Here is a 53,277-nt window from a genome sequence, read left to right on the forward strand (position 1 = left end):
ACCCGATGGATTGGGCTATTAAAAATCCTTGGAATGAACTTCGTATGGATGTCCGAATCTATGTAAGTAAAAGAGAATATAACAATTTGTGCAAACAATATAATACGGGAAATGAAAGATTTTGGTTAGATGATAATCAAAATGTTCAATATGATTAAAACAACAATTTTAAACATATAGGAGGGTGCTGTGATGAAAGAAGGAACAATCGATTTATGGGATAGAAAAGACGGAAAAGTTAAAGTGATCATAACTGATTTATTGAAATTGCATCCGTACACAGGAAAAGGAAATAGATCGACTGTAAGTCTATTTGATTTTGACGGAAATTATAGATGCCGTATAGACCATATACAGAGTGATAAGAATCTAGTTGGAGATATACTCGAAGCGTTAGAGGTCGACGACAGATTCAAAAATTTCAAACTAGCATTCGATAAGGACATTAAAATGTACGAATTTTCGATAAATGAACATGGGAACATGCCGTATAGGTCATACAATACAAACAGTGTGACGGCAGTTATCAATACAACTTTCGATGCATTAATCAGTATGAGATACATGCCAAATAACGGAGGGTACGCAGTGACAAAAGATAACGAGAAATATTGAGATTGGAACAATTTCAAGAACTGGTCAGGCTAAGGATATGAAAGACTTAGATTGTTCGGTCTTACATAGTATCGACAACATCTTTAAATATCATAAAATCAGATAGGACGGGCGTGTGTAGTTTGGATAGAGAGAAAATCAATGTCTATAAATCAGAAGAAAACGATTATTGCGATGGATGTGGACACAGAAGAATAAAGGGCGTATACAGCGTATACGTGCCGTATGCAAGAAGTATTGTAAATGTATGTGATGATTGTAAAGAAAAGCTTGTGAATGCATTGAAATCGGAATAAAACAATATTTCACAGGGGCTTGTTAGCCAATACTAAAGCGAAGAGGTGAGAGAGCTCAATGAATTTAAAAGTTGATGACAAAGTAAAGCCAATTAACAAGACTGCTGGACACCGTGATTTTGATAATAGTGCTACTCACTATTCGATGTTGGAAATAAAGCAAAACTTTTTATATGTAATCGGAGTCAATGAAGAAGAATCTAGAAAAGTTAAGGAAATTTGCTATTGGTGTGGGGTGTATCCAGGTGCACCGATGGATATAAAAAAAGATTGAATAAAACAAACAGCGGTTTCATGACATTCCAAATAAGCAAATACCTGCCAAAAAACATTTGACTATTTAAAGTAGTCAATATATAATAAAAGTATAGAAAAAATTGAAATGAGGGAACGAGAAATGAAAACATTAGTTCATCAAATTAAAGAAATCAGCAACAATCAAAAAGAAGAGATTAACGGATACACAATCTTTAAAAGAAACCAAAATATTTGTACAGTATCTAAATTCGGCGAAGTGATGTTCGAAGGGACCCTAATAGAAGTTTCAGAGTATATAACAAAGAATAGACAGGACACTTTAAATAGTTTTTCTCAAAATGAAATAGAGACTCTAGCAGAAGCAATGGGAAAAGATAAGAGAACGATTTTGTTTGATATAGAAGATAGTCGAGTTACAGCCGAATTATACCGTGAAAGACTTGCCCGTGTTATCTAGCTCCTCAGGGGGAGAATAAACCGCATTAAGCCCTGAGCGTTCCTGCTTATGCAGGAGGTTGTTAGTATTTTTAAATTCTTGAATGGGAGATGGAATAATTATGACAACTTTAAATGAAAACGTCCTTCAATTTTTACTGGATAATGGCTTTAAATTAAAAGAGTACGAAGATCAGGGGTTAACATTTTATTCAAAAGAAATAAAAGATAGTCAAGCTTTAAAAAAATTGATTGAGTATCATTATGAGATCGAAGAAGATGAAGATATTGTAGAAGGCGATACCACCTTTATTATGGAGATTCAAACAAATGGTGAGAATCCACAATGGCTTTTTACAGGCGAACATGACATGTTCGACATTCTTGACGATCAAGACGACTTTTTTGATTATGTAAAAGGGATTGAACGATTAATTAGGCCAACTGAGTAGCTAAAGAGAGGGGAAATACAATAGCCATGAAGGTTAAACAATTGATTGATTCATTGCAAGAGTTGATAGACAAAGGGGAAATAACAGAGGAAACACAAGTTCTACTCAATACATATGACGACTGCATGTACGAAGTAGCATGTGCTGAGCCACTGGGAGAGTTTGTACAAATAGAAGCTAAGATTAAATAAAGAAATAAAACATGTATTTAAAGAAAGGTGATTAACATGAAGAGATGGATTAAATTTGACTACGATGATGGAGCGGAAGTTTCTTATAAGATAAACAACCCTGATCCCAATGGAGAGATTACTATTGATTTTAAGGTGAAACAGTCAGAAGAAGATGTTAAAGAGTTTCAGCTATACGATGATGAATTAGAGCAAGTATACAATCAATTACAAGAAATGAAAAAAGGGTTGTAATGGGATATAGCAAAGATTTTGCAATCAATCTTGCAAATGAGAGAGCAAACAAACTTGGGTTTAAGCATTATGTCATTCATAATCCTAAAGATTATAGAGAAATTTTTAATAATACAGGCTTTGTTGTGGCACAGACGGTAAAAGAAAATGAAAAGTCATCTATTGTTTACGAAACAGAATGAAAAGGGGAGATAAAATGGATGAGCTGCTAATCAAGTGTGAAGAATGCGGGTATAAATGGAATGGCGATGACTTTGATGAAGACTGTCCATCATGTGAAAGCGAAAATATCAAAGTTATTGGATGAAACGTTAGTATTCCAAAGCCTATTTTAAATAAAAACACCATTTCATGCTAAACAGGATTCGGGCTGCCTACATAAGAACAGCCCTTGCAGTTAGCTCGCAATCCTTGTTTTAACCGGTTTGTTTTTCTTGATATTACGTAATTTAAGAGCGGGTTTTTCCACTATTCTGTACGAAAGAAATGCGGATGCAGCAGTAACAGCAATTAGGGCTATGATCAGCGGGTAATCAGACAATGTTTTATTAATTCCAGTGTATAAGAAGATGTTGATGATCACCATGTGCCATATAAAAATTCCCATACTGATATCGTCTAACCGGTTCAGCTGCCACAATATCTTCGGCCCATTGTAACCAAACCAGACGAGTGCATAGCTCAGAGGTACGAACCATAAAAAGCTCCATAATGTGCTGTTTATTGAACTAAGATGCATGGGGTCTGCCTTAATGAGTAAAAATAAAATTACCGAAGATAAAAATAAAACAATATGCTGCGGCGGTGACTTTCTCCATGCCTTTGCCCAGAAGATGCCCAAAGTGAAATAAAACATCTGTGGCAGGAAAGAATGTAAGTACAGGTTACCGATCAAACTGTCAGGCGAGTGCTTCAATGTTATAAAAGAAACCAACACACTGAAAGCGGAAACAGCAAAAGAGAAAAGAATCATTTTTTGGAATCCGAAACGTTTATAAAACCAATAAATTGCGGGTAACACCAGGTAAAAGCTAATCTGAACAGGAATTGTCCAAAGTGAATCGTTAAGGCGACCTGTGCCAATGTGATGGAATATGTCAGGGAAGTATTGAGGGTATAGCACAAGATTGCTCAGAAGCCATATCCAGTACTCTTTAGTAGTGAATACTGTTAATGAAAGAGCTCCCAGAACAATTAACAGGATGGTGGAGACGATAGCATAGGTGTATATAGCGGGTGCGATTCTGATGATTCTGCTCCAATAAAAATCAGTTACATTATTCCCTTTAAGCTTAGATCTTTCATAGGAAGTGAAAAGAAAAAATGCACTTAGAAAAAAGAAGATTGATATGCCGGTGTGAAATATTGCTTTGCTCTCTGGGGTATAACCAAAGACAGAAATATTTAGATCTCTTGTAGCATGACCAATCAACACACAAAGAGCAGCAAACAGCCTGATAACAAAGAAACAGTTAGAATGTTTTACGTTCATTAAAAGAACCTCTTTCCTATACCATATGGCGAATAAGCAGTAAGGTTGCCTATAAGCAGTGATGATTATATCATAAAAATGGAAGAATTGTTCTTAAAAATGAACTAAAATAAATATTTTTGTTCTCAATAAGGTGTATTTGTGTGATATAGGGAGGTATAAATACTTATAAATACATGTAGATATTCATAGATACGTGTATATCTAGCTATATCATAGAGAATATAGGAAAATCGAGAAGCTTCTGCCTGTTCTTTCACCTTTATTTCAAATATAGTATAATTTTGGAAAAGGGGGAGAGGAAATGAAAAAGCTAATCTTTTTGGTTGTGATTTGCATTGGTTTTATATTGAGTTTTAACACACCAAGTGCTGAGGCGAAGCTTACATTAGACTACAAAAACGTGAATTTTCACATGAGTGAGGATTCAGAGAGTTTTTCAATGGCAGATTATTTTGATCGGAACTATTATCGCACTTGGCTCTTCTACAAATTCACAATTAGCAATGCTGAGGGGTGTACTCTAAATATGAAAATCAGTAGGATAACTCTTGCTGGCTGGGTATTCCCACGTAGTGAAAAGCAGTTTGTAGGGAACTATGCCGACTATACTGCTGCAGATCGAGTAGAGGGAGATGCAAATCGTAATCATGTGTTAGAGATTACAAAGAATCCAGGATGCGGAGATGTGTGGATTAAAGGTATTTATGGATTTGAACATGAAGATTCATTTGATTGGTAAGCTTAATACATAGTCAAGGTATATCCTTGACCTTTTTTATGGATATAATGATAATTTAAAGTGATCATACATAATGAATGCGAGGTAGTAATATTGATTAAATCAAATTTAAAGCCAATATTAGACGAAAGGAATATCAGTATTCGAAAGCTGTCCAATGATATTGACCATGGTTTTAACACAGTTAGAAAGCTGTATCATGACGAAATGGAGCGGTACCCAAGGGATCTGTTGGATAAAGTCTGTACATATTTAGACATTGAGTTGCATGAGCTGTTGATTTACAAAAAAGATTAAAAAGATATTGATCACTTTAAGTGATCATGGTATATTAAAGTTACAAGTTAAGGAAACATTAAAAAACAATGGAAAAGAGAGTGGAGAGATTGAATAATTTAGAACAACATTTAAAAGAGCAAACGGATACCTTTCTAGCAGATTGCTTTAATGAATTAAAACAGTGGCGGGAATCAGGTGTCCTAGAGCAGGGAAAGGTTAGAAATTTACATGATACTTTTAATACGAATATCACTCAACTACATATGATTAGTGAAGTAATATACAGGGAGTTAGCATCAAGATTCGTTGAAAGAGTAAAGCAAAACTAGGGCAGAACTAAGTGGGAATTGTAGCCTGCAATGTATACATGAAGGATAATTGCAGGCTTTTTTTATAAAATCGTACTTTCATAGGGAAAAGAGGAAAAGAAATGTTGCCAACTTCTTTAAAAGCAAAAGTTCAGCGAATTTTATTAAAAGGCAACTTTAAAAAATCTGAGAGCTCTAAAAGCAGAGTAAAAGGACTAAGCAATATTTCAGCGGGTTTCACTTTTGAGAAGATGTTTGACGACGGTTACTGCCTCTATTATACATGCGGTAATATGGCTTTCCGGGGAATGCCCAACGAAAAAAAGGATAATCAAACAGAAAAAATGTATCACTTCTTATTGGATCAGGGTCTTCAAAAAAATATTGAATTGACAGAGTTTAGAAATCAAAAAGCAATCTTGTTGAAAGTGGAATAATTGCGAGACACTTTGAGGAACAGCATAAAATTGCACTTTACAACAAAGGGAGAGATAAAATGAGAGAGGAAATTCAAGTGTTACTTGAAGAAATTGAAGAATTAGAAATGGCTTTAAGTAAGTCCGATAACAATACTGTTTCTGTGGTTCTTCAAGAGGCAATTGATAAAAGACGCAATGAAATTGGCGAATTAAAGCCAAATGGGTACGTCATAGCAGACGTAGTCCTTAAAGACGGTACCGAGTTAAAACGGTGCTTAGTTTTTACTGTAACAGATCGAATGGGGTCACAAGCTGTAACTGAATTAGTTGAAGCAAGAGAAATCTTCGAAAAAGATAAAGCGGTTTATTTGCAACAGGAATATGAGGATGGAAACTTTGCAGGGGATATAGGAGTACACGAAATAGCAACATACAACCTTGAATATGAAAATGGTGTTAATGAATAAAAAATCTTTAACCTAGATAGAGGTGCAATATGCAACTAATCAATGACACAATTATTCTAACTAGAGAAATGAAGGATATTTTAGGTGATGTGGTGGAATATGCATACATAAAAAAGCCTTCCTGGTCAAGTAAGCAAGATTTTGAAGAAGTCTACTCAGAGATGTTGGGACAAAAGGCAAGAATAGAGCCCGTTGATTCCTACCCGATTTTCGTTAAACTAACAAACAGCAAAACATTTACACTTTGGTCATCTGAGTGGGGCGGAATAATATCTGAAACGGAAAAAGGATACTTAAACGAGTAAAGCAATTAAGTTAAAATCATTCTTTCATCTTAATAAATGAAGGAGAGTACATAATGTATAAGTTCATATCAGAGTTAAATTTAGACGACTCGACAATTCATAAAATGGAGATATCTAAAAGCTTTAAATATATTGGTGGTTTTTATATGTATAATCCCCGCCAAAATGAAATTCAACTCCCAGAAGGAGAATCATCTTCGCTCAGTGATTTAGCCCATTTAAGTTTTAATTCTTATGACTGTGAAAACCAAATGATTGCGGATATGAAAAGGGAATTCACTGAAGAAAAGCTATTAAATATTTTTAATTCTAAGTGCCCAGAAACAGCTTTTAATGACGCTGCTTCAAGAATCATTGAAAAATATAATTAAGGTGGGTTTTAATTGGCTAGTGATAAAGAATGGGTTAAAATAAGCGAACTTTCTGAAGAAGAAAAACAAAGCTTGACTGCCGGTACTGAAGTTTTGCTGCATGATAATTATTATAATGGGTCATCAGATAAAGCTGCCTTGATAAGAAAAAAAGGTTCTCAAGGAAAACTAGAAGGCCAGTATTACGAATTGACCGGCCAAATGGTTAGAATTCTTTTCGGAAGCAGAAGCTTAAAAGTCCCTTCTTCTTTATTATCTGTTCCAGTTACAATCGACAGGAAACAGGAAGTCGAACTAAATCTTTCACCAGTCCAAATTGTTAAAGTTGTGAAGTCATTAGAACTGTTACTAGACTTAGACAAGGAAGAATTTAAGTTTAATCGAGATGAGATTGCCCTATTATTGGGGCAGCTAAGTGAAAATCTAGATAGTAATGGTATTGATCCTGACAGAGTACTGAACGAGCTGTTCTCAAGGATTGATTAAGTTGTAATGAAACCAGTCTTTCATCCAAATATAAAAATGGAAGTGATTGATTGCAATTATTAATAGGAATCATTAGTAACAAGATATTTATAATATTGGCACTTTTGTTATTTTGCCTTTACATCAAGAACAAATATCCTTTCTTTGTATTACGTCTAATTGTTAATATTTTAATATATTTATTTGAAGCATACTTGGGTTCTTTAATTGTAATGAAAATTTTAGGATATGTAGCCGATGGAACTGTCTTTTCTTCTACGAGAGATATGATTTTTTCTTACACTGCTTATCAATTGATTTTGTTTTTTTCTTTAAAAATTTACGATTCATTAATTGAAGATGCCTTAGTTTCAATAAAAACATCCCTATATAAAATTGAAAACTACATTACTTATAATCAGACAATTCCTTCTGAATATTTGCAATTCCTTGAAAAAATTGCTCAAAATAAAGGGGTTGATTATAAAAAAGAGCACAGAGAATTGTTAAAGAATATAGTTGAGTTAACAAGAAAATACAATTCGTCAGAAATGAAAACAGATGATATTAGAATGAGGTTGCGATCTTACATCATTAATATAGAGCATGATTTGAGCATGTTGAAATTTTCCTGGTCGGGATCATTGTTTTTAAGAATAGTAAAATGATAAAACTGCGATTTTAAAAGGAGAGGATGACTTATGGCAGCTAAAATGATAACTGTATGGTACAAATACGATGATAAAGTCAACGAAGCCAAGCTAAATCATATTGAAGAGGGATGGGTGAACGGTGAATATCCAAAACCTATATATCCATCATACACAAATCAAGAAGCATGGAAGAAAAGTGATTGGGAGAGGAAACATGCTTATTTAGATGAACAATATCGAGTATTGAGCGTTCCACCGGCGAATTGGATTAAATAATGAGATAAGAATAACTTATAAGTTGAAATAGGCTTGAAGACTATGTATTCAACAAGAGATTGAGATACATAAAGGCACTATCATCTGAGGTTTAAATCATGAATTTAATAATGTTCACGGCAAGTATAAGGGCAGATGTTCCAAAGAAGATATATCCATAGCTCTTTTGTTTCTTTGAAAGCAATTCCAACCCGACTATGATAAAAAGAACTGCAACTAATACCTGAAGAGAAATCAACAGGATTCCACTTTGATTAAACAGGGAATACACGGCTAGTAGTAATGCCATAAAAGAAATGAAAATTTTTGAAGCCTTTAACATGAAAACACATCCTTAAGCAATTTGATTAACCTTAACACGTTACAGACTTTTTTTGGAGAGGCGTATGTATTAAGAACAAAGAAGTATTTTGGAGGGGAGTATACATGATAAAGGTTTACACAATAGGTCATGAAATACCAGAAAAGATTAAGCCCTGCATAACTGAATGGAATTATTGGTCTTGGATTGTTGCTGCAAATAGTGAAAAGGGCAATAAAAGTGCAAAGCGGCTTATTGAAAAGATTGAATCGGATCCAGACAAAATTGCGGAATATAAAACTGAAGACGGAATTGAAGTATATGTAAGCTACATGATTCCAGTGAAATAAAAAAGAGCATCAAACTAAATGCTCTTCTTCATACCACACCTACGACACTCGCGCAAAAATACACCACTTTTCACTGAACTCTTGAATAAAGCGTAATCACAGTTGTCACAGCGACCATATTTAACATCGGGATACTCCTTATAATCATATACAATTGTTACATCGTACCCGTTAGTCTCAAAATCTTTCTCTTCCATTAAATTTCACCTACACAAAGTATTTAACACTACTATAATACCAGACGATGTATATGAGGAGGGTTTTATTTTGATTGGATTTTCATATTTCTTAATACTCTGGCTTGGTGTCGGCTTCCTGACGGGATTTAAAGCCTTATTCGTTGACCAAGTTTACGATGAGGAATTTAAACAGGAACTGATTGATTCATGTTCACCAGGAATGCAACAAAACATGGCAGAGTTGTTTTTTAAGAGTAAAATAAACATCATGGTGTTTTACGTTTTAAGTGGATTGCTGCCTGTTGGAATAAAAATTGTTGGTCTGCTGAAGAGGGATTAGATATGCCGGTTATCGATAACTTTTTTGTTATTCAATTTGAAAATGATGATTACTTCAAGTCATTTAAATTAGATGGCAGTGGTTATATAGCATCTATGGGGCTTCATGGCGCTTCTAAGTTCACTACAATGTCAGAAGCTTTAGTGATCTCAAACGAGCTACATACAGAGTTTAAAGTCACTTCTGCCATAAGACAAATTGAAGTTATTACTAGGTGAGGAGTGTACAGGTGTACTGGATTGAATGGATTGAGGATGGAGAGAAGAAAAGCATTGTTGCTGACGGTTGGGTTGAATGGGCCGCGATCCTAGAAGACCTTTATCAGCAGCGATTTGAGTATGTTGAATGGAAACGGCTTTAAATAAAAGAGTGAGGTCATGAAATAATCAATTAATTGAAAGAGAGAAACAATTGGAGTTTTGTTTACGACTTAAGTGAGTGATTTAAAGAAAAAAGCACCCCTTTGATTAGTTTTAATAAAACCATTGATGACAAAAAGGAGTTTTTATGAAAAACATAGTAAATAAGGATATTTTTGATGTTTTTACTGTACAAGGGTATTGGTGGATTGATAAAGATAAAGAAAACCAAGTTCCAGGTACATTAATATATAAACCAGAAGAAATTACATTAGAGATAATGGGTGCATTAGTTAATGACTTTATTGATATTGGTGACACCCCAAAAGTTATCAATGGAATATCAGTAGATGGCGAATTGTATAAGCTAGATGTTCTTGCAGCAGGAAATTCAAACTTCAGATCACCTGGAATACCCACTTCAGTTTATGAAATTAGGAGTTTTTTAGTAGGAGATTACACTAAGGTATTCCCAGAAAAATTTGACTCCGCCGAGTTTTCAACTGGTAATTTAACAGAATGGATGGGTTTGAATGCCTTCACACAAGTGTTTGACTCTAAGGGTAAAAAACATGAAATACATTATGACAGAATAAATATAAACAGGGTTACGGTCAAAGATTTTATAGTACAAGAAACTAGTGAGGTAAAGATTAAGAATCAGAAATCTGGACAGTGTATATCTATGGAGCATGTTAGTGGATTCAAAATAATCCCATCAGAAAGGAAAGATTTGAATTGGTTTCATGAGAATGTGAATCATCAGGTTAGACTCGTAAACCTTCTTATGAACAACATTAACTACGATATAAATATTACATTAAACGTGAAAGAAAACAAAAGACAATTGAAATATAAATACTTTCAACATCACAGAGAAGTCCTTAGACAGAAGAATGCAAATTTCTTGTTTGATTACAATAAGGTTAGAACAAATTATGAAACATTGTTAAATAACTGGTTTCAAGAAAGAGAAAAGCTGAGCACAATAGTTAGTTTATTTATGAATAGTAAAGATCAGAAAGAGTTTGTGGAAACCAAATTCATTAAAAATATTCAGTGTTTAGAGATATTTCACAGAAGATATTGCTCCAGTTCAGAATTTAACCAAGAACTAATATTTGAAACTGAGAAAGTAAGAGAGTTTATTGATTCTAATGTTTCAGACGACAATAAGTCGTTTTTCTTAAATAAGTTAAAGCATATAAATGAAGTTAATCTAATGAAGCGACTAAAGGAGTTATTTAATCAACAATCAACAGATACAAAAAACTTCCTTTCGGGTAATAGTAAAAATAGAGACAGTTTTATTTTTGGTCTTGTTGAGACTAGAAACTATCTTACTCACTATGACTTAACAAACAAAACTAAGGTTTTCCATCAAGCAGTTGAGAAATATTACGCTTCCTTAAGAATGAATGGTCTATTAACATTTTTGATCCTAAAAAAAATAGGGCTGGATGAAGAAATTATTTTAAATAGTATGAAAGAAAACAGGAATTTAAACCAAAATTTTTCACACGCGAAAAAAATTCTGGATAAATAAAAGCCGGGGGAGATGCTCCCCTTTTAAATAAAATACGAATTTTAAACAGATACGGATCCTTCAAAAAAGAATTAGAATAAAAATAAAATAAATACTTGTAATTCTGACAACTCTAATGTATATTATAAACAAGGGAACATTAGTTGGGAAGGGGTGGAGTAACCAATGAATCTAAAGCAGATGATTAAGAATGAATGTGAAAAAGACAACCAGCTCGCAGCGAAACTCTCAAAAATAGCAGGGTACGAAAAGGTTAACGGCTTTTACAAATTCATCAACACCCCAGAGAAAGAAATGGACAACTTAGGCGGTTTAATTAATATTGTTAAAAGCTTGTTTCCTGATAATGAGGAGCAGCTTCTAAGTGATTACTTCTTATCACTGGATCCCAACAAAAAATGTGCCAGACAATCTGTTGAATACTCAGATATTAATCAATGGGATACGTTAACAGACAAGATAGTGTCGAGGCTATCTAGTTCAAAAAACCTAGCAAGTCAAGAATGGGGCAATACATACAGTATACATAGAAGATTGAGCGAAAGTAAGATAAGTTTAACTGATGCAATAAGAGCAACCGGAAAGTGCAAAACAGATGAAATGTTGTTTTTCTCAAATGCTATGCTGATGTATGAGTATTTGAAGGTAGGCGAGTTTGGATTGATGAAAAGCACATTGTCACTTCTCAATTTCAACGACTTACCCGAAGGCTTTGTGAAAGATTGCTATATGAATAGAATTTCATTATTAAATGCAAATATTTATTTGAATGATAATGAAATTGAAAAATCTAGGTATTATTCAGAACAAGTTATTCAAAATTCAAATATAAATCGCCTAAAAGTATTTGGGCATTTAACATATGGGAACACATTAATTTTTGAAAGCTACTCTAAAGCCAAAGAGCAGTATCTTAAAGGATTGGAATTTGCGCGTGATAATGAACATCATAAATATAAGCTGCGATTAGCTCTTTGCTTTTTAAGTAACGTATGGAACAAGGATAATAAATGGCTTGACTTCGACACTGATAATATCCCTGATAAGATTGAGGTAGCATATTACTATACTAATAATAAGGAATTTAATAAAGCAGAGAAAGTAATAAATGAGCTTGAAAATATGAAATTATACGAATATGATTCTGGGATTCTAGATTACATTAAGGGGATTCTATACCAAAATAAGAATTATTTTTATGAAAGCACTGCAAAGTTGAAAAAATCTGGTGATAAATTATTTATCAATCTTCCATTAGCGGAGCTAAGGAAAATGGGCTGTGACGAAAAATTACTTGAATTAATCATGGTCTAAAATTGAAGGGGGGTGAATTAAATGAAAAATATTATTCTTGGAATAGTAATCTTGTTAGCAATGGCTGTTGGATTTGTTGCCGGACAACAATCAATTGAGACAGCATCGGTAGACCATGTAGACCAGCCTGTAAAAGTTGCATCACCAAGCCGCGGGGCTTAACTTCAAAGATGATACATAACTTGGCTAGACGTTTGATCCACTGGATCAGGCGTCTTTTCTAATTTTAAGAGAATGTTCCAGAAATTCATAATATAAAAAACAAGAACATGGGGGAATTAAAATGAAAAAGCATTTCGGACAAGTACTTTCTTATGAGGATATGGCTAAGGGATACATGGAAATGGGAGATATTAATTTAGAAATTTCCCAGGAAGATAATCATCTTGAAAATGAAGCAGAAATGGTAAGATCAAAATATAAAGCAAAGGTATCCTAATGAAGATTAAAGACAAATCAGCAGACATTTTAACACATACATAGGGGATGTGTTATTTGTCTTGAATAAAAATAAAATAAATCATTGCATATTATTATGGTAACATATATAATGAAGTTACAAGATGAACGTTGTTGGGAGATGAAACAATGGAAACTACCAGTGCCACTCAAAAAGAAGAGTTGAAGATTACATCATTAAGACAATATCAATACATAAAACAACTAAAGAACTTCACACGAGTCAATCTCCACCTAGAGGATCCAGATGTGTTTACACCTAATAATGTAACTACAATGAGAAAAAATCATAAAGAATACAACCTCATTAAAGAACAAAAGAATTCTATAAAATGCATTTAAGGAGTAAAAATAAAATGAATAATAAATATTATACAGAAGAAAACAAGGCTAAAGTTTGGAAAAAGCATATGATCGTTTTGAAGTTTCTAGAGCAGCCTGAGATAGCAGTTGCTTATAATGAGTTCTTACGAAGAGAAGCGACAAGTGATGAATGGGTTGGGTTCGAAGAGGAGTTGTATGAGGAACTGACGGGGATGCCAATTATAAACGTCTGCAAGGATGAGAGGGTAAATGTCCTAAACTGAATTTTATTATAGAATAAAAATAAATTAGGTGTGATAAAATGAATACGGGCATCTTAATTAACGCTCTTAAAGAATACGACATGTTAAAGCAAATGGAAATCTGTAACGCCAATATAATGCTGCTGAGTAATATTCAAGGTGAAACTGAATGGATTGTTGCGTGGAAAGAATTTGATCAATACTTAATGAAAAAAATGATATGAGGTGTCATTATGGAAGCTCAAAAGAAAGCGTCAACACTAAGGGATTATTCAATATACAACAACATAAATAGGTGGTTTGATGAATTAGATTTAAGAAACAGGGATCGAGAAACTGGAGAAATTGAAAAGTCTAATACTAGAGCCACGTATGAGAGGCATATAAGAGAGTTTTTCAACCACTATGCTGCCAAGGATATTGAATATTTAACTGAGAGTGACCTGGCGATTAAGAAGAGTGACCTGTATGATTATCGAACCCATTTGGCTAAAAATAAAAGTAACTCCAATTCAACAATTAACAATAAGATTGCCGCACTGAAAAGTATGATTAAGTACCTTGAATCTGAACATGAGTGTGATTCATCTGTATTTAATTTTAGACCTCTTCCAACAGAAAAGAACCCAGCAGGGTCTTTTGAAGGAATATCGGAAGCTGATGAGTTTGCTGAGGCAGCTTATGTTACTGAGCGTCAGAACAGATTAATGAAAAAGATGTTTATTTTGTTTAGTGCACGTACTGGTGGGCGTAAATCAGAGGTGCTTAGAGTTGGGTGGGATGATATTACTTATTCAGAAAAGCACCAATGCTATCTCGTCACCTTTAAAAAAACTAAGCAAAAAAAGGCTAGGCCAGTTGGGATTTCCACTGCTTTTTATGAAGAGTTGTTGCTGTTAAAGCAAGAGTATGGGGAACATGAGCTTTTATTTCATAAGTTAACAGTTGATTCAATACAGGATATGTGGAATCGCGTATGTAGAGTTATGGGCATTCCCAAAGAAAGAAAGATAACTCCGCATAGTTTACGCAATACTGCAACAAACTTTTCTTACAGCGTTAATGGTGATATTAAAAAAGTGGCAGCGTTCTCTGGCCACAGTAATATCAATACTTTAAATGACCATTATTTAGTCAATGAAAGGGATTATTCTCAAGATCCAGGGGTTTTGGTTGATCAAAAAGAAGACATGTCCTTTTTAGAAGATGTTACTTTAGAGCAATATAAAGAATTCTTTTTAAAATCAGACATGTATATACAGAATAAACTTAAAATGTTTTTGAACAAGTGATACAAATAATCATATAAAAGCTTTACTTGCTTATGAAAATAATGATAAATTTAATATGATTATGTGAGGTGATAATGTGTCTGAAGTTTTGTTGACAACGGATAAACTTTATAAGTTAAAAACTGAAATAGAGGAAAATCTTAATGATATTAAAAATGATCCCAATATGGTGAAGGAATTAAAAGCCACAATGGCGGACAAATACAAGGCACTCCCTGGTTATATCCAAGAAATTTTAAATAATAATGATAACAACGTACAACGTTTAAACGAAAAAGAAGTGTACATTGTTTCAAAAGAGATGTATTCAATTCTTGGGGCGCAAGCTTTAGATCCGTCAAATTATTTTCCAACCAGATTGGCAAAAGAGCTTGAAGGTGGGAGAGTATTCGCCGGTGAAGAAGTAGTTAAGCTTCCATACAAGTTTAAAAATGTGATTAAAATTAAAGAGGATAACTATGTCACTTCCATTACTGCCAAAGAACTGAGTGAGTTATATAATAGCTCCATCCTGCAGTACAATTACAACACTCAGCGTGAAGGAAAGTACATTAAGGGTAGCCTTATTCCTGTACCTAAAACAAACCCTAAATCAGTTGATGAGATCAAAGAATTGTTTATTAAAGGCGATTTAATTGTATCAATGTTAACTTTTAACGCTCGTCTTGGAACATCTGATGGTGATGAAGAAGTTGAATATGATCCAAGCGACCAATCCCTCACTGTAACACGAGGAACCTTATTAGATGCTCTTGATGGATATCATCGAATTTCAGGTATTGTTAAGGCCATTGCTGAAGTCCCTGAATTAGATCAACCATTCATTTTAAATGTGCTCAATTACGATGAAGAAAAGGCTAAGGTTCACTTTGCTCAAATGAATACCATAAACCCAGTTGAAAAATCCAGAATTGAAGAATTGGGACAAAAACGGTATTCTTCAACCGTTGTCGAGCAGCTGAAATTTAAAAGTGAACTTAAAAATAAAATAAGCCCACAAAGTGAAATTGGTATCGATAGCAATTTTCTTGTGACATATTATACTTTATCAGAAGCTATAGACGATGCATTTGAGTTGAAATCTCGAAAAGATGCGTTGAAAATTGCGAAATACCTGGTAGACTTTTTCGATAACCTTTTTTATGCCTTCCCAGATGAATTTCTTGAAGATGATTTATCGTCCATTAGAAAGCAATCATACATTAATCATAACGTAATGTTTTACGGTTATGTTTATTTGGCCAAGAAGATGAAGGAAAACAATGTAGAACTAAACAAGCTTGAAAATATCCTTAATACGATTGACTTTAGTAAAAGCGGAAGAGTGTTTGAAGAATTAGGAAGACAAAATAATGAAAATCAACTAAAGAATGTTATGAAGAAGAAACTTAAGCGAATATTTTATGATGAAATTGCTGTTGTTTAAAGCCTAAAGGAGAATTTAATATGAGTGAAATGTATAATGCTGAATTGAAGGAAAAGTTTTTAGAGAAATACGAAAGTGAAGCAACAAGAAACCATTATTGGCTAAGGCTAAGGGATTTCTCAGCTACAGAAAAAATACTTCAAAAAGACATATTTAATTTTTCTTTGGAAGAGCTGCGTACGTTATTTTTAGATTTAGATAGCAAATCTATAGATTCACTAAGAGGAGCAAGAGCTGTAATTGGACAATACACAACCTGGGCAATGGAAAATGGCTTGGCAAACAGTAACATCAACAAAGTGTATCAGATACAGGATGGGGACTTAAAGCAGTTTATAGATAAAAACAAAAAAACACTATTCACCAATAAAGAAGTAGAAGAATATGTTGATTTTATGGTTAATGATCAGGATAAAGCGATGATACAGGCTATTTATGAAGGCATAGATGGTTATCAGCATTCAGAGTTACTGAATTTAACAGGTGACGATTTACTTGATGATAACAAGGTAAAGCTTGTAGATGATAAACACGGTGTAAGAATAATTACTGTAAGCGACAAATGTTATGAGTTGCTTAAGCGCGCTAATGATCAAACAACATATCATCTTAGCAATGGTTCGCCAGAGAGTGGACTTAAAAACAAATTTGCTACATTAGTTAAAAGCGAAAATATTTTTAGGTTAAAATATAAGAGTTCTAATCAGAGTATGAAAGCTGACAAATTTTTAATTCACCGTTCTTTTAGTCAGTTTCAAAAATTTTTAGAAGAACCCTTCTTTTCACCTAAGAATCTTATCAACTCAGGAAAGCTCAACATGGCGTATGAGATATACAAAGAGAAGGGTGAATTAAAAGTACCTGATTATAAGAAAATAACTCGACAATATGGATTCCTGAATGAAGACGCGGAGTTTAATTCACAATCACTGAGGAAAGTAGTGAATATGGAGAACTTAGAAAAATATTGTATCAAGTCTGAAGTAATTGAGACTAATTCTTAATCCCTGTTACAGGGATTAACTTTACATAACTTTTAGAGTAAAAATAAAAACAATGTGAATTAACTCGTGATATTTTTAAAAAAATATCAGGATTTTGTTCATATTTTTCAGAATTCGACAAAGTTAGACAGAGACAAATTTGTACATATGCAGTAAAATAGTTCTATACACTAAAAAGGGTACAAGGAGGTTCGCTAGGTCAAACTCCCTAGCGATTAAGTCAATGTTTGATTTTCCATTCATAGAGGTCTTCAATCGAACAGTTTAGGGCAATTGCAATGATTCTCGCTGTTTTTATATTCATAGAAGGTCTAACGCCATTAGCGTAATCACTTAACCTTTGCTTACTGATGCCTGTTAGGTTCGAAAGTTGCCCTAGGGACATTCCTCTACGTTCAAGGAGAATGGATATCAAACATTGTCCGATTTCAACCTCAAGCATCGGACAACCTCCTGATATAGTATTGCTTATCATACTATATCAATTCTTTCCAAGTTTTTAAATGAAAGAAAAAAGATTTGCCACTAACTAGGTAAAAGGTTATAATTAAGTCAACAAAAAAGGGAACGTAGGTTCGGTTAATTACTACCAGAGAGAGGGAAACGTATGTCAGAAAAGGATTATTTCATTCAAGGGGAGCTGTGCATACCTTTTTTCGGCAGAATAAAAGCCAAGAATGAAGAGGAAGCACTTTTGTTCGCATATCAATCAATTAAAAAGAAATTGAGAAATAAAACAGGAAAAATGGGGTTTCTTCAAAAAGATCATGAAAAATATGAGGCACTATTTGATGTAGATATTATGTGTACAGAGGATGCTGAATTAACAACCTCTTATGCCGAAGAAATAGACGATTCGTTTGAAAATGAGGATTATAAATCTTCACAATTGTTATCATCGAAGTAAAAATACATACACATCTTGTCAGTCATCATGAGACATAAAAAATTGGTGACTTTTTAGTCAGACTGGAGCATACAATGGATTTTAATCTTGAAATTGACTTGAAAGACATTATGAGATCAGTTTCCATGAGTGTTGGTTCTAAGAACATCCAAAGTGGAGAGTACTACATAGACATTATTTTTAAAAACAATGGGGATTGTTTGAGGATTAGAATGGATCATGCTTCAGTTTTAGAATTTAGAGACAAAATAAATGAAACTCTTTGGAAACTAGACGGCATGAAGACGTTTATGAAGACAGCAGCTTTACAGTATGAGTAAAGCTGATTTTTTTGAAATTTTTAAGAGTAAAAATAAAATAATTGTTTACAACATTTGGTTGGGGTTATATAATCGAATTAGAATAAGGAAAGGAGATAGCTTTAATTATTGATTAATGAACAAATTAACGATCAAATAAGAACTATGGTTTTAAGGAAATATGAAAAGCTCTTAGCATCATGCGAAAGATCTTTGCGCAGCATAGAGAATAATGAAATCAGAATGGCAATAGGAGACCTGGACTTTGTTAAAGACAATTTAGAGGAAATACAATACATACTTCGTGATGTTGTGAATCAGCATGAATATATTAAGGATAAAAATAAAATGTAAGTTTTATTGAGTTTTGAAACGAGGGAGGAATAATGATGCAAAATGGATTTAAAAAATTCAAAGTTGGATTTAGAGGTGGAATTGAACTCGAGTTTACCAATGAGGATATAGTAGCTATTGAAGAGCAACCTGGTGGCCAAACGCGCCTCACTCTTATTAACGGTTATCGAATGGTATTCAGTAACCCCGTAAACAAGTTGAAAGAAATTTTTCAATGGAGTGATAAAAATCTTATAAAAGCAAAGGAGGGTTCAGAATGACGTGGATAGATTTAGTGAGGAATTACTTTCCCGATGCCAATGATAAGCAGTGTGATTTTATATTGTGGGAAAAAACTGCTTTCCCTTTAGCTTCTGTGGAAACTATTGAAAATCAGTTACAGGAATACCAAACAAACATTTTTGCAGATAGAAGGAGTAATCGGGTTATTAAGGAGGTTATGGAGTGAACAAAATCACAATTAAAACAAGCGATAAGGTTGAAGTCACAAAAGCACAGGCACGAGCAATTGAGGAAGGTAAGAATTTTTATTTAAGAATGGCTGATAATGACCCTCAGAGAGTGAACGACTTAACAAATGGGGACAAAAAAGAATTTGCGCGCCTTCAATTTGTAGGGAAACAATTTGTCATCAATAATGGTGACGTCGAACCGTGGACTGGATTGTTTGAACCACTGAATAGTATGTATGCTGATGATCTGAATCAGGCAATTTTAAAAGGTTATATAGTGAAGGAGGGTGCGGAATGAGCGAATTTCACTTACACAAATATCCCGTGACTTCGGTTGAAGGTAATGAGTATGCCGTAAGTATTTACAGTGATAGATACTCAAAAGGCTTTGTCAGGGTCTCTTTATATAAAAAGGTACGCGGTTTATTCGGGAAAGAAAAGTTTAAGTGTCTCACAGCAGAAGGGGGGTCAGCACCTAGTTATTTCGAGGCAAAGTGGGATTACAATTACATAGAGATGGCAATCAATGAAGTCATTACATACGAAAATTCCGTTCAGGAGCAAATTAATCATGAAAATAAACAAAAGGCTGCTATAGAGAAATTTGAAGCGTGGAGTGGCCAGGAGGTGTAACTGTTATTGGAGGTTAATGTGAAAACAAACCAAAGAGAAAAATTCATTGCAAATGGTATTCCCTATGATGAGCTTGATACACAAATGATCAATTTAATTGATATTTTAAATTTCAAGATTGGATTAAAAACACGCCACTGTTGTTTTGGGCATAAACCATACGAAGAAATTCAAGTGATGTTTGAAGAAGAAGTGAATTTAAAAGAAGATCAAATTCTGAAATTAGCAGAATTAGCGGGAAGAGAGTGGAAAGGTCTTCAGTTAAGCTTTAGCAAATGGGCGAGGTTTTCACCGTTGATGTTTAATTGGTCATTGGTGCTATCGAAAAGATTCAGAAATCCGGAAGATCCAAATAAATACCGTTACCTTAGATCAATTGAAGAATTCTTTGAAAGCTATGCTACAAAGAAGTGAATAAAAGATGCATTTTAAAGTATCTCAAGGGGGAGTAATGAAATTGGGAAAAGAATGATTTGAAAAAAGCGCTTGAATACAAATTAACGGGAGGTAAAACGATGAAAATTATTAACGTTTACGGAGACGGAGATTACGCAGCGTTGTTTATTGAGGATGAGTATGGGATTGAACGTGCCTATAAAGAAGCGGTTGCAAACGGCGGAAAAGTAAGCATTGAAGGGGACGATTATCAACCGGTTTACGTTGAGGTTCTGGAATTTGGGGCTGTTGACGAAAAATTTATCGCTTATATTCGAGATAAGCAAGATTACGACATGGCTAAGGAAAGCAACTTTTTCGTTATTGATGAGTCGTAATAAGCTCGACAGACTAAAACATTGGTCAGACAATGATGATAGGTACGGTAATATGCTATTCAGTGATACCTATGGATTTAAAGGTCAACACTATATATTTAGCAAAATTTTTTGATAGGGAGGGAACTGTATGGAAACAAAACACGGTTTAAGTCAAGGGCGCTTAAATAGAGCAAAAGAGTACTCTCGAAATCTTGCTGAGAGAATCGCGAAAATTGAGATGATGTTCCAACTTTCTGTAAGTAACATTATAGATGGAAAAAAGGCAGAGGATTTCATTGAACTTAACATTAAGGAGATTGATCAGGATTGGGAATATTTCAAAAGCTATATTAAACAGAGGGATGATATGAGGAAATTAGATTAAAAGTAAAATTTTAATGGAAAGAGGAGCTATATGAGAAGATATCAAACACAGGAACAAGTTGCATTAAACTTCTTGCTTTCAGAGGCCAAAGAAGAGCTTAGATTATGTGAAGAAAGAATCGAGTACCATGCAAAACATAGAGATTATGTTCACATGAGGATGGAGAAAGAAATTGAAGCAAAGGCAAATGCGAAAATTGAAAAATTATCTTCGTTGCTTGGGATGGAAAGAGAGTCTTGGTCATACTCACCTTCTCTTTTACAAATTGGAATAGTGAACACTAGGGGAGAATCTGTAATTCAAGAAGAGCATTTTTCTGAAGAAATTGAATAAAATTGAGCTTTAATAAGAATTCAACAAAAAAAGGAGAGTTTTCAGTGAACGTAAAGTTACAAGGTTACTTTAAAGAATTAGACACAAATCTAAAGGAATTAGGGATGTCCGATTCATCAGTTGAATTTGCACTGCACATTAGGAGTAAATTCAATAAGGTCATTTATAGCTTAAATGAAATAAAAAACTATTTAGGCGAGGAAGAAATGGCCTGCACATCAGATAAATATTTTCAATAAAAAGACTGTTTTAAAGAGAGGGAGATGTATTAATGGGGATGTATACAGAATTGGTATGTGCTTTTGAACTTATTAAGGAAACACCAAGTTGCATAATTGAAATTTTAGAGTTTATGACTGGTCAACGAGATGAACAACCAAATGAGCTTCCAGAGCATAAGCTGTTTCTTGAAGGGAACAGGTGGCGATTCATGCTTCAATCTGATAGTTATTATTTTGATGGCAAAACCCACAGTGAAATTGTAAGGGATACTCTAGTAGATGGGTATTATGCAACAATTAGATGCAATCTAAAAAACTATAATAATGAAATTGAGAATTTTATTGATTGGATTTCACCATTTATCTATAAAACAGATGAGAATTACTTTATTGGCTATAAACGATATGAAGAGGATAAAGAGCCAGAGTTGGTATTTGTTTAAAAGGATTATTTCAATGAAATGAGGTGGGAATTTGAGTGAGAACTATAAAGATCCGAGACAAGTTGCGCTTGAGCTTGTAAAGAAAGCAAGTGATCAGATTCGCTATACCAATGATGATGAATTTACATTTGAAGTGGTTGATAAATTGGAGGAGATTGAGGATATGCTTAAGAAAGATATTGATAAAGAAAAGAAGAATTCATTGAAAAATTAGTTGAAAGGATGTCGTTAGCATAGGATACATCAAATACATAATTGATACAGCCTGGTTTAACTTAGTTTGGTTTAAGTGGCATCTTGGAGCGGATATAAGCATATCTGATGGCTGTGGATGGAATACATATAAATTCTTAAAGAGTAAAAATAAAATAAATGGAGGTTATAAGGGTGATAAAGAGGAATCTGCTTAGCAATCACGTTGATGAGATTATTGGTGAATATTACGCTGCTAAAGGATATTCAGTCCATAGCATTGATCACCAGGAAAATGGACAACTGATTGTTGTTACGGAACGAGTAGCAAATGAGAAGGAAACGGAAAAAGTTGATATCGCATTTGATTTTGTACATAGAAGACCACATAAGAAGAAGTATTTAGCTTAAAAAAGGCAAAGAGTCAAAGCTCTTTACCATCAGGTGTTTTCCTTAACCGGTTCGCAATGTACTTCATTACGTTTACCGCAATCGACACTAATGCAATAATCAATGCTATTTCAAATAAGAGGATGTATCCAAAATTCACATTAAGCTTTTCAAAGTAATCGCTGGTAATAGAGAGGATTTTATAAATCCCTAGCATAAAAGCAATAAAGGAAACTCCTAAAATTACAAGTGACTTTTTAGAATAATCTTTAGCGTGTTCAAAATTATAAATCATTATTGATACAAATAACAAACCCGTAGCAATCCTGTGGGATAACGAATCATCGGCCGAAAATGATTGCACTACTATGCTGATGATTAATCCAGTAATACCGATTGTTTTATTCAAGGAATCACCCACTCGTATGTAAGTTAGGTATGAGTTTACCAATTAAAGGGGATTTTCTCAAGGTGATCCACATTAAAGTTAAATTAAAATGCTTTCTCAAGAAAGGGGTGGAAACATGCTTGGTTATCAGAAAGGGAAGCGAGTAAGGTGGCATGAAGATGGAGAGATGGGAATTATATTGTGGACGACAAATCAAGGTTCTGTAGGCGTTGAATGGGACTCTGGTGAATACGGTGAATATAATTATGAAGTCGATGAGTTATTAATGTTAGTAGATTAATATGTTTTCCGAAAGTTAAACGAAAAAAGTTCATTAAAGAAAGGGTTTAAACAATGATTAAAACAAGGATATTCCAAGATGAATATTGCAATGGTGAATGGGTTGAAATTGATAGACTAATAAACGGTTTTATAAGAGCGGAATCAAAAAAGATTGAAGTTATTGATATCAAATATAATTCAATAAATACAGGTCGAACTCATAATACAGCGTTGCTTATATATAGAGAAGGGATTTAAGATCATCAGGCAGTGGGACTGAATGAAATCGTGATTTTAAACAGATAGGAGGAAGCGAATGAATCAAGATATTCAGTTTTTAAAAGAACTTCAGCAAGAGTTGAAAAATCAAGACAGCGACTGTCAAGCTGCACCGCGTTTCTGGACAGTTGGCGATTATGAATGGGTCGAAGTTCGAGAAGAAAACGCAGAACGGTATTCTGTATACCTGCCATATATTGCAGAAGCATATGTTTTAGATGATTATTTAGAAGATTTAAAAGAAGATAGTGAGCTCTCTAAGGAAGCTTTAACAGAGTTGAAAAAGGATGACTTTGATGATCCTATTGAGTGGATTCAAAAATACATTGATGAAGAAGCAGAATTAATTCCAGAAAGAAAGGTTCATATTGTACGGCCGGATACAATGTTTTTGACCAAAGCAGAAGCGAAGGCTCATATCAAATTAAATAGGCATCACTACACTTCAGAAGCTCATACTTACGCAATGACAGCTTGGAGGGCACCGAAAGTAGAGCGGCTGCTTAAAATTCTCGAAACGTTTGATTGGAGTTCAATAACGATATCTAATTAAAAGATAGTTTTCAAAGTGAAAATGGGGGGAGTAACAATGAAAAAATTTGAAGAAATCATTAATCAAAAATCAGTACTCCTGAACGAATGGGAAGGAAAAGAAAAGGTTGACGTTTTGTCAGACTTTGAAGAAAAAGAAACTGATGTAAACATTCTGTTTGCCTCTTATGATGGTGACATTTGTGAAGGGCACGCTTGGGTTCTATTTGAAGAGGAAGGGAAATTGTTCGAGGTTAATGGTTCCCACTGTTCATGCCACGGTTTAGAAGATCAGTGGGAACCTGAAGAGGTTACTCTCAATGTTTTAGAACACAGGTTGTTGAATGGAACATTTGGAGAACCGGATTTTAAGGAAGAGCTATGTGACTTTTTGGGTGTTGAATTTAAATTAAACTCCTAGAAGATCGCTATCTAAAGCAGTAACCATATAGATATCGATCATAGAGAGAATATCAATCTCTATAACGCCTTCTTTCCTCAAAGTCATCGGGATACTCATTCTGCTTTGTCTTGGACTTGAATACAAACCAAATTACAGCAGCTAGCATGTAATCCATGACTTTATCAAAAGTCCAATTTGTGAATAGATCCATTAGAAATTTCATTACCTTTCACCTCCCAAGAATGTCCTATCTCTCTTAGATGACATGCGTAAGACATGCCTCTATTAATAAAAGAGTGAAAAGCAATATGAAAATCAAAAAGAATTGAAAAAAACATGAAGAAAATTGAGGTGGAGCATATGGGGCAAATATATGCGTGCTTTCTGAACGGTAAGTTGTACGGATGCGGCGACATCGAGTATATGAACGACCTATTCCGCGATTACGTTGTTTATTGCGAGATGTATGGGAGAGACGACTGTACATTCCGGATAACTACGAAGGAGAAAGCTCGTAGAGTATTGATTAACGAAACTATATACGAAAACAATGAAGCATTAAAACGATTGGAGGGTGAATAATTGCGGTTTTGGATTACGTACGGGGCATATGTTTTCTTTTTCGCATATTCGATCACACAGCTTATTACATTTGAGTCGGGTAACTATACCGGCTTGGCAGTATTTTTGATTCCCCTTATACTGTCGTCGTTTATAACAGCATTAGTCGTTTCCCTCGGGTTATTCGGAAGTAGTTCCCATAGCGGATATGGAAATGGAGGAGGAGAATAAATGACGAATATTCTAAATGATTTTGTGGGCTATGATATTTGGTGATTATTAAAGAATAAAAATAAAATAGTTATTTTAAAGGATGTGATTTATTTATGGGGAGAATTAATGAAGATGTTTTTCCTTGTGAGATTTGTGGAGAAACCATTGTTTATGAGCCATCTCTTGAATTTAGAGTAAAATGCGATTATTGCAATGCAGAATATTTAATTGAACGAACTGTAAAGATAACATTGTTATCAAAAGTGAAAATTCACAAGGAAAGGGGTATGAAAAATGAAAGAATTATTTAATTGGCAGAGAATAATGTTTTCTCCTAGGGTGTTATTAAATCACTCGAAATATAAGAATAGTCATACGAAAGTCATTGAGGATGGTTGGCGCTTTGATTGTCATATAGGGAAATATTATAAGTGGATTGAGATGGAATAGAACTAACTTAAAGTGTTAATGTAATAGATTTTGAATTTTGTTAAGAAAGAGACATTAAGGAATTATGTAACGGAGAGATTAGACTCTCCAGGATTCAAAGGAAGGTATGCGGAGTTTACCATGCTTAGTCTTAAATCTGTGCTTAACCTTACATAAGATCGGTTCTATAAATACATATTCATCAGATTCAGACTTTACATGTTTCATAGAGTGGAACTTACTTCGTTCTGCGTTCGGCATGAATTCCATAAATCCAGCTGCCGTACCATCAGGATAAGACAGAAGAAATTTTATATCCTCTTTGGTGTAGCCAGTGATAAGGACATCTGTGTAATCATAGTTAATCACTTTCAGCCAGCTGTGGGAACGTTTATTGATTTCATAAGGGGAGTTAGCTTTCTTTAGTACGATTCCTTCAAGATGCTTTTCTTTGGCTAGATTAAAGTAAGCTAACCCTTTTCCTTGCAGGCCCTCAATAACATATACATTATCGTGATCAAGGTTAAGATTTAAAAGCATGTTTTTACGTTCAGTGAGCGGCTTATTAGCGATTGAATGCCCATCAATATAAATTACATCGAATACACAGTAAACCACCTTATGGGCTGATTTCTTAGACATAAAGCGTTCCATTACAGCCTCGAAATCAGGAGCACCGCCTGGGGCAGCAACAATAATTTCACCATCTAAAACAGTTCCATTGGGTATATCGAGATCCAAGAGTTCTGGGAACTTGCTTGTTACTTCATTGTTGTGACGAGTATATAGCTTAATCTGATTATCAAATTTTGAAAGGATGAGTCTGATTCCGTCAAATTTGAGCTCAGTGAAATAGTTCTCGTCGTCAAATGGCTCTTTTATTGAATGCAATAACATTGGCGATACAAACAAAATATCACCTCCTACTTATAACATATTAGCTAAGCGAAGGTGATATATAAAGCGATATGGCAGTGGTACTTAATGGGATTCAATCAGCTCAGGTGAATTGTTTTTAGGTGAGTTCACTAAAGATGAAACTTGATAAGCTTCCATGTCATCAGAGTCATACGGCAGCAGAAGACTTTGAAGATAATCCGGATCGGTGTTTTTGGGATTTAGCCATTCCTTTTCATTCTCATCAGTAAGAATAACAGGCATACGATCATGTATGTCCTCCATAAGCTCATTGGGCTTTGTAGTAATGATTGTGCAGGTGTATAGCGGATTACCTTTAGGTGTATTCCACTTTTCATATAAGCCGGCAAATGCAAAGAGATTGGAGGATTTGAGCTTAATCCGCATAGGAATCTTAGTCTTCGGATCGAGACGTTTCCATTCATAAAAACTGTCCGCAGGGATGATGCAACGTTTGCTGACAAGCGGTTTTCTGAAGCTGGGTTTCTCGGCCAATGTTTCAGCGCGAGCATTGATCATTTTGTATCCGATCTTTTCATCCTTAGACCAGGGAGGAATAAGACCCCATCTTAGCTTACCCATACGGTTGTTTGATCCGTCGTTGATGATTGTAAGGATGTTTTGTGAAGGAGCAACGTTATAACTTGGATGGTATTCATCTTCAGACAAAAATTGATCTATATTGAACTGTTCGATGATGTCGTCAAACTCAGAAAATAAAGTGAACCTGCCACACATGTTCATCATCCTTTAGGGTTTTTTGAATATTGTACAGGCTTGATACACGAAAATCAAAAAGGAGGAATGTGATGCAACGGCAAACAGTTGAGGTAAAAGAAGTTGAAGTGTTGATTAGAGGTATATGGACAAAGAAGAAGTTCACGGATATCCAAAAGGGGCAAACATTCAAGATTGAGGAAAATGGAAGAGCAAAGAAATACATAGCAAGAACAGACCCTTATTGGGATGACATGTATGAGACTTACATAATTGATTTATAAGAATAAAAATAAAATTAAAAAGGGGAAATTTGATGAAGCTAATTGGTATTAAAACAAGTAACTGTTTTTTGGTGTCTGACAATATTGAAGGAAAGAAATATTTTCATAGTCAATTAGATGAATTGTTTTTCGATGGGAAACGAGCAACTGAAACGTATAAATCAGACTGGTTTAAGCTTGATAAGGAGCCAAGTGTTATTGAAAAACAAATGCCTGCTAAAAAAATCAATCAAAGGTATGAATTAAAAGAGGGGTTCCAGGAAACTGATTTGACGCCACAAGTAATTAAAACTTCTTACATAGGTGAAGACAGTGAATACTATGAAGTGAAGGGTTTATATGATTTAAAATTTGAAGAAGTCCCGCAACAGAATCAAAAAATTGAGTTTGAAATGAATGTAATTGAAGAAATTGACGGAGAACTTAAGTTGCAAAGCCATAATTTTAACTTGAATTATAACTTACTAGATAGAATTCAAACTCATCCAATGCTTCTTGAAACAAAGCCGTGTTACTTGTCCCGAGAAGAAAGCTATAAGATTATCAGAGACCATATTAAAGCCAATATTAACCCTAAATTGGCAAGAATCACGAGTGATTATGATTTCTGTTTAACTGTGGTCAAAGTTTTGGAGCTTTACAAACCTCAAGAGTACGTAGTTGATCTAAATGCAATGTACAAACGTAGAAAACCTAAACTTGAGAAAAGATTTCAAACAAAGCGGGAGGTTGAAATTTACAATGTTGCACCCAAAGCCTATCAGAGCTATCCAATTGTAGAGCCTTTTAGTGGTAATGACGTTGAAGATTTAAAGAGTAATATTAAGAAATTTTTAGATGATCTGATGACTAAAATCAATGAGCCCTTAGTCGAATGTGAATGCTGCAAAGGAAGAGGGGTTATTTTGAATGAAAATTAAATTGGACAAAGATTACATGGTAAATGAATTGGGGCTGCCTGAATCCTCAATTTTAGAAGAAATCACTGATACGTCTAGGTGGAGTATTCATTATCGTATTGTGTTTGCATTTCAAGACAAGTTTTATGAGACAACTTACAGGGAAGGCGCTACAGAGTTACAAGAGGAGAGACCATGGGAATACGATGACCAGGTTGAGTGTTTTGAAGTTGAGCTTAAGGAAGTTAAGGTTAGAAAATGGGTAAGAAAAGAAACTGAATAAAAACGATAATTTAAAGAGAAGGGTAAATACCCTATCTCCTGAAGTCTTCAATATTGTAACGTCTTTCACCGCATTGTAGACAGGCGTAATCAGTATGAGCACCAAGTGTATATTCTCTTCCTATTTGAGAATGATCACAGGGTGGATTACCTTTGTTTTCCCATTCTTTAGCGATTTCATCAATTTCTTCTGGAGAAAGTTTAATCACGAATAGCTCAATCCTTTCAAAGAGAGATACTCATATTTTACCTTAAGGAGTTGATTAATCGTATTGATTTTTGAATAAAAGTAATTTTTTATTTAAGGGGGTGATAACAATGTGAGTTACCTATGTGATTTGAGTTTTAAGAATAAAACAAAAATAAAAAGGAGTGGTTATTAATTGTTGAGGATTAAAAACAGAATAGAGGAAATGTTAAAAAAGATTGAAGAGGCAGAGAGGGTTTGCTATGACGGGCGCTCCCAACTCTGCATGCATCGTATCACTACGAAGCTATTAAAGTGTATCACAGTTAAGAAGACTTTTCCAGTCTTGGTGACAGCTCTAGCTTCATTTCTGAATCCAGTAAGTTCTCTAGCAGCAGACAAGTATCGAAACTTTGAAGAGCTTAAAGTGAATGAATCACCGTTCAGTTTCAGCGTATTCTCAAAAGAGCAAGACACTGATGTATTAATTCTTGCTCCCCATGGAGGTGGCATAGAAGGGGGAACAAGTGAGCTCGCTAAGGAATTAAGCGAAGCATACTCTACATATCTTTTTGAAGCTTTAAAGACACCAGGAGCATTTGATTTACATTTAACCAGTACGAATTTTGATGAACCACAAGCACTTGAAATGTTGAAGGAACATGAGTTCACACTGTCACTTCACGGTTATGCAAATAATGACCGGCATGTTTTAGTTGGCGGCACAGATCGAGACAAAGCTGAAGCGATAACAAGTACATTAAATAATGCTGGTTACTCTGCAGAGCTTCTTGACGAAGGGACAAGGCTATCTGGTAGCAACCCGAATAATATTGCCAATAAAAATAAAACAGGAAAGAGCATTCAACTTGAGTTAAGTACTGGACTGCGCAAATCAATGTTTAACACCTTTTCTCTAAAAGGACGCTCAGGCACAAGAAATGAGAACTTTTATAACTTCATTGACACTCTGTCACGGTTTATCAATGGGAATGTAGAAGGGAAGGGTTTGGCAACATGAACATGCAGCAGCCATTATACTATTCTGTTGATGCTCTGGATTGGGGAATTGATGATAAAGGGTCAAATGCTATTGAAACGACAGAAGGGATAAACCGAGCTTTAAAGTACGCAAGCTCAAAATCATTCTATAAAGTACATATTCCAAAAGGTACCTATCTAATTGATGCTGTGAATACATCAAGGCGGCTGCCTGAATTCGGCGGAGGTATAAATGTTCCTTCAAATATTGAGCTAGTACTTCATCCAGAGGCAATATTTAAGGTGTTGCCAAATGATTCTCAAGGCTATTCCTGTTTCTATATCGGCCAAGCGAGTAATGTAACGATTCGCGGTGGTCAAATTATAGGTGACCGGTATGAACACGATTATTCAAAAGTAACTTCAATTAAAAGGACACATGAATGGGGATACGGAATTCATATTCATGGTAGCAGTAATGTGTTAATTGAAAATGTACAAGTCTCTGACTGTATTGGAGATAACATTTGGATAGCAGCTGATGGAATGATGAATACTTCAGGAACATATACGCCTTCAAAGAATGTAACCGTTCGAAAGTGTACTCTTTTGAGAGGGAGAAGAAATAATCTGGCTACCAATGGTTGTGAAGGTCTTCTTGTAGACGACTGTGATATAGAGGAAGCTGGGGGAGATACAATTGGGCCGCAATTAGGAATTGATTTAGAGGGCTTTGGAGAAAACGGAATTAAATATGATCACCCGTATAAATTAACTGTGCGAAACTGCAGGTTTAAAAACAACGGACGTGGATCCGTTACAGCTCACACAAGCGGTCAAGTAATTATTGAAGGGAACTACAGTGACAACGTTATTTCTTACGGATTCAGCACTGATGTCAGCATTAAAAACAACAAGATAATCAATGATGCAGAGGTTAAGAAATACGGAATTGACTCGGTTGGTGTTTCAAGTACGGAATCCGGAAACAGAGTTCAAATTGAGGGCAATACGGTAAGAGGGTTTGAAGTAGGAATTTGCGCAAGAGGAAAAGGCGTGTCGATATCAAATAATACTCTAGAAGGGATAAAGGCATGTCCAATTGCAACACATCAGGCAGAAGATGTATTAATCACAGATAACAGAATAGAGAACAGTGACTGCATTCAAGTCCAGGTTAGAAACTCAAATGATGTAAGGGTTGTGAACAACAAAGGGAAAGGAACAATCTCAGCATACGCTGTAAAGATAATGGACTCTACCCGGATCAGTCTAATTAATAATGAATTTGTAAATGTGTACGGTGGAATTTATTGCGAAAGGTCTCAGTCAGTTCGTTTAAAGGGGAATGACTTATTGTTAAACGGAAGTGGATACGGCATTTTCTGGGATAAGGACTCTTCCGTCTCGCTGCAACGAAATGAAATTCATGAGCCTAGGAACGTAGCAATTAAAGGCACTCCTGAGAAGTACAGTTGTCAGATTAGTGAGAATCAGATTTATTTCTGTAAAGCATTAATCGCTATTCAACTGACTGGTGGATCAGAACACATATTAAAGGATAATGAGATCATGTTTAACAGGTCAACAGACCAAGGATATGGTGTTTATTTGGAGAATACGGACAAAGTACGTCTCGTCAGAAACGATGCGCGTGGAATTGGAGGTAAGTTATTATCTCACCCGTATTGCACAGATAAAGCAAAGAATACAACCTTAATTCATAACACATTCGATAGTGGGACGCTGAAGACAGCAGAAGGAGATATTGTAGTCTAAATAAAATTGTAGTTTTAACAAGATTGGGAGATGGATATATGGCCAATATTTTAAGTAAAGAACAAGATGAAGCAATCCGGTATTTCAAGAACAAGCTAAACATATCGGAAAAACTGTACATATCCCTAATTAATTTTAATCTGCTTAGAGATAAACACGAAGACTTTGGCAATAGACTATATGAGCTTTATAAAACAGATCCTTATCTGTATATCAAAGCGCTCAAAGAAGGTTACGTGGTTGATCAGCCAATTGAATTTAATGAAGCAATTGTGCGGTTCTATGATGGTGAAGAACTTGCTGTAATTCATAAGACCACTGGGAAAAGATATAATGTAAATGTAAAAATGAAAAAGCTTCCTGACGGTTTTACGCTGCAAACAATGAACATGTGGTCATGGAGTGAAGTTGTTTAATTTTAGAATTTTCACTCGTTTTGATTTGTCATATCGTTAAGTGGGTACATTAAGGATGAGAAGGAAAAGGCTCTCTCATAATAATGTTAAGGGGTGTTTAATGTGTTGGTATATGAATATGGCAGAACGAAGCAAGAAGCTCTGTCTAACCTATGTAGAAAAATGATCCGTGAGTACCCAGATGAAACTTTCACAACGGACTTTGCAAAAGTTTCTGATTACGGTAATGAAGGATCAGATAAGAGATACGTAGCTGAATTTCGGGTATAGGATAGTTTGTTATACAGAAGCGCCTAAGCAAAGGTGCTTCTTAACTCTCGATATGACTTTATAAAATTACGCTGTTGGGAGTGGAAACAAGAAAATCATTCTTCAGATGCAGTCTGTACCGCAATTGATAAAGATACTCATTAAAACTTTTTAGAATAAAAATAAAATAGTTATTGACCGTTTCGTTTTGGTGATGTAAGATTAAGTTATCCCAAAGAGAGAAAGGAGGAAAGAGATGAAAAAGGAATTAAAGATACTGAAAGTATCAGCTGAAGCTTTACATACCTACAAAAACGATGTCAAAAGGAATTACGACATTGATGAAGACCAAGCAAGGAGAAAATTAACCAGGAATGTGATGTTGGTAAAGGAATTTAAACCACAGGGAATTAAAAGAGGTCTTTTTTCTAAAACATACTCATATGGAAACTTAAAGATCACAATTCGGCATGGAACAGTAATAAGGATAGAAAATGTAAAAGGTGATCCTGAACCTTGGGACTTTCCAAAAAAGAGATACATAGAATTAAACAAGCTACTGGGTATCAAGGATTGTAAGTTTAGTAGTAAGTCTCATTATAGGCATTTTAAGAGTAAAAATAAAATATAAACGAAAAAGAAAGAGGTTGATTATTTAAATGGCAGAAAATAAAACAGTATTACGTGAAGCATCAAATGTTGTAACTATTGAGGGGACACTTGCTGAGGTAAGACACACTGAGTGGAAAAGCGGCAAGGGGTTAAATATTGAATTAGACATTGAGGTTGCGCCAAATGAAGTACATACAGTGAAGGGCTTTTCAAAATATAAGAAAGCTGATGGCACAGATAATGCTATTGCCAAAGGGTATCAAACTATTATCAGTGATTATAAGTCCATTGCAGAACACGGGAGAGATCAAGCTGATAAAGTGAGAATTACCCAAGGAAAGATTGGATTGAATGAATATTACTCTCAAGGGATTTTAAAGGCGTATCCACAGTTAACGACTAACTTTGTAAATAGACTGGACGCCAATGAAGAATTCAATCCAAGAGCAGAATTTGATGTTGAGCTGTTTGTAAAGAATGTAACCGAAGAAAAAGTAAAAGGTGAAGAAACGGGCAGAGTTAATTTAAATGGTTATATTCCTTTATATGGTGGGAAAGTAATTCCGTTTGAATTTGTAGTTACAAAAGAAGGATCTCAATACGTTGAAAATAATTATGAAAAAGGGTCTACTGTTAACGTTTTTGGAAAGATTATTAACTTTAAAGAGCAAAAAGTAACGACCAAAACAGCAGCATTTGGCGAAGACAAGAAAGAAATCACTATTAATTCGAAAAGAGAGTACCTAATTACAGGTGGAAATGATCCATATGACGAGGATAGCAAAAATGCTTTTAATGCAGATGCAATTAAAAAAGCATTGACTGAAAGAGAGATTTACCTAGATGAGCTTAAGAATGAAAGTGGCAATGAGAACAATAAAAAGTCTGGGTTTGGCGGAAGCGCTCCTAATAACAAGCCTTCAAAGCCGGTTGAAATTTCAGATGATGACCTACCTTTTTAAAGGATAAAAATAAAATATCGTAACAGAAAATACATAACTGGGGTGGGCTTTGACTCACCCATCAAATCAAAATTAAAGGAGAGTTTAAATGGCAATTGATATTTTCAATCCTCAAGTTTCAGTAGTCGCAAAAGGTTTAGAGGGAAAAGTTATTACTATCTATGGTTCTAACAACTTGGGTAAGACAAAACAAAGCACACGAATGAAGAAACCTTTATACTTGCCATTTGAAAAAGGTTTGAATGCCATCGCAGGTGTTCAATTTATGGCTATTAATAGCTGGGCGGATTTTAAGAAGGTTAATAAACAGTTAACCAAAAATGCAGAAAAGGCAAAAGAAATGTATCAGACAATTATTGTTGATGAAGTAGATGCATTTGCTAAATATGCAACCAGATATGTTTGTGAGCAATATGATGTAGAACGGATCAAAGATGGAAATGATGGGTTTGGTCTTTGGAAAGAGTATGAAACAGAAGTATGGGAAGAGATTAATAAACTCATTGGTGTAGGATTTACTGTTATCTTTATTGCTCATGCTGCAGAGGACAAAAAAGGAAAAGTTTATCCTAAAGGTGATAAACGTGTATTGGCCCCAGTTATTGATAACAGTGATATTGTACTTTATCTAAGTTCTAATGGTGTTGATGAAGATAGAAAGGTTATCAAATCAAGCGCCTGGTTGGCTGAAACAGATGAGCATTTTGCACGTAGCCGATTCGATTACATTGACACATACCTTCCTGAATTCACTGCAGAGAACCTGGAGAAGGCCATTATCGAGGCAGTTGAAAGACAGGAAGAAGCAGAAGGCATTGTTGCTGTTACATATGAAGAGCAAAAACAAAACAATGCTTCAGAGGAGCTTGATTATGACTCTTTGATGGAGCAAATCAAAGAAGTTGGAATTAAGCTCAATGAAGAAGGACGACTGGAAGAGGTTAATCAGATTACAGAGAAACATTTAGGCAAGGGAGTTAAAGTGACTGAATGCAGCCGCAAACAAGTAAACGTTATGTCTGTAATCTTGGATGACCTAAAGGATCTTCTAACTAAATAAACAGGAGGGATTATTCCCTCCTCCTTATTAGGGGTGATTAATTGGGGAGACAAGTCAAATGTCCATATTGTGAGACTAAATTAGATAAAGATTTAGCGATTTCTTATAAAAAAAGATACTACCATGAACAGTGCTTCAACACGTGGAGACAAGAGGCAGACCATCGAAAAGAGTTACTTCAATACATATGCAATTTATATGGTCTTTCATCTCCGACCGGTATGATGTTAAAACAAATCAAAGAGTTTCAAGAGGATTATGGTTATAAGCTAAAAGGAATTGAGCTTGCGCTTAAATACTTTTATGAAACACTGGAGAATCACCCAAGAGAAGGTGACGGTATTGGAATCGTCCCTTTTGTATATGACGAAGCTAAGCGACATTACATAAAACAAAAGGCAATCCAAAAATCAGCTGAAGACCCTAAGAATCACAAAAGAGAAGAAATCACGTTAATTATAAAAAAGGGATTGAGAAAGAAAAGGGGACTTGTTGACATCTCAACATTATAGGAAGGAGAGTCCATTTGCTACAAGATAAACAGGCAATTATTCAGGTTTTAGGAAGCATACTCAAGGATCCCACAATCTTGTCTGAAAGCAACAAGTATAGGATTACTTCGGATGATTTCCCTTCAAGATTTCACTCAATACTGTTTTTTGCTATGAGTAACTTATTCCAGCAAGGGACGGAAGTATTGAATGAGGTTGAGATAGATGGATATCTAAAAGATTACGACATTCAATATAAGATTTTTCATGATAACAATGGCCTTGAATACATCGAAAGAATTCAAGAGCTGGCTGTAGTCGAAAACTTTGATTACCACTACAAAAGACTAAAAAAGTTTAGTTTGCTCAGAGAAATGAGCGGCTTAGGTTTCGATATCAAGGAAATTTATGATGAAACTATAATTGATCCAAAAGAACAAGAAAAAATGCAGGAACAGTTTGATAAGAAATCGATTGACGAAATTCTAGCAGCTTATGAAATGAAGATTGTAGAAGTAAAAGAGAAGTTTCGAACCTCATCCGAAAGCGTGGGAATTCAAGGTGGAGAAGGCATTGATGAGTTATTAGATTCTTTTGAGGAGTCGCCGGATATTGGGGTGCCACTAAATAGCGAAATGCTTACGTCAATTTTCCGCGGGTCTCGCAAGAAAAAGTTTTACATTCGCTCAAGTATTACCGGTGGTGGTAAAACAAGAAATATGGTTGCTGATGCTTGTCGATTAAGTGCAACTGAGTTGTACGACCTTAAAAAGAAGGAGTGGGTGAAAAATCCTTGGGATGAAAGTTCCGCGGTCATCTCAACGGAAATGATGGGAGAGGAATTGCAAAGCTTGGCACTTGCCTATATCAGTGGTGTAGAAGAGAAAAAAATACTCAGAAATACTATTAATGAGCAAGAAAAACAGCTTGTACGCAAAGCTGCTAAAGTTCTTCAAGAGTCCAATATTTGGTTTGAGCATCTTCCAGATTTCAATATCCAGGAGATCGAGAGAACGATTGAAAAGAATGTAATTAAAAATAATGTTGAGTACATTTACTTTGATTATATTCACTCATCGGTGACAATTTTTTCGGAGATGAGTAAAAAAAGCGGAATCAACCTAAGAGAGGATCAAATCCTTTTGCTTATGTCTGATAAGTTAAAGGGCTTATGCAATAAATACGATGTCTATATGATGAGTGCTACTCAGTTAAATGGTGAATGGAAAGAGGCATGGCAAAAAGGACAAGTTATAGATGCATCTTACCTTAGAGGAAGTAAAGCTATTGCAGATAAGACTGATGCTGCAATGATTATTCTCCCTTTAAGCAAAAAAGAGAAGGATGCTATTGATCCGATTTTAAAAGCAGGTTTTTATTCAGAGCCAAATTTTGTTACACATGTGTTTAAAAACAGGGGGAATGAGTACGACAAAGTAAAAGTCTTCTCCTTTATAAATATGGGGAATATGCGCATCAAGGATTGTTTCACAACAAATCTCGATAACGAATTAATTACAGTTGAAAAATTGAATGTTAAAGCAGGATAAGGGGTGTAGCACCCTTTGAAATATGATAAGGACAGAATAAAAGAAAGTCTTACGCTTGAGGATATACATAAAATATTAAAAGAATTGGGTAGCGAAAATAATCAATGGGATCAACAAGGAAACCCAATATACAGAACCGTTTGCCATAACGCTTCTGGGGGAAGCTACAAGCTGTATTATTATCACGAAGCAAAGCAATTTCATTGCTATACAGAATGTGGAGATACATTCGATGTCTTTGAGCTTGTTATACGAGCAAAAAGTCAAAAAGGGATCAATATACCTTTCAATCAAGCCATTGAGTATGTTGCAAGGCTGGCGGGGAGAACATTTGGTTTCGGTAATAGAGAGACATTTACGAACAATGATTTAATTGATGACTGGGAATGGATGGGGAAGTTCAATAAGAAGAAAAAGATAGCCATTGAACTTCCCAGCTTCAATGAAACTGTTTTAGATGTGTTTATGCCTTATCCTCATCAAATGTGGTTGGACGAGGGGATAAGCATGCAAACATTAAATAATTTTGAAATTGGTTACTATTTTAGAACTCACACAGAAGGGATAACTATTCCACATCGAGATTTAAATAATAGATTGATTGGCATACGTAGACGATCTCTTATTAAAGAGGAAGTTGATGCCGGCTATAAATATATGCCTTTAAAAGTTGGGAACACCCTGTATAATCATCAGACCATGATGAATTTATATGGATTACATAAAACAAAAGATTCAATTGAAAGGTTTAAAAAAGCCTTAATTTTTGAATCAGAAAAGTCTGTTTTAAAATGCCAGGACTTTTATGGTGAAGCAAATTTCACATGTGCAGTCTGTTCAAACAACATTTCAAATTTTCACCGTGATATCTTACTTTCTCTTGGAGTGGAAGAAGTGTTTATTGCTTTAGATAAATATAGACCACCGAAAGAGCATGAGACAGAGGAGAAGTATCAACGTAAACTGCTAGAGTATCAGAAAAAAATCTTGAAGCTTGCAGCAAAATTTACTCCGTATGTTCGTGTGTATGTTTTATGGGATTTTGAAAACATGCTGGATTATAAAGACAGTCCAGCTGATAAGGGAAAAGACGTTTTAGAGGAGTTGATGAGAAGAAAAATAGAAATCAATACGAATGAAGGAGGGATTTAGTGGCTTATAAGCTCATTGGCAACAATGATTATAATTTCAATCCATTATCGACAATTTTTAAAAACAGAGGGATTGAAAATCCGAAGAGCTTTGTTGATGTGAACCAGAGCTCAGTCATTCATTTTTCAAAACTCGATAACATTGATAAAGCATCTGATTGTTTAATAAAGCATTTAGAGAATGAAAATAAAATATTTGTTCAAGTGGATAGCGATGTAGATGGGTACACATCCAGTTCAATCATTATCAATTACATAAAAGCAATTTATCCGAAAGCTGACATACGATACCGGATTCATGAGGATAAAGAGCACGGCATTTTCATTGATACAATTCCTGATGATGTCGACTTAGTTTTAATTCCGGATGCTGGATCAGGTCAATTTGATGAACATGAGGAGCTAAAAAAGAATGGCGTAGATGTAATTGTTATTGACCATCATGAATGTGAAAGAGAATCTAAACACGCTATAGTCGTCAACAATCAGCTCTCGACTGAGTATTCAAACAAAACATTAACGGGTGCTGGAATGGCATATAAGCTTTGCCAGGCCATTGATTATAAGCTAGGCAAAACCAAAGCAGAACAATTTTTAGATCTTGTTTCTATTGGTAATATAGCCGATTCAGCTGATTCAAGAAATCTAGAGACCAGGTACTTTATGAATGAAGGCTTAAGGAACATTAAGCATCCATTAATCAAAAAGCTCTTTAAAAAACAAGAGTTTTCAACCAAGGGTTGCACAAACATACAGAACACACAGTTCTTTATTAATCCATTAATTAACGCAGCTATAAGGGTCGGTAGCAGTGAAGAAAAAGATCAATTGTTGAGATCGTTTCTGTTGTCTAAAGAAAAAGTTCCATATAAGAAACGTGGACAAGATGAAATCAATCTCGTGTCAATTCACGATGACACAGTCAGGATTTTGGGGAACCTTAAAGCTAAACAGAAACGCATTGTTGATGCAGCTACAGTGGAAATTAAAAACAGAATTGAAGGAAAGAATTTGGTAGCTAATAAAGTGCTTATAGTCTACACTGAGGGAATTTTGGATAAAAGCTTGACTGGGCTAGTAGCAAATGTACTTGCAGGTGAATATAAAAAGCCAGTTTTGCTGGCTAGAAAAAGCGATGAAGAAGAAGGGATGTTGAGCGGGTCTATTCGAGGGTATGAGACTGGCTACATCAAAGATTTTAAAAAAGAGCTAACAGATACTGGGCTGTTTGAATTTGTTGAAGGCCATCCAAATGCAGCCGGATTTGCAATCAAGCGTGAAAACTTGATTTTGGTTAATGAAGTTCTAAATGAAAAATTTAAAGATGTAGAGACAGGTGAAGAAGTTCAAAATGTTGACTTTGAGATACCGGCTAATCAACTTAGAAAGGAATTTTTAATTAAGCTGTATAGCTATAAAGATTATTGGGGCTATAAGGTCGAAGAACCATTAGTAGCAATAACAGAACTAGAAGTTGATACTGATCAAATTGAACACATAGGGAAAAAGAACAAGACAACAATCAAGTTTAAACATGGAGATATTGAATACATACGCTTTAAAAGCGATACAGAATACTTTGAGAAACTTACTCAATCAAATGGAACTTTAATACTTAATGTTGTTGGTAAGGCAAAGGTAAATGAATATAAGGGCAGACAAACACCTCAAATTGAAATTTATGACTTGGAGGTGGTTCGTACAAAGAAAAAAGAACTTGTGTTTTAAGGGGGATGAAAATTGATTGGATGTCACTGTCACACTGATAAAAGTAACATAAGGCTTCTCGATTCAACAAATTCAGTAGGAGAATTGCTTAAAACAGCGGTTCAGATGAATTATAAAGGATTGGCCATAACTGACCATGAGGTTCTTTCAGCGCATTTGGAAGCAATTAAGACTGTCAGAGAAATGAAGAAAGAAGGGGATATGCCTGCAGATTTTAAACTCATACTTGGGAATGAAGCGTATTTAGTCGATTCACTTGAAGAAGTTCGTGATAACTATAAGTCAGGACACACAAAGTTTCCGCACTTTTTAATGTTGGCAATTGACCCTATAGGACATGAGCAGCTAAGAATACTGTCTTCACAAGCCTGGGAAAATTCATTTTACACAGGAACAATGGAAAGAGTGCCAACAGTTAAAAAGGATGTAGAAGAACTGCTTAGCAAAGATCCAGGTCATATTATCGCTACAACAGCTTGTCTTGGCTCTGAGGTGAATATCAATTTACTCAGAATCAAAGAATGCGAAGAAAGCGGAGACATTCAGTCAATCAAGCAGCACAAATTAAAAATTCATGAGTTTATAACATGGTGTATTAAAGTCTTTGGGAAAGATAAGTTCTTTATTGAGCTTCAACCAGCTTTAAGTGAAGAGCAAATTTATTGTAATAAGAAACTTGTTAATATAGCTAACGGTTATGGATTGAAAATGATTGTCACAACCGATGCACACTTTCTTAGACCGGAAGATAGGGCAATTCATCAAGCCTTTTTAAACGCCAAGGATGGAGAGAGAGAAGTCGACTCTTTTTATGAAGCATGTTTTGTTCAGAATGTTGATGAAATTCATGAGAGAATGGACTACATGGACGAAGAGATCATCAATGAGGCCATTGAAAACACATTGCTAATTGGAGAGATGATTGAAGACTATACTATTGAGCACGAACCAATTATTCCAAAAATGGAGCTACCCCAGTTTAAATTAAGACATTTATTTAAACCAGCATATAATGAGTATGAGTACATAAAGAAGATGTCTGAATCAAAAGATGAGCAGGACAGATATCTCTTGAAATTAATTGAAGATGGCTTTGATGATAAGCTGAAAACAAATGAACTAACAAAGGAAGCATTTCACAAAATATTAAATAGGATTAATGTTGAGCTAGGAGAGCTTTGGGAAATCAGCCAAAAGCTAAACCAGTCCATGTCTTCTTATTACATAACAGTCAGAGAAATAATTAATATTATTTGGGATGATGAGTGTGGTGGAGATAGTTTAGTTGGGGCAGCCAGGGGAAGTGCAGCAGGGTACTTAGTTAACTATCTACTCGATAACACTCAAATCAATCCAATGCAGTATGATCTGCCGCATTGGAGACACATACATAAATCAAGACCTGATCTTCCCGATATAGATATTGATACGGAGGGCTCTAAAAGACAAAAAATTCTTAAGGCTCTTAGAGAAAGGTTTGGGGACAAGCGGGTGCTTCAGATAGCTACCTTTGGGACTGAGGGTTCCAAGTCGGCACTTCAAACAGCGTGTAGAGGTATAGGAATCGATAATGACATATCTCAATACTTAAGCGGAATGATTCCTTTTGAAAGAGGATCAAACTGGCCTTTATCGCATTGCTTTTTTGGTGACAAAGAGACTGGCAGGAAACCAATCAAAGAGTTTATTAGGGAAATTGAGCAATATCCAAACCTTAAAGAAACAGCTTTAAAAATTGAGGGTTTGACTAATAAGCGCTCTTCTCATGCAGCTGGAGTAATCATATTTAATGATGAGTATACAAAATCCAATGCAATGATGAAGACTCCTAAAGGGGCTTATATTACACAATTTAATATGGGTGATAGTGAAGCCATGGGATCGGTAAAGTTTGATCTTCTTACGATTGAGGCTTTAGATAAGATTCGAGTAACCTTAGATCAATTAATCGAAAACAAAGAAATTGAATGGCAAGGAAACTTAAAGGAAACATACAAGAAATACATTCATCCAGACGTAATTGAGTATGAAGATCCAAGGCTGTGGGAAATGGCCGGCAATGGAGAGATCATGGATTTGTTTCAGTTCTCAACTGAAGTTGGGCATCAATCAGTGGTTAAAGTAAAACCTAAGAACTTGCTTGAAGCAGCTGTAACCAATTCATTAATGAGGCTTATGTCAGACGGCGAAGAACAACCTGTGGATACATATGTTAAATACAAAAATGACCTTAGTGCATGGTATGAAGAGATGAAGCGATACGGTCTAAACGACAAAGAAATCAAAGTAATGGAGAGACACCTTAAGGATATTTATGGTGTTGCTGATACTCAGGAAGTCGTTATGCTGATGGTTATGGATAAGGATATAGCTAACTTCAACATTAAAGAATCTAATTATCTTAGGAAATCCATAGCAAAAAAGAAAGAAGATGTATTAAAAGAAGTAGAGGAATTGTTTTTCAAAAAAGGAAAGAAGATTGGCACTTCAGATAGCCTTTTGAATTATGTCTGGAATGTTCAATTTAAAAGACAATTTGGGTTAACTGATAGCCCGTATGTGGTGAACCTGTAAGTGCAGGGTGTGTCCATTTAGGATGCTAACGGTGGAACTCTAAGGGAGATATCCTATGACAATACCGTGCCAAGCCTAATTTTAGGAAGGTGTAACGACTATCCCTTATGGGAGTAGTTTGCAGGTGAAATTCCTGCTTACGAAGCGCCACACATCTACGCTAAAAAGGAGGTGAGATTAATGGAACTATGGAAGAGAATTTACATTGATAACTGTGAAACAAATTATGAAATATCTAACACTGGAAGATGCAGAAACATAAAAAAATCTTCGTGGAAGACAAAAGGGATATTAAAACCGAAAATAAATAGTAAAAGTGGTTATGTTCAATATTGTATTGTCCACCAAAGAAAAAATTATTATATGTATGCGCACAGATTAGTTGCAAAATACTTCATCGGAGAAAATAATAGCTTGCAGGTTAATCATAAAGATGGAGATAAGCAAAATAATCATATTAGTAATCTTGAGTGGGTAACAAGAAAAGAGAATATGCGACATTGCTTTGATATTGGATTATCCAAATTACCAAAAGCCATTGTGCAATATACGCTAACTGGACAAAAAATTGCTGAGTACAAATCAGAAAGTGACGCTGCAAGATTGCTTAATATTGACGTAAGAACAATTAGTAATGGACTTACTAAAAAAGAAGGTAGTCAGGCCAGCGGGTACCAATGGAGGTTCGTAAATGACAAGCGAAAGGTCACAGATATATCGGGAAATGTGAAACATTATACCAGAGGAATTGTACAGTTAACTCTTGACGGAAAATTTATAAGCTATTTTGATAGCATCACAGAAGCCTATATATCGTTAGGGAAAATAAACAATGGCGCTATATCGCAAGTATGTAAGGGAAAAAGGAATTCTTTTGCGGGTTACAAATGGGCCTATGAAAATGACTACAAAAAAAGCGTAGATGAAGATATAGTCTATTCCCTTAATTAAATATCGGGAAACCGAGGGTATAGAAAGATTCATTCAGCTTACTACATACATTGGCATACTCAATTATTGCCTTACAGGAATTAAATCTGAACTATAGATATGATCCTTTATATTGGAACACTGCTTGTTTAACGGTAAACAGTGGTGGGATAGAGACCGAAGAAACAAAGGACAATAAAAAGACAGCTGCCACAAACTATGGGAAGGTTGCCTCAGCCATTGGGAACATTAGACAAAGAGGAATAAAAATAGACTTGCCAGATATAAATAAAGCCGATTTTGGGTTTAGGGCAGACGTTAACAGAAATTCGATATTGTTTGGGCTAAAGGGTATGAATGGAATTGGAGATGACGTAATCCATACCTTAATTTCAAATAGACCTTACAAAGATTTCTATGATTTTATAGAACGAATGTTCAAAAGAGATGGTATTAAAAAAGGACAGGTAATCCAACTAATAAAAGGTGGTTGTTTTGATTCTTTTGGTGATAGACAAAAAATAATGAAGTCCTTTATTAGTTTGATATCTGAGCCTAAAACCAAACTGACTTTATCGAATTTAAAAATGCTAATCGAAAACGATATTGTTCCCCAGGAATATGCTTTAGAAATTAGATTCTTCCGTTTCAAAGAATACATCAGCAAAAAGGTTTACAAGACAATGAAATCTCCAAAAGACAGGCTTTTCTTATTAGATGATATGTCTTCCGACTTTTACAATCAGCATTTCAGTGAAAGCGGAATCGTTGATGTGATTAATGGACAACTTGTTATATCAGAAAGATTGTTTAAAAAAGAATATGACAGTAAAATGTCCAAAATCAAAGACTGGATATCGACTGAAGAAGCCTTAAGTGGACTTAACAATTGCTTACTTAAGAAAGAGTGGTCTAAGTATGCCGATGGATCTCTTGGTAAATGGGAGATGGATTCATTGAGTTATTATTATAACGATCATGAACTTGCTGGTGTTAACTTTGCTAAGTATGATATTGCTGATTTTTATGAGCTGCCAGAAGAGCCAATCAAAGGGAAACCATATCAATGGCGAGGAAAAACTCTGTATGAATATGAAACGACTCGAATTATAGGAACCGTATTAGACAGGGATAAAAACAAGCACACAATCACACTCCTTACACCTACAGGGGTGGTTACAGTTAAACAGTGGGCTGGCAGCTTCGGGCATTATAATAAACAGATTTCTCGACCTGTTGCTGGCGGCAAAAAAGAGGTTGTTGAGAAGTCTTGGTATACCAGAGGAACTTTGCTCATGTTCACTGGATTCAGAAGAGGCAACAATTTTATTCCTAAAGTATATAAGAACAGCATCTATAGCCACACGGTCTGTAGAATTGATCATGTTGACAGGAAAGGGAATATCAGTCTAACAACCAAAAGAGCTGAAGTATAGGAGGCAGGATTATCAATAAAAATTTTATGGATAAAAATAAAATAAAATTACACATTTTCAGATCTGTTTATGGTATGATGATTTTAATTCCCTTAACCACTTTTTCTTACATAAGTTATGAGCAACATTTGCATAAAACAGAGGGAAATGAAGACTCAATAAAAGAATCATTTTATAAGAAGCCTAGACAGATTAGGATCCCATCAAGTGAGAGTATTGTCTTACGGCTATTTAAAAAAGCTCAAACGAACAAAGAACAACAATTAAAAAGGCACACAGAGAAGATTATCTCAGCAAAACTCATTAAACCTAAGCAAAGTAAGAAAAGGCACATGAGAGGAGGTGAGAAGACAAAGCATAGAGTTTTTAAGAGTAAAAATAAAATATCCTTTAAAGAAAAAGAAAGCAAACCACCGGCCGCAAAGAAAACCATCCAGGTTAAGCTGAGTGCTTATATTGCCCACTGCCAAGAAGGATGCACAGGAACAACTAAAACAGGTGTTGATGTTACACAATCAATCTATTACAAAGGGTATCGTATTATTGCAACCGATCCAAGTGTTATTCCCTTGAATTCAATAGTTGAAGTAAGCATTGGTGGGGAAACGTTCAAAGCAATTGCGATTGATACTGGAGGCGCAATCGTTGGAAATAAAGTGGACTTGCTTGTAGCAACCGAGCGTGACGCAATTAATTTTGGTAAGCAAAATGGGACAATCTCGATTATTAGTTAGGAGGCGGTTAATTGCCGAAGTTTTGGTCTTATCCAGAAGGGTTAAAAGTCATCATAAATGAGAATGCAAAGAACGCTTGTCCTCATCATGTTGGACGGGAAGGGAAAATTATTGAGCTACTACACTCTGCCACATATGATTACGCGGTCAGTGATGAAACAGGTGATATTACATTCTTTAAGGAGCATGAATTAAATCCAGCTAAAGGAGGTTAATTGTATGTTTAAAAAGGGAGAGAAGGTAATTGCAGGTTTTACAGGAGAGATTGGTGTTGTTGCACAAGTTGATAAAGGACATAAGCAATTAGAAGTTGAGTATCCAGACGGCTCATATAGAGTGATTGGCTTCAGCAATGTAAGAAGGGTGGAAGATAAATGACGATGATTATTTTAGAAGGCGCTGACTGCTGCTACAAATCAACAATAGCAGATAAGCTAAGCAAAGAACTCGGATATCCGGTAACAAAAGGATCCAGTTTTGAATTAGCTAAGAGCGGTAATGAGAAGCTATTTGAACACTTTAGCAAGCTGGCTGATGAGGACAATATAATTATTGACCGATACATATATTCAAATTTGGTTTATGCGAGAAAATTCAAGGATTACTCTATCTTAACGGAAGAGCAACAAAGGGCAATTGAGGAAAAGATTAGAGATAAAGCAAAAGTGATCTACTTATATGCTGATCCAAAAATTATTAAGCAGCGTTTACTTGAACGTGGTGATGAATACATAAATGACCGGGATATTGAGCCGGTTTTAGAACTTTACAACCAGGTAATTGATGAAATGGGTTTACATATGAACTCTTGGGATACAAACGAGTGGAATAGTGATGAAATTGTAGAGGATATTATTCATTTGATTGGATAGGTTTGGAATTGGAATAAAAGAACATATCAGCTATAAAAATGAAAAAGGGGAACTTAAATGACAAAAGAGCTTTTAGGAAGTTTGGAATTAAACAGAATTTATCAATTCGATGTATTAAAAGGATTGAAATTAGTACCATCTAATTGTATCGATCTAATAATTGCAGACCCACCTTATTTTGGGGTAGTTAAAGATAAATGGGACAATCAATGGGGCAATGATTATGATAAATTTAAAGATTGGATTTGTGAGATAATAAAAGAATTTGATAGAGTACTGAAGGTAAACGGTACTTTATATTTATATGGATGGTTTAATAACATGTTGCCTCTGTATGATGAAATCAAGAAAAACTTTTTTCTTAGACAGAATATCACTGTTCATAAGGGTGTAAAATCTATTGCTGGAAGAACATCAAGTAAGCTTAAACAGTTTCCAACAGCAACAGAATATCTATGGATTTTAACTAAGCAAGATACAGTAGGCAGATTGAAGGATGGTTCGAGTGTTCTTGATCCAATACATAATGTTCTTCAACAAGGAATCAAGGCACTTGACTTAAAAATGAAAGACATAAATAAAATTTGGGGACATCCAATCAATTCAGGAATAGCAGGACATTATTTCAGAGATAAGTCTCAACCTGCATTTATTACAAAAGAGAAATATAATCAATTAATTTCTCACGGTTGTTCTTTTGAAAAGACTTGGGAGGAATTAAAACAAATGTATGAAGATAACCGGATTAAATTTAATCTCCCTAGGGGAGTGACAGATGTCTGGGAAATTGATTTTTACAAAGATGAAAGATATGGACACAGCACTCAAAAACCACTTGATTTGTGTGAGCGAATTATTACATCTAGTTCAAATCAACATGATAATATTCTAATACCTTTTGTTGGATCGGGAAGTGAATGTGTAGCAGCTCAAAAACTAAACCGTAATTATTTAGGGTTTGAAATTGATTTTGATTACATAAAGATCGCTAACAAGCGTCTAGATTGCATTTGATTTTGTATTTAAAAGAGGAATATGACATAATTTGTAGAACTTATTACGGATAGAATAATTGGGAGTGTTGTATTATGTCCGTAAGAATTTTACATTGTGGTGAATCTATAGAGAATTATAATATTTGCATAGATAATAAGATTGTTGGATTTACTAAAAGAACTGCAACAATAGGTGATTTAATTTATATCTCTGTAAAGAAGGATAATGAAAGCTTCTGCGGAGTCCGAGGCGTAATTGCTGAGATTACAGATGAAAGACCTTGGAGAGACGAAGATAATTATGTGCAATCTTTTCACTTGAAGGATATGGAGTTTTGCAATCCGTTTCCCCTAAAAGTCCTTGCTGAAATCGGAGGGAAATATTGGGGCGCGAAATATATGCAATCCTCGAAAGCAATTAAAGACAAAGAAGCCATAAGTTTGTTAAATAGTAACTTTTTAAAACCAAATGAAAAGTCTTTACATAAATCTTTAAAAGCAACATTTGAAGAAATAGATACTGAATTATCCCCAATCGAAATCATGGGCACCTATACAACCATAAAATTTCACAGTGAACAACATAAATCCAGAGGATTGGAAACCCTTGTTAATAAGAATTTTTATAATTTATTTGATGATTATCAGAAAAGATCGTCTATCCTTATTTCAGATAATCGCAAATTTATCACTTCATCATTAGGGAGTGAAATGTCTAATGGAATGGTCAAGGGGATAAGTAGCATCCCAGATGCTTTGCTAATAAACTTCAACAAACGTAACATTGCTTCACCATTTCAACTGAATTTAATAGAATACGAATGTTATGGACAAAATAAAACAAAGCTAATGGATAAATTCAACTACCTGAACGGTCATATTATACCTCAATTAATGAGGTTTGCATCTGCATTTAGCATCGCTACAGATAGCAGTTTAAGAGACTCTACAATAAAATCTTGGGTTGAAAAAATAATTGAACACATATATGCAGATGAGGATATCATAATAAAGGTATCTGGTTGGATTAGGGAGATACACCCTGATATCAATGAACAAAAAATTTCATTGGAATTACATAAATTGCTAACAAAATCTTTTCATGAAAACCTGAGAATTATGTTAATAATAGATGAGTTAACAACTGATCAAAAAGACACAATAAAAAATATTATTGGCTCATTTAAACTGGGCAGTGAAAAAAACATTGAGTTTTTAGGATTTGTAGTAAGGCTAGAACAGAGAATTAATGTGATCAATGATAATGAATATGCATTATCTCTACAGAAATAAATTTTGACAAGGATGGAGGTGCTCAAAAAGAGTACCTTTTAAATTCAATATTTTGAGAATGAAAATAAAATATCTCTTTTATAGAGAAAGGGGAGAATCCTGTGGTGAACTATCCAGAAAGCTTAAAAGAGGAAGCCGAAAAAATTAAAGACGAAGTAAGAAGCGGCAAATTAGACGATGGGCAAATAAAAGCCATTGCTAAGTCTGCAGTTGAGTTTTTAATAGCTCAAGAAAAGAGTCATGCTCATTGTGCAGAAGTAGCTGGAGCGATTGCTGCAAACCTAGATGAGTTCTTCAAGTCTTATCTAAAAAAGGATTAATACAACAGGATAACAAGAAAGGATAAAGGGATGTTTATTGAAAAGGTACTATGTTAGATGTAAAGATCACAAGGACGAAAATACGTCTTTGATAATTGAGGCGCTATCACCTGAACAGGCAAAACGAAAGGCATTAGACATACATAAAGTAAAGATCGTTTATAACGTGAGTCTGGGAGAAGGAGCGTCAAGGAATTATCTTGAACGAAAATATTCTCCATACATAAAAAATAACAACAGCAAGGCAGTAATTATCTTTTCATAAGGGAGGACGGATCCGTGTACATATCTGATCCAATAAAAGAAACACTTGTGCAAAATATGGATCAACTTAGTAGCAGAGTTGATGAGTTGTTCATTTACCTTGAAAATGAGTTGCCTTCAACATCTGAAAGACAATGGAAAACTATAGACAAAAAATTCGGTGAGATTTTTACTAAATCTAAGGAATTACAAAATTACATAAGTTGTTTATAAAGGTGAGCAATATCCCTTTGATATAACGACATCTGTGTTACTTAATATTCAAAATCGTCAGTATTTCTTAACAATTATTTATATGATTGGTAGCATTTATTAAAGAAAGAAGGTGATTTATGAGATTGTCTGTTTGATAAGTATTGATGCCAGATGAGAATTATATTTTTACAAAGGGGATATTTTAATGAACAATTTTTATCGAACGATCTTAGCACTAGTTGCCGTGTTTGTCCTGGCCTTTTCAACATTTCCTCCGAACAGTGATGCAAAGAGCACAATCTCAACAGATAATGTCGACAAGGATAAAGTAAAATCAGAGGCAGAATTTATTGCAGATCACACTATTGATGTGAGTAAAAAGACTAAGGAAAAACTTCTATCCAAGGCAGAAAAAGCAATTGAAGATGGAGACATTAAGTATCATAAATCAAACGAAAAGGTATTTGATAATGCATCATCAGTTAGAGCTATTAAGTATGATGATGGCACAGTAACTTATTCGGTTTCTTATTTATACGTGGCCACTGAAAAAGTAGACAGAGTTAGCTCATTTAATGTTTCGTTTGATAGCGATATGAATATTGAAGAGTACTATGAAGTTGACATGAAGAAAATCAGCAGCACTCAAAACGAAATGAATTATTGGGTTAATGGTGTTAAGGATGAGGACAAGTCTGGGGTCTTTGAAACAAAACAAACTTCAGAGGACAAAGGAAGTACATCTAACATGATGAGTGCTCAGAAGAGTTGGACTGGATGCGTATCAGATTGCTTAGGTGATAAGAATATTAGCCAATGGGCAATTACCGGTTTAGCTATTTTATGTGGAGTTTCATGCACAGCTGGTGTTCCAGCAACAGCGGGGACTGCTTGCTATGCTTGTGTAAATTCTGCTGGTATTATTGGTGTAAATGCATTCTTTGATTGTATGGAGAAGTGTAAATGATCAATATCTTAAGTAAAATACTATTTATTTTGTCTGGTTGCGCTTTGTTGATCTTTGGGATAATTTTAAAGAATGGATCAATGGCTTTTGGATTGTTTGCCTTATTCTTCATAGCAGCAATAATTGTTCGTGTATTTCATAAACGAACTCAAAACCATTAGCAGCAGCCTTATTGTACTGTAGGGGAGGAAACTCTCCTACTTTTTAAAAAATATTCAGAGTAAAAATAAAATAGTTATTGATTGTTTGGGAGAAAGCGAGTATATTAGAAATATAGGAAGCGAGGTGATGCATTGGAGTGTGTTAAATGCAAGGATCACATAGGCGAGATCGTTTATTACATAAGAATAGCTGACAACAAAGAATACAGGGAATTCCCGGTACATAGAGAATGCGGAGAAGCACTCAAGAAAGAATGCATTGAAAATTGTAAAGACATGAAATTAGAAAAGACATTGGATTACTTGCAATTACTTTAAGAGTAAAAATAAAATATTCCTTTTATCGAGATATACGTAAAGAAAAGTGTATAGAGAGGAGACAGTTTAATGGCAACTAATTGGTTTATCAGTGATCCACATTTTGGACATAAAAACATCATTAAATATGAAGGCGATAAACGACCGTTTACAGATACAGAACATATGGACAATGTTATCATTGAGAACTTTAATAACACTGTAAATGAAGGGGATACAGTATTTTGGCTAGGGGATATGTTCTTCTGTAATTCAAAAAGAATTGATTACATAGTGAGTCGGTTAAAGAAAACCAGAAACATACTTATTAGAGGAAATCATGACAAAGGAATTTCAGATACAAAGTTTAGAAGACTTGGTTTTGATCCACATAGGATGTATCTCTATGAGGATTACATCCTTACTCATGAACCAATTTCTCAGGTGAATATGAACAGATTAATTGAGGAATTTCAACTTTGTTGCAATGTACATGGGCATACGCACAGCAAGGAAACTGGCTTAGAAAATTTAAGTCATGTGTGCATAAGCGTTGAGAATACAGATTTCAAACCCATAACGATTGACTGGATAAGTAGTAAGCGATGGGATGCGTGCAGGAATTCTTATTGGAGGAAATAGTCAGAAGAAAATATTCATAATTTCCCGGGCAAGCGCAGTATACGACAAATTAGAACAATCAGAGATCAGTGTTTTAAGAAAGGGTGGAGTAAATGGCCAACACACATTCTTTAAAAGAGAAAAAAGAAGAGCTAGAGAAAGAGAAAAAGGTTTTAGAAGAGAAACTGAAAGATGTTGAGTCTAATATTGCTAAAATTAATAATATGCAAAAACCTTATGTAGCAAATGTCTTAGCATATAGTGGGCATTACTCAATGCAATTTGAAAAAGAGGAAAAAGCAAAGAAAAAGCTATATGAATATGCAAGTAAAAGATATTTCAAAAATGGGTTGAATTATGGTGTTTATCTTTATAAGTGGAATGAAGACGGGAGCAAAACACTCTTGGAATCAATTCCACTAGGACGTGAAAATTTTGAGCCTAGGCTGTAAGAGACTGTTTAAAGCAATCAATTATAAATAAAATTCAATTTTTATAAAGAAAGGAGAAAACCATGAGAGACATTACATCCGAATTCACATTAAGAGGAGTAAACAGAAAAACTCTGAAACTCCTGGCAACTAAGAGTATTGATTATCCAGATACATGGGTAAAGGTGCAAATTGGAGATCAAATGGCAGAAGTTGAGGCAAAGCAACTGTTGGTGGCAATAACAGCATTTAATGAAATGTGAGAAGGGGGCGACTAAAATGAAGCTCAAAAAAGCAACCCGGGCTATTATCCAAGAAGCGGAGGGACAAGGCTTAATGGTTGGTATGGCTGGTCTAATTGAAAGAAAGCGCACCGATTTAAACAATGAATTAAGTGATTATTTTAGAAAGCAACTCTCCGGCTATACTGGCAGCTTTGATGAAAATGAAGGGGAAGAAATCCTTTATTCAATTAACCAGTACATAACAGAAAACAATATTGATATGTATCCTTTAGACTTTCCAGTAGATGGAACAGATGTTCATTTGATTCCTATAACAGAAAATATTCAATTAAAAGTAGTTGTGGCAGATAAATATTATGGCGATGGTGACTATTCAAAATATATTATGGCAGATTTCTTCTTGATCAATGACAAGGCAACTACGAAAGACGTTGATACACTCCTTCAATTTGTAAAGAAACATCTTTTACAAGGAGGTGAATAAGTGGGACGGCATAAAGCAACATTTGAAGGGAAGGTAATTAAGAAAAGTTGGACATTAGGTCTGTGTGATGCCCTTGTCCCAATTGAGCAGCAATGTGAATACCAGCCATTTTTTGAAGGGATCATTGACTTAGACCCAATTGAAATCGAAGGGAAAGTGTATATCCCAGGGTTTAACGAATACGTAGTCGTAACAGACAGGCAGCGCAACACAAAAAATGAATGGACATATCAGACTGACAAGGTAATTAAAACAATTGAAGATAAAGAGAGCCTTGAAAAAGCGATTCAAACACAAGAAAAAATACAGAAATGGAATCAGCAAGTTAAAGAAAACTATGAACGCTTT

At 34.8% G+C, this 53,277-nt stretch carries 86 protein-coding genes and 3 pseudogenes (2 of these 89 only partly in view); 81 read left to right on the forward strand and 8 right to left on the reverse strand.

Translation table 11 applies throughout. The features are described 5' to 3' along the window. The 8 genes from BGM27_RS08845 to BGM27_RS08880 all read left to right on the forward strand — a co-directional run. A protein-coding gene (locus BGM27_RS08845; protein ID WP_020954157.1) for a hypothetical protein crosses the window boundary here: on the forward strand, window positions 1–158 show its 3' end. The gene continues 1,783 nt to the left of window position 1, outside the view; only the last 158 of its 1,941 coding nucleotides appear in the window; the start codon falls outside the window, past its left edge; the stop codon is at window positions 156–158. Window positions 159–192: 34 nt separating this feature from the next. Further along, complete coding sequence (locus tag BGM27_RS08850; protein ID WP_020954156.1) at window positions 193–615, forward strand: hypothetical protein; 423 nt, start codon at window positions 193–195, stop codon at window positions 613–615. A gap of 354 nt (window positions 616–969) precedes the next feature. Continuing rightward, window positions 970–1,185, forward strand: coding sequence for a hypothetical protein (locus BGM27_RS08855; protein ID WP_020954155.1), 216 nt, complete (start codon window positions 970–972; stop codon window positions 1,183–1,185). 123 nt (window positions 1,186–1,308) lie between these two features. Continuing rightward, entirely contained in the window at window positions 1,309–1,626 is a 318-nt protein-coding gene (locus tag BGM27_RS08860) for a hypothetical protein (RefSeq protein WP_020954154.1), read from the forward strand. A gap of 100 nt (window positions 1,627–1,726) precedes the next feature. After that, window positions 1,727–2,056, forward strand: coding sequence for a hypothetical protein (locus BGM27_RS08865; protein WP_020954153.1), 330 nt, complete (start codon window positions 1,727–1,729; stop codon window positions 2,054–2,056). Between the two features lie 26 nt (window positions 2,057–2,082). Then, window positions 2,083–2,247, forward strand: coding sequence for a hypothetical protein (locus BGM27_RS08870; protein WP_020954152.1), 165 nt, complete (start codon window positions 2,083–2,085; stop codon window positions 2,245–2,247). Window positions 2,248–2,283: 36 nt separating this feature from the next. Next, window positions 2,284–2,481, forward strand: a complete 198-nt coding sequence (locus tag BGM27_RS08875) for a hypothetical protein (protein WP_020954151.1) — start codon at window positions 2,284–2,286, stop codon at window positions 2,479–2,481. Continuing rightward, window positions 2,481–2,663: a hypothetical protein gene (locus BGM27_RS08880; protein WP_020954150.1), complete on the forward strand. Its 183-nt coding sequence runs from the start codon at window positions 2,481–2,483 to the stop codon at window positions 2,661–2,663. The genes BGM27_RS08875 and BGM27_RS08880 overlap by 1 nt, the downstream gene beginning before the upstream one ends. Before the next feature lie 215 nt (window positions 2,664–2,878). Here the strand turns inward: BGM27_RS08880 and BGM27_RS08885 are convergent, their stop codons facing one another. Beyond that, window positions 2,879–3,973 (reverse strand): acyltransferase family protein, encoded by a 1,095-nt coding sequence (locus BGM27_RS08885; protein WP_041482310.1) that lies wholly within the window; start codon window positions 3,971–3,973, stop codon window positions 2,879–2,881. A gap of 304 nt (window positions 3,974–4,277) precedes the next feature. Between BGM27_RS08885 and BGM27_RS08890 the strand changes: the two genes are divergently transcribed. The 11 genes from BGM27_RS08890 to BGM27_RS08940 all read left to right on the forward strand — a co-directional run bounded on the left by BGM27_RS08890 (window position 4,278) and on the right by BGM27_RS08940 (window position 8,909). Beyond that, window positions 4,278–4,715 (forward strand): hypothetical protein, encoded by a 438-nt coding sequence (locus tag BGM27_RS08890; protein WP_020954149.1) that lies wholly within the window; start codon window positions 4,278–4,280, stop codon window positions 4,713–4,715. A gap of 93 nt (window positions 4,716–4,808) precedes the next feature. Next, the gene (locus BGM27_RS08895) at window positions 4,809–5,012 is read left to right on the forward strand and encodes a helix-turn-helix domain-containing protein (protein WP_014470137.1); all 204 of its coding nucleotides are present in this window, start codon (window positions 4,809–4,811) and stop codon (window positions 5,010–5,012) included. Window positions 5,013–5,101: 89 nt separating this feature from the next. Then, on the forward strand, window positions 5,102–5,323 hold the full coding sequence (locus tag BGM27_RS08900) for a hypothetical protein (RefSeq protein WP_041482335.1): 222 nt from the start codon (window positions 5,102–5,104) through the stop codon (window positions 5,321–5,323). A gap of 101 nt (window positions 5,324–5,424) precedes the next feature. Next, a complete protein-coding gene (locus tag BGM27_RS08905) occupies window positions 5,425–5,739 on the forward strand; it encodes a hypothetical protein (RefSeq protein ID WP_020954147.1) in 315 nt (104 codons plus the stop codon). A gap of 59 nt (window positions 5,740–5,798) precedes the next feature. Next, the gene (locus BGM27_RS08910; RefSeq protein ID WP_020954146.1) at window positions 5,799–6,188 is read left to right on the forward strand and encodes a hypothetical protein; all 390 of its coding nucleotides are present in this window, start codon (window positions 5,799–5,801) and stop codon (window positions 6,186–6,188) included. A gap of 29 nt (window positions 6,189–6,217) precedes the next feature. Continuing rightward, the gene (locus BGM27_RS08915) at window positions 6,218–6,493 is read left to right on the forward strand and encodes a hypothetical protein (protein ID WP_020954145.1); all 276 of its coding nucleotides are present in this window, start codon (window positions 6,218–6,220) and stop codon (window positions 6,491–6,493) included. A 53-nt stretch (window positions 6,494–6,546) separates the two neighbouring features. Then, a complete protein-coding gene (locus tag BGM27_RS08920) occupies window positions 6,547–6,864 on the forward strand; it encodes a hypothetical protein (protein ID WP_020954144.1) in 318 nt (105 codons plus the stop codon). A gap of 12 nt (window positions 6,865–6,876) precedes the next feature. Continuing rightward, complete coding sequence (locus BGM27_RS08925; RefSeq protein WP_020954143.1) at window positions 6,877–7,350, forward strand: hypothetical protein; 474 nt, start codon at window positions 6,877–6,879, stop codon at window positions 7,348–7,350. Window positions 7,351–7,400: 50 nt separating this feature from the next. After that, on the forward strand, window positions 7,401–7,997 hold the full coding sequence (locus BGM27_RS08930) for a hypothetical protein (RefSeq protein WP_020954142.1): 597 nt from the start codon (window positions 7,401–7,403) through the stop codon (window positions 7,995–7,997). A 33-nt stretch (window positions 7,998–8,030) separates the two neighbouring features. Further along, complete coding sequence (locus tag BGM27_RS08935) at window positions 8,031–8,258, forward strand: hypothetical protein (RefSeq protein ID WP_020954141.1); 228 nt, start codon at window positions 8,031–8,033, stop codon at window positions 8,256–8,258. Between the two features lie 426 nt (window positions 8,259–8,684). Then, window positions 8,685–8,909, forward strand: coding sequence for a hypothetical protein (locus tag BGM27_RS08940; protein ID WP_020954140.1), 225 nt, complete (start codon window positions 8,685–8,687; stop codon window positions 8,907–8,909). A gap of 14 nt (window positions 8,910–8,923) precedes the next feature. Here the strand turns inward: BGM27_RS08940 and BGM27_RS08945 are convergent, their stop codons facing one another. Next, window positions 8,924–9,106 carry a DUF8096 family protein gene (locus tag BGM27_RS08945; protein WP_041482308.1) on the reverse strand — a complete coding sequence of 61 codons (183 nt, stop codon included), beginning with the start codon at window positions 9,104–9,106 and terminating at the stop codon, window positions 8,924–8,926. Between the two features lie 70 nt (window positions 9,107–9,176). On the opposite strand from BGM27_RS08945, the gene BGM27_RS08950 reads away from it, so the two are divergent. From BGM27_RS08950 to BGM27_RS09010, 13 genes are all read left to right on the forward strand, one after another. Continuing rightward, window positions 9,177–9,428 carry a hypothetical protein gene (locus BGM27_RS08950; protein ID WP_020954139.1) on the forward strand — a complete coding sequence of 84 codons (252 nt, stop codon included), beginning with the start codon at window positions 9,177–9,179 and terminating at the stop codon, window positions 9,426–9,428. Between the two features lie 2 nt (window positions 9,429–9,430). After that, window positions 9,431–9,646, forward strand: a complete 216-nt coding sequence (locus BGM27_RS08955; protein ID WP_020954138.1) for a hypothetical protein — start codon at window positions 9,431–9,433, stop codon at window positions 9,644–9,646. A gap of 11 nt (window positions 9,647–9,657) precedes the next feature. Continuing rightward, on the forward strand, window positions 9,658–9,789 hold the full coding sequence (locus BGM27_RS08960) for a hypothetical protein (RefSeq protein WP_014417905.1): 132 nt from the start codon (window positions 9,658–9,660) through the stop codon (window positions 9,787–9,789). A 146-nt stretch (window positions 9,790–9,935) separates the two neighbouring features. Next, window positions 9,936–11,333, forward strand: a complete 1,398-nt coding sequence (locus BGM27_RS08965) for an ApeA N-terminal domain 1-containing protein (RefSeq protein WP_020954137.1) — start codon at window positions 9,936–9,938, stop codon at window positions 11,331–11,333. A gap of 165 nt (window positions 11,334–11,498) precedes the next feature. Continuing rightward, window positions 11,499–12,647, forward strand: coding sequence for an AimR family lysis-lysogeny pheromone receptor (locus tag BGM27_RS08970; protein ID WP_020954136.1), 1,149 nt, complete (start codon window positions 11,499–11,501; stop codon window positions 12,645–12,647). Between the two features lie 21 nt (window positions 12,648–12,668). Beyond that, complete coding sequence (locus BGM27_RS08975; protein WP_108490789.1) at window positions 12,669–12,809, forward strand: lysogeny pheromone AimP family peptide; 141 nt, start codon at window positions 12,669–12,671, stop codon at window positions 12,807–12,809. Between the two features lie 121 nt (window positions 12,810–12,930). Further along, window positions 12,931–13,086 (forward strand): hypothetical protein, encoded by a 156-nt coding sequence (locus BGM27_RS08980; protein WP_020954135.1) that lies wholly within the window; start codon window positions 12,931–12,933, stop codon window positions 13,084–13,086. Between the two features lie 149 nt (window positions 13,087–13,235). After that, window positions 13,236–13,448 carry a hypothetical protein gene (locus BGM27_RS08985; RefSeq protein ID WP_014472000.1) on the forward strand — a complete coding sequence of 71 codons (213 nt, stop codon included), beginning with the start codon at window positions 13,236–13,238 and terminating at the stop codon, window positions 13,446–13,448. A 14-nt stretch (window positions 13,449–13,462) separates the two neighbouring features. After that, window positions 13,463–13,693, forward strand: a complete 231-nt coding sequence (locus BGM27_RS08990) for a hypothetical protein (RefSeq protein ID WP_014471999.1) — start codon at window positions 13,463–13,465, stop codon at window positions 13,691–13,693. A 38-nt stretch (window positions 13,694–13,731) separates the two neighbouring features. Then, window positions 13,732–13,896 (forward strand): hypothetical protein, encoded by a 165-nt coding sequence (locus tag BGM27_RS08995; RefSeq protein ID WP_020954133.1) that lies wholly within the window; start codon window positions 13,732–13,734, stop codon window positions 13,894–13,896. 9 nt (window positions 13,897–13,905) lie between these two features. Then, window positions 13,906–14,964 carry a tyrosine-type recombinase/integrase gene (locus BGM27_RS09000; RefSeq protein ID WP_020954132.1) on the forward strand — a complete coding sequence of 353 codons (1,059 nt, stop codon included), beginning with the start codon at window positions 13,906–13,908 and terminating at the stop codon, window positions 14,962–14,964. 76 nt (window positions 14,965–15,040) lie between these two features. Next, a complete protein-coding gene (locus tag BGM27_RS09005; protein ID WP_020954131.1) occupies window positions 15,041–16,390 on the forward strand; it encodes a DNA sulfur modification protein DndB in 1,350 nt (449 codons plus the stop codon). A gap of 20 nt (window positions 16,391–16,410) precedes the next feature. Then, complete coding sequence (locus BGM27_RS09010; protein WP_020954130.1) at window positions 16,411–17,394, forward strand: phage lytic cycle repressor MrpR family protein; 984 nt, start codon at window positions 16,411–16,413, stop codon at window positions 17,392–17,394. A gap of 220 nt (window positions 17,395–17,614) precedes the next feature. Here BGM27_RS09010 and BGM27_RS09015 read toward each other — a convergent pair whose 3' ends face one another. Beyond that, window positions 17,615–17,836: a helix-turn-helix domain-containing protein gene (locus BGM27_RS09015; protein ID WP_021493552.1), complete on the reverse strand. Its 222-nt coding sequence runs from the start codon at window positions 17,834–17,836 to the stop codon at window positions 17,615–17,617. A gap of 165 nt (window positions 17,837–18,001) precedes the next feature. Between BGM27_RS09015 and BGM27_RS09020 the strand changes: the two genes are divergently transcribed. The 15 genes from BGM27_RS09020 to BGM27_RS09090 all read left to right on the forward strand — a co-directional run bounded on the left by BGM27_RS09020 (window position 18,002) and on the right by BGM27_RS09090 (window position 22,779). Continuing rightward, window positions 18,002–18,301 carry a hypothetical protein gene (locus tag BGM27_RS09020; protein WP_020954129.1) on the forward strand — a complete coding sequence of 100 codons (300 nt, stop codon included), beginning with the start codon at window positions 18,002–18,004 and terminating at the stop codon, window positions 18,299–18,301. Window positions 18,302–18,375: 74 nt separating this feature from the next. Further along, window positions 18,376–18,621 (forward strand): hypothetical protein, encoded by a 246-nt coding sequence (locus tag BGM27_RS09025; protein WP_020954128.1) that lies wholly within the window; start codon window positions 18,376–18,378, stop codon window positions 18,619–18,621. A gap of 108 nt (window positions 18,622–18,729) precedes the next feature. Then, window positions 18,730–18,954 carry a hypothetical protein gene (locus BGM27_RS09030; RefSeq protein ID WP_020954127.1) on the forward strand — a complete coding sequence of 75 codons (225 nt, stop codon included), beginning with the start codon at window positions 18,730–18,732 and terminating at the stop codon, window positions 18,952–18,954. Between the two features lie 32 nt (window positions 18,955–18,986). After that, entirely contained in the window at window positions 18,987–19,214 is a 228-nt protein-coding gene (locus BGM27_RS09035; RefSeq protein WP_157870241.1) for a hypothetical protein, read from the forward strand. Continuing rightward, window positions 19,211–19,402 (forward strand): hypothetical protein, encoded by a 192-nt coding sequence (locus tag BGM27_RS09040; RefSeq protein WP_020954126.1) that lies wholly within the window; start codon window positions 19,211–19,213, stop codon window positions 19,400–19,402. The genes BGM27_RS09035 and BGM27_RS09040 overlap by 4 nt, the downstream gene beginning before the upstream one ends. After that, window positions 19,399–19,704, forward strand: coding sequence for a hypothetical protein (locus BGM27_RS09045; protein ID WP_020954125.1), 306 nt, complete (start codon window positions 19,399–19,401; stop codon window positions 19,702–19,704). Before BGM27_RS09040 ends, BGM27_RS09045 begins: the two co-directional genes overlap by 4 nt. After that, window positions 19,701–20,039, forward strand: coding sequence for a hypothetical protein (locus BGM27_RS09050; protein WP_020954124.1), 339 nt, complete (start codon window positions 19,701–19,703; stop codon window positions 20,037–20,039). Before BGM27_RS09045 ends, BGM27_RS09050 begins: the two co-directional genes overlap by 4 nt. 6 nt (window positions 20,040–20,045) lie before the next feature. Then, window positions 20,046–20,453, forward strand: coding sequence for a hypothetical protein (locus BGM27_RS09055; RefSeq protein WP_020954123.1), 408 nt, complete (start codon window positions 20,046–20,048; stop codon window positions 20,451–20,453). Between the two features lie 101 nt (window positions 20,454–20,554). After that, on the forward strand, window positions 20,555–20,812 hold the full coding sequence (locus BGM27_RS09060) for a hypothetical protein (protein WP_020954122.1): 258 nt from the start codon (window positions 20,555–20,557) through the stop codon (window positions 20,810–20,812). Window positions 20,813–20,942: 130 nt separating this feature from the next. Further along, entirely contained in the window at window positions 20,943–21,179 is a 237-nt protein-coding gene (locus tag BGM27_RS09065) for a hypothetical protein (RefSeq protein WP_020954121.1), read from the forward strand. Between the two features lie 30 nt (window positions 21,180–21,209). Beyond that, window positions 21,210–21,512: a hypothetical protein gene (locus tag BGM27_RS09070; RefSeq protein WP_020954120.1), complete on the forward strand. Its 303-nt coding sequence runs from the start codon at window positions 21,210–21,212 to the stop codon at window positions 21,510–21,512. 44 nt (window positions 21,513–21,556) lie between these two features. Next, a complete protein-coding gene (locus BGM27_RS09075) occupies window positions 21,557–21,751 on the forward strand; it encodes a hypothetical protein (RefSeq protein ID WP_020954119.1) in 195 nt (64 codons plus the stop codon). A 32-nt stretch (window positions 21,752–21,783) separates the two neighbouring features. After that, a complete protein-coding gene (locus BGM27_RS09080; RefSeq protein ID WP_020954118.1) occupies window positions 21,784–22,176 on the forward strand; it encodes a hypothetical protein in 393 nt (130 codons plus the stop codon). A 31-nt stretch (window positions 22,177–22,207) separates the two neighbouring features. Beyond that, window positions 22,208–22,390 (forward strand): hypothetical protein, encoded by a 183-nt coding sequence (locus tag BGM27_RS09085; protein WP_020954117.1) that lies wholly within the window; start codon window positions 22,208–22,210, stop codon window positions 22,388–22,390. A gap of 158 nt (window positions 22,391–22,548) precedes the next feature. Next, on the forward strand, window positions 22,549–22,779 hold the full coding sequence (locus BGM27_RS09090; RefSeq protein ID WP_157870239.1) for a hypothetical protein: 231 nt from the start codon (window positions 22,549–22,551) through the stop codon (window positions 22,777–22,779). 13 nt (window positions 22,780–22,792) lie between these two features. On the opposite strand, the gene BGM27_RS09095 is transcribed toward BGM27_RS09090, so the two are convergent. Continuing rightward, window positions 22,793–23,167 (reverse strand): YoqO family protein, encoded by a 375-nt coding sequence (locus tag BGM27_RS09095; RefSeq protein ID WP_020954115.1) that lies wholly within the window; start codon window positions 23,165–23,167, stop codon window positions 22,793–22,795. A 115-nt stretch (window positions 23,168–23,282) separates the two neighbouring features. On the opposite strand from BGM27_RS09095, the gene BGM27_RS09100 reads away from it, so the two are divergent. The 3 genes from BGM27_RS09100 (at window position 23,283) to BGM27_RS09110 (ending at window position 24,659) form a co-directional block, all read left to right on the forward strand. After that, window positions 23,283–23,447: a hypothetical protein gene (locus BGM27_RS09100; protein ID WP_020954114.1), complete on the forward strand. Its 165-nt coding sequence runs from the start codon at window positions 23,283–23,285 to the stop codon at window positions 23,445–23,447. A gap of 297 nt (window positions 23,448–23,744) precedes the next feature. Beyond that, complete coding sequence (locus tag BGM27_RS09105; RefSeq protein ID WP_020954113.1) at window positions 23,745–24,260, forward strand: hypothetical protein; 516 nt, start codon at window positions 23,745–23,747, stop codon at window positions 24,258–24,260. Window positions 24,261–24,296: 36 nt separating this feature from the next. Then, entirely contained in the window at window positions 24,297–24,659 is a 363-nt protein-coding gene (locus BGM27_RS09110; RefSeq protein WP_020954112.1) for a hypothetical protein, read from the forward strand. Between the two features lie 52 nt (window positions 24,660–24,711). Here BGM27_RS09110 and BGM27_RS20885 read toward each other — a convergent pair whose 3' ends face one another. Further along, a complete protein-coding gene (locus BGM27_RS20885) occupies window positions 24,712–24,864 on the reverse strand; it encodes a hypothetical protein (protein WP_372712310.1) in 153 nt (50 codons plus the stop codon). 664 nt (window positions 24,865–25,528) lie between these two features. On the opposite strand from BGM27_RS20885, the gene BGM27_RS09115 reads away from it, so the two are divergent. Next, window positions 25,529–25,726, forward strand: coding sequence for a hypothetical protein (locus BGM27_RS09115; protein WP_014470184.1), 198 nt, complete (start codon window positions 25,529–25,531; stop codon window positions 25,724–25,726). 217 nt (window positions 25,727–25,943) lie between these two features. On the opposite strand, the gene BGM27_RS09120 is transcribed toward BGM27_RS09115, so the two are convergent. Together BGM27_RS09120 and BGM27_RS09125 are read right to left on the reverse strand one after the other, a co-directional pair. Beyond that, window positions 25,944–26,756 carry an ATP-dependent DNA ligase gene (locus BGM27_RS09120; RefSeq protein WP_020954111.1) on the reverse strand — a complete coding sequence of 271 codons (813 nt, stop codon included), beginning with the start codon at window positions 26,754–26,756 and terminating at the stop codon, window positions 25,944–25,946. Between the two features lie 69 nt (window positions 26,757–26,825). Continuing rightward, window positions 26,826–27,500, reverse strand: coding sequence for an SOS response-associated peptidase (locus BGM27_RS09125; RefSeq protein WP_020954110.1), 675 nt, complete (start codon window positions 27,498–27,500; stop codon window positions 26,826–26,828). Between the two features lie 71 nt (window positions 27,501–27,571). Between BGM27_RS09125 and BGM27_RS09130 the strand changes: the two are divergent. The 3 genes and pseudogenes from BGM27_RS09130 to BGM27_RS09140 all read left to right on the forward strand — a co-directional run bounded on the left by BGM27_RS09130 (window position 27,572) and on the right by BGM27_RS09140 (window position 28,945). After that, a pseudogene (locus BGM27_RS09130) lies at window positions 27,572–27,815 on the forward strand (hypothetical protein). Continuing rightward, entirely contained in the window at window positions 27,796–28,683 is an 888-nt protein-coding gene (locus BGM27_RS09135) for a hypothetical protein (protein ID WP_020954108.1), read from the forward strand. Before BGM27_RS09130 ends, BGM27_RS09135 begins: the two are co-directional and overlap by 20 nt. Continuing rightward, the gene (locus BGM27_RS09140; protein ID WP_020954107.1) at window positions 28,673–28,945 is read left to right on the forward strand and encodes a hypothetical protein; all 273 of its coding nucleotides are present in this window, start codon (window positions 28,673–28,675) and stop codon (window positions 28,943–28,945) included. Before BGM27_RS09135 ends, BGM27_RS09140 begins: the two co-directional genes overlap by 11 nt. 31 nt (window positions 28,946–28,976) lie before the next feature. Here BGM27_RS09140 and BGM27_RS09145 read toward each other — a convergent pair whose 3' ends face one another. Then, on the reverse strand, window positions 28,977–29,153 hold the full coding sequence (locus tag BGM27_RS09145) for a hypothetical protein (protein ID WP_020954106.1): 177 nt from the start codon (window positions 29,151–29,153) through the stop codon (window positions 28,977–28,979). Between the two features lie 174 nt (window positions 29,154–29,327). Here BGM27_RS09145 and BGM27_RS09150 point away from each other — a divergent pair, with 174 nt between their 5' ends. From BGM27_RS09150 to BGM27_RS09280, 27 genes and pseudogenes are all read left to right on the forward strand, one after another. Further along, entirely contained in the window at window positions 29,328–30,152 is an 825-nt protein-coding gene (locus BGM27_RS09150) for a poly-gamma-glutamate hydrolase family protein (RefSeq protein ID WP_020954105.1), read from the forward strand. Beyond that, on the forward strand, window positions 30,149–31,891 hold the full coding sequence (locus tag BGM27_RS09155; protein ID WP_020954104.1) for a right-handed parallel beta-helix repeat-containing protein: 1,743 nt from the start codon (window positions 30,149–30,151) through the stop codon (window positions 31,889–31,891). The genes BGM27_RS09150 and BGM27_RS09155 overlap by 4 nt, the downstream gene beginning before the upstream one ends. 38 nt (window positions 31,892–31,929) lie before the next feature. Beyond that, window positions 31,930–32,307, forward strand: a complete 378-nt coding sequence (locus BGM27_RS09160) for a hypothetical protein (RefSeq protein ID WP_020954103.1) — start codon at window positions 31,930–31,932, stop codon at window positions 32,305–32,307. Window positions 32,308–32,812: 505 nt separating this feature from the next. Next, window positions 32,813–33,187: a hypothetical protein gene (locus BGM27_RS09165; RefSeq protein WP_020954101.1), complete on the forward strand. Its 375-nt coding sequence runs from the start codon at window positions 32,813–32,815 to the stop codon at window positions 33,185–33,187. A gap of 28 nt (window positions 33,188–33,215) precedes the next feature. Next, window positions 33,216–34,130: a hypothetical protein gene (locus tag BGM27_RS09170; protein ID WP_020954100.1), complete on the forward strand. Its 915-nt coding sequence runs from the start codon at window positions 33,216–33,218 to the stop codon at window positions 34,128–34,130. 88 nt (window positions 34,131–34,218) lie between these two features. Continuing rightward, window positions 34,219–35,190, forward strand: coding sequence for an ATP-binding protein (locus BGM27_RS09175; RefSeq protein ID WP_020954099.1), 972 nt, complete (start codon window positions 34,219–34,221; stop codon window positions 35,188–35,190). Between the two features lie 41 nt (window positions 35,191–35,231). Beyond that, on the forward strand, window positions 35,232–35,702 hold the full coding sequence (locus tag BGM27_RS09180) for a hypothetical protein (protein WP_020954098.1): 471 nt from the start codon (window positions 35,232–35,234) through the stop codon (window positions 35,700–35,702). A 14-nt stretch (window positions 35,703–35,716) separates the two neighbouring features. After that, window positions 35,717–37,231 carry a replicative DNA helicase gene (locus tag BGM27_RS09185; RefSeq protein ID WP_020954097.1) on the forward strand — a complete coding sequence of 505 codons (1,515 nt, stop codon included), beginning with the start codon at window positions 35,717–35,719 and terminating at the stop codon, window positions 37,229–37,231. Window positions 37,232–37,246: 15 nt separating this feature from the next. Further along, complete coding sequence (locus BGM27_RS09190; protein ID WP_020954096.1) at window positions 37,247–38,383, forward strand: hypothetical protein; 1,137 nt, start codon at window positions 37,247–37,249, stop codon at window positions 38,381–38,383. Continuing rightward, on the forward strand, window positions 38,383–40,110 hold the full coding sequence (recJ, locus tag BGM27_RS09195) for a single-stranded-DNA-specific exonuclease RecJ (RefSeq protein ID WP_020954095.1): 1,728 nt from the start codon (window positions 38,383–38,385) through the stop codon (window positions 40,108–40,110). Before BGM27_RS09190 ends, recJ begins: the two co-directional genes overlap by 1 nt. A 12-nt stretch (window positions 40,111–40,122) precedes the next feature. Further along, window positions 40,123–42,663: pseudogene (locus BGM27_RS09200) on the forward strand (PHP domain-containing protein); the annotation flags it as partial. 201 nt (window positions 42,664–42,864) lie between these two features. Then, window positions 42,865–43,635 (forward strand): HNH endonuclease, encoded by a 771-nt coding sequence (locus BGM27_RS09205; RefSeq protein ID WP_020954094.1) that lies wholly within the window; start codon window positions 42,865–42,867, stop codon window positions 43,633–43,635. A 29-nt stretch (window positions 43,636–43,664) separates the two neighbouring features. Then, window positions 43,665–45,050, forward strand: a pseudogene (locus tag BGM27_RS09210) (helix-hairpin-helix domain-containing protein); the annotation flags it as partial. Window positions 45,051–45,076: 26 nt separating this feature from the next. Next, window positions 45,077–45,784 carry a 3D domain-containing protein gene (locus BGM27_RS09215; protein WP_020954093.1) on the forward strand — a complete coding sequence of 236 codons (708 nt, stop codon included), beginning with the start codon at window positions 45,077–45,079 and terminating at the stop codon, window positions 45,782–45,784. An 11-nt stretch (window positions 45,785–45,795) separates the two neighbouring features. Next, window positions 45,796–45,999 carry a YorP family protein gene (locus tag BGM27_RS09220; RefSeq protein ID WP_014417936.1) on the forward strand — a complete coding sequence of 68 codons (204 nt, stop codon included), beginning with the start codon at window positions 45,796–45,798 and terminating at the stop codon, window positions 45,997–45,999. Window positions 46,000–46,003: 4 nt separating this feature from the next. Continuing rightward, a complete protein-coding gene (locus tag BGM27_RS09225; RefSeq protein ID WP_020954092.1) occupies window positions 46,004–46,162 on the forward strand; it encodes a hypothetical protein in 159 nt (52 codons plus the stop codon). Further along, window positions 46,159–46,656 (forward strand): AAA family ATPase, encoded by a 498-nt coding sequence (locus BGM27_RS09230; protein WP_020954091.1) that lies wholly within the window; start codon window positions 46,159–46,161, stop codon window positions 46,654–46,656. Before BGM27_RS09225 ends, BGM27_RS09230 begins: the two co-directional genes overlap by 4 nt. 57 nt (window positions 46,657–46,713) lie before the next feature. Next, window positions 46,714–47,670, forward strand: coding sequence for a DNA-methyltransferase (locus BGM27_RS09235; protein ID WP_020954090.1), 957 nt, complete (start codon window positions 46,714–46,716; stop codon window positions 47,668–47,670). Window positions 47,671–47,744: 74 nt separating this feature from the next. Further along, a complete protein-coding gene (locus BGM27_RS09240) occupies window positions 47,745–48,944 on the forward strand; it encodes a hypothetical protein (protein WP_020954089.1) in 1,200 nt (399 codons plus the stop codon). Between the two features lie 104 nt (window positions 48,945–49,048). Further along, window positions 49,049–49,264, forward strand: coding sequence for a hypothetical protein (locus BGM27_RS09245; RefSeq protein ID WP_242402071.1), 216 nt, complete (start codon window positions 49,049–49,051; stop codon window positions 49,262–49,264). 279 nt (window positions 49,265–49,543) lie between these two features. Continuing rightward, the gene (locus BGM27_RS09250) at window positions 49,544–49,741 is read left to right on the forward strand and encodes a hypothetical protein (protein WP_020954086.1); all 198 of its coding nucleotides are present in this window, start codon (window positions 49,544–49,546) and stop codon (window positions 49,739–49,741) included. 187 nt (window positions 49,742–49,928) lie between these two features. Beyond that, complete coding sequence (locus BGM27_RS09255; protein ID WP_020954085.1) at window positions 49,929–50,690, forward strand: hypothetical protein; 762 nt, start codon at window positions 49,929–49,931, stop codon at window positions 50,688–50,690. A 548-nt stretch (window positions 50,691–51,238) separates the two neighbouring features. After that, window positions 51,239–51,790: a metallophosphoesterase gene (locus tag BGM27_RS09260; protein WP_041482300.1), complete on the forward strand. Its 552-nt coding sequence runs from the start codon at window positions 51,239–51,241 to the stop codon at window positions 51,788–51,790. Window positions 51,791–51,882: 92 nt separating this feature from the next. After that, entirely contained in the window at window positions 51,883–52,221 is a 339-nt protein-coding gene (locus BGM27_RS09265; RefSeq protein WP_020954084.1) for a hypothetical protein, read from the forward strand. A 62-nt stretch (window positions 52,222–52,283) separates the two neighbouring features. Beyond that, window positions 52,284–52,463: a hypothetical protein gene (locus tag BGM27_RS09270; protein WP_020954083.1), complete on the forward strand. Its 180-nt coding sequence runs from the start codon at window positions 52,284–52,286 to the stop codon at window positions 52,461–52,463. Window positions 52,464–52,479: 16 nt separating this feature from the next. Then, entirely contained in the window at window positions 52,480–52,929 is a 450-nt protein-coding gene (locus tag BGM27_RS09275) for a hypothetical protein (protein WP_041482299.1), read from the forward strand. A 60-nt stretch (window positions 52,930–52,989) separates the two neighbouring features. Next, window positions 52,990–53,277 carry the 5' portion of a hypothetical protein gene (locus BGM27_RS09280; protein ID WP_254122818.1) on the forward strand. The gene runs 75 nt beyond the window's last position, so only the first 288 of its 363 coding nucleotides appear in the window; its start codon is at window positions 52,990–52,992; its stop codon lies beyond the right edge, outside the window.

The sequence above is a fragment of the Bacillus sp. FJAT-27001 genome (assembly GCF_019039175.1).
In the GTDB taxonomy this organism is placed as follows: Bacteria; Bacillota; Bacilli; order Bacillales; family Bacillaceae; genus Bacillus; species Bacillus velezensis.

Excerpts from the sequence above, each read along its gene's own strand:
- BGM27_RS08850 (WP_020954156.1), top strand. The coding sequence starts at position 193 with ATGAAAGAAGGAACAATCGATTTATGGGATAGAAAAGACGGAAAAGTT.
- BGM27_RS08855 (WP_020954155.1), top strand. The coding sequence starts at position 970 with ATGAATTTAAAAGTTGATGACAAAGTAAAGCCAATTAACAAGACTGCT.
- BGM27_RS08860 (WP_020954154.1), top strand. The coding sequence starts at position 1,309 with ATGAAAACATTAGTTCATCAAATTAAAGAAATCAGCAACAATCAAAAA.
- BGM27_RS08865 (WP_020954153.1), top strand. The coding sequence starts at position 1,727 with ATGACAACTTTAAATGAAAACGTCCTTCAATTTTTACTGGATAATGGC.
- BGM27_RS08870 (WP_020954152.1), top strand. The coding sequence starts at position 2,083 with ATGAAGGTTAAACAATTGATTGATTCATTGCAAGAGTTGATAGACAAA.
- BGM27_RS08875 (WP_020954151.1), top strand. The coding sequence starts at position 2,284 with ATGAAGAGATGGATTAAATTTGACTACGATGATGGAGCGGAAGTTTCT.
- BGM27_RS08880 (WP_020954150.1), top strand. The coding sequence starts at position 2,481 with ATGGGATATAGCAAAGATTTTGCAATCAATCTTGCAAATGAGAGAGCA.
- BGM27_RS08885 (WP_041482310.1), bottom strand. The coding sequence starts at position 3,973 with ATGAACGTAAAACATTCTAACTGTTTCTTTGTTATCAGGCTGTTTGCT.
- BGM27_RS08890 (WP_020954149.1), top strand. The coding sequence starts at position 4,278 with ATGAAAAAGCTAATCTTTTTGGTTGTGATTTGCATTGGTTTTATATTG.
- BGM27_RS08905 (WP_020954147.1), top strand. The coding sequence starts at position 5,425 with ATGTTGCCAACTTCTTTAAAAGCAAAAGTTCAGCGAATTTTATTAAAA.
- BGM27_RS08910 (WP_020954146.1), top strand. The coding sequence starts at position 5,799 with ATGAGAGAGGAAATTCAAGTGTTACTTGAAGAAATTGAAGAATTAGAA.
- BGM27_RS08915 (WP_020954145.1), top strand. The coding sequence starts at position 6,218 with ATGCAACTAATCAATGACACAATTATTCTAACTAGAGAAATGAAGGAT.
- BGM27_RS08920 (WP_020954144.1), top strand. The coding sequence starts at position 6,547 with ATGTATAAGTTCATATCAGAGTTAAATTTAGACGACTCGACAATTCAT.
- BGM27_RS08935 (WP_020954141.1), top strand. The coding sequence starts at position 8,031 with ATGGCAGCTAAAATGATAACTGTATGGTACAAATACGATGATAAAGTC.
- BGM27_RS08940 (WP_020954140.1), top strand. The coding sequence starts at position 8,685 with ATGATAAAGGTTTACACAATAGGTCATGAAATACCAGAAAAGATTAAG.
- BGM27_RS08945 (WP_041482308.1), bottom strand. The coding sequence starts at position 9,106 with ATGGAAGAGAAAGATTTTGAGACTAACGGGTACGATGTAACAATTGTA.
- BGM27_RS08955 (WP_020954138.1), top strand. The coding sequence starts at position 9,431 with ATGCCGGTTATCGATAACTTTTTTGTTATTCAATTTGAAAATGATGAT.
- BGM27_RS08965 (WP_020954137.1), top strand. The coding sequence starts at position 9,936 with ATGAAAAACATAGTAAATAAGGATATTTTTGATGTTTTTACTGTACAA.
- BGM27_RS08970 (WP_020954136.1), top strand. The coding sequence starts at position 11,499 with ATGAATCTAAAGCAGATGATTAAGAATGAATGTGAAAAAGACAACCAG.
- BGM27_RS08975 (WP_108490789.1), top strand. The coding sequence starts at position 12,669 with ATGAAAAATATTATTCTTGGAATAGTAATCTTGTTAGCAATGGCTGTT.
- BGM27_RS08980 (WP_020954135.1), top strand. The coding sequence starts at position 12,931 with ATGAAAAAGCATTTCGGACAAGTACTTTCTTATGAGGATATGGCTAAG.
- BGM27_RS08985 (WP_014472000.1), top strand. The coding sequence starts at position 13,236 with ATGGAAACTACCAGTGCCACTCAAAAAGAAGAGTTGAAGATTACATCA.
- BGM27_RS08990 (WP_014471999.1), top strand. The coding sequence starts at position 13,463 with ATGAATAATAAATATTATACAGAAGAAAACAAGGCTAAAGTTTGGAAA.
- BGM27_RS08995 (WP_020954133.1), top strand. The coding sequence starts at position 13,732 with ATGAATACGGGCATCTTAATTAACGCTCTTAAAGAATACGACATGTTA.
- BGM27_RS09000 (WP_020954132.1), top strand. The coding sequence starts at position 13,906 with ATGGAAGCTCAAAAGAAAGCGTCAACACTAAGGGATTATTCAATATAC.
- BGM27_RS09010 (WP_020954130.1), top strand. The coding sequence starts at position 16,411 with ATGAGTGAAATGTATAATGCTGAATTGAAGGAAAAGTTTTTAGAGAAA.
- BGM27_RS09015 (WP_021493552.1), bottom strand. The coding sequence starts at position 17,836 with ATGCTTGAGGTTGAAATCGGACAATGTTTGATATCCATTCTCCTTGAA.
- BGM27_RS09020 (WP_020954129.1), top strand. The coding sequence starts at position 18,002 with ATGTCAGAAAAGGATTATTTCATTCAAGGGGAGCTGTGCATACCTTTT.
- BGM27_RS09025 (WP_020954128.1), top strand. The coding sequence starts at position 18,376 with ATGGATTTTAATCTTGAAATTGACTTGAAAGACATTATGAGATCAGTT.
- BGM27_RS09035 (WP_157870241.1), top strand. The coding sequence starts at position 18,987 with ATGATGCAAAATGGATTTAAAAAATTCAAAGTTGGATTTAGAGGTGGA.
- BGM27_RS09040 (WP_020954126.1), top strand. The coding sequence starts at position 19,211 with ATGACGTGGATAGATTTAGTGAGGAATTACTTTCCCGATGCCAATGAT.
- BGM27_RS09050 (WP_020954124.1), top strand. The coding sequence starts at position 19,701 with ATGAGCGAATTTCACTTACACAAATATCCCGTGACTTCGGTTGAAGGT.
- BGM27_RS09060 (WP_020954122.1), top strand. The coding sequence starts at position 20,555 with ATGAAAATTATTAACGTTTACGGAGACGGAGATTACGCAGCGTTGTTT.
- BGM27_RS09065 (WP_020954121.1), top strand. The coding sequence starts at position 20,943 with ATGGAAACAAAACACGGTTTAAGTCAAGGGCGCTTAAATAGAGCAAAA.
- BGM27_RS09070 (WP_020954120.1), top strand. The coding sequence starts at position 21,210 with ATGAGAAGATATCAAACACAGGAACAAGTTGCATTAAACTTCTTGCTT.
- BGM27_RS09080 (WP_020954118.1), top strand. The coding sequence starts at position 21,784 with ATGGGGATGTATACAGAATTGGTATGTGCTTTTGAACTTATTAAGGAA.
- BGM27_RS09090 (WP_157870239.1), top strand. The coding sequence starts at position 22,549 with ATGGAGGTTATAAGGGTGATAAAGAGGAATCTGCTTAGCAATCACGTT.
- BGM27_RS09100 (WP_020954114.1), top strand. The coding sequence starts at position 23,283 with ATGCTTGGTTATCAGAAAGGGAAGCGAGTAAGGTGGCATGAAGATGGA.
- BGM27_RS09105 (WP_020954113.1), top strand. The coding sequence starts at position 23,745 with ATGAATCAAGATATTCAGTTTTTAAAAGAACTTCAGCAAGAGTTGAAA.
- BGM27_RS09110 (WP_020954112.1), top strand. The coding sequence starts at position 24,297 with ATGAAAAAATTTGAAGAAATCATTAATCAAAAATCAGTACTCCTGAAC.
- BGM27_RS20885 (WP_372712310.1), bottom strand. The coding sequence starts at position 24,864 with ATGAAATTTCTAATGGATCTATTCACAAATTGGACTTTTGATAAAGTC.
- BGM27_RS09115 (WP_014470184.1), top strand. The coding sequence starts at position 25,529 with ATGGGGAGAATTAATGAAGATGTTTTTCCTTGTGAGATTTGTGGAGAA.
- BGM27_RS09125 (WP_020954110.1), bottom strand. The coding sequence starts at position 27,500 with ATGTGTGGCAGGTTCACTTTATTTTCTGAGTTTGACGACATCATCGAA.
- BGM27_RS09135 (WP_020954108.1), top strand. The coding sequence starts at position 27,796 with ATGAAGCTAATTGGTATTAAAACAAGTAACTGTTTTTTGGTGTCTGAC.
- BGM27_RS09140 (WP_020954107.1), top strand. The coding sequence starts at position 28,673 with ATGAAAATTAAATTGGACAAAGATTACATGGTAAATGAATTGGGGCTG.
- BGM27_RS09155 (WP_020954104.1), top strand. The coding sequence starts at position 30,149 with ATGAACATGCAGCAGCCATTATACTATTCTGTTGATGCTCTGGATTGG.
- BGM27_RS09160 (WP_020954103.1), top strand. The coding sequence starts at position 31,930 with ATGGCCAATATTTTAAGTAAAGAACAAGATGAAGCAATCCGGTATTTC.
- BGM27_RS09165 (WP_020954101.1), top strand. The coding sequence starts at position 32,813 with ATGAAAAAGGAATTAAAGATACTGAAAGTATCAGCTGAAGCTTTACAT.
- BGM27_RS09170 (WP_020954100.1), top strand. The coding sequence starts at position 33,216 with ATGGCAGAAAATAAAACAGTATTACGTGAAGCATCAAATGTTGTAACT.
- BGM27_RS09175 (WP_020954099.1), top strand. The coding sequence starts at position 34,219 with ATGGCAATTGATATTTTCAATCCTCAAGTTTCAGTAGTCGCAAAAGGT.
- BGM27_RS09205 (WP_020954094.1), top strand. The coding sequence starts at position 42,865 with ATGGAACTATGGAAGAGAATTTACATTGATAACTGTGAAACAAATTAT.
- BGM27_RS09215 (WP_020954093.1), top strand. The coding sequence starts at position 45,077 with ATGGATAAAAATAAAATAAAATTACACATTTTCAGATCTGTTTATGGT.
- BGM27_RS09225 (WP_020954092.1), top strand. The coding sequence starts at position 46,004 with ATGTTTAAAAAGGGAGAGAAGGTAATTGCAGGTTTTACAGGAGAGATT.
- BGM27_RS09230 (WP_020954091.1), top strand. The coding sequence starts at position 46,159 with ATGACGATGATTATTTTAGAAGGCGCTGACTGCTGCTACAAATCAACA.
- BGM27_RS09235 (WP_020954090.1), top strand. The coding sequence starts at position 46,714 with ATGACAAAAGAGCTTTTAGGAAGTTTGGAATTAAACAGAATTTATCAA.
- BGM27_RS09240 (WP_020954089.1), top strand. The coding sequence starts at position 47,745 with ATGTCCGTAAGAATTTTACATTGTGGTGAATCTATAGAGAATTATAAT.
- BGM27_RS09255 (WP_020954085.1), top strand. The coding sequence starts at position 49,929 with ATGAACAATTTTTATCGAACGATCTTAGCACTAGTTGCCGTGTTTGTC.
- BGM27_RS09260 (WP_041482300.1), top strand. The coding sequence starts at position 51,239 with ATGGCAACTAATTGGTTTATCAGTGATCCACATTTTGGACATAAAAAC.
- BGM27_RS09265 (WP_020954084.1), top strand. The coding sequence starts at position 51,883 with ATGGCCAACACACATTCTTTAAAAGAGAAAAAAGAAGAGCTAGAGAAA.
- BGM27_RS09270 (WP_020954083.1), top strand. The coding sequence starts at position 52,284 with ATGAGAGACATTACATCCGAATTCACATTAAGAGGAGTAAACAGAAAA.
- BGM27_RS09275 (WP_041482299.1), top strand. The coding sequence starts at position 52,480 with ATGAAGCTCAAAAAAGCAACCCGGGCTATTATCCAAGAAGCGGAGGGA.